49 protein-coding genes, 1 tRNA gene and 2 pseudogenes (1 of these 52 running past the window's edge) are annotated in these 57,671 nt (G+C 43.6%); 20 read left to right on the top strand and 32 right to left on the bottom strand.

The genetic code is table 11. The features are described 5' to 3' along the window. From HY064_12765 to HY064_12745, 5 genes are all read right to left on the bottom strand, one after another. Positions 1-1,610: the 5' portion of a bifunctional GNAT family N-acetyltransferase/carbon-nitrogen hydrolase family protein gene (locus HY064_12765; protein MBI3511526.1), read on the bottom strand. 52 nt of this gene lie to the left of the window's left edge; only the first 1,610 of its 1,662 coding nucleotides appear in the window; it begins with the start codon at positions 1,608-1,610; its stop codon lies off the left edge, out of view. Positions 1,611-1,844: 234 nt separating this feature from the next. Beyond that, positions 1,845-2,339, bottom strand: a complete 495-nt coding sequence (locus HY064_12760) for a hypothetical protein (GenBank protein ID MBI3511525.1) — start codon at positions 2,337-2,339, stop codon at positions 1,845-1,847. 33 nt (positions 2,340-2,372) lie between these two features. Continuing rightward, complete coding sequence (locus HY064_12755; protein MBI3511524.1) at positions 2,373-2,786, bottom strand: pyridoxamine 5'-phosphate oxidase family protein; 414 nt, start codon at positions 2,784-2,786, stop codon at positions 2,373-2,375. 100 nt (positions 2,787-2,886) lie between these two features. Continuing rightward, complete coding sequence (locus HY064_12750) at positions 2,887-3,270, bottom strand: DUF3127 domain-containing protein (protein MBI3511523.1); 384 nt, start codon at positions 3,268-3,270, stop codon at positions 2,887-2,889. 228 nt (positions 3,271-3,498) lie between these two features. Then, positions 3,499-4,398 (bottom strand): flavin reductase family protein, encoded by a 900-nt coding sequence (locus HY064_12745; protein MBI3511522.1) that lies wholly within the window; start codon positions 4,396-4,398, stop codon positions 3,499-3,501. A gap of 391 nt (positions 4,399-4,789) precedes the next feature. Between HY064_12745 and HY064_12740 the strand changes: the two genes are divergently transcribed. Beyond that, complete coding sequence (locus HY064_12740; protein ID MBI3511521.1) at positions 4,790-5,545, top strand: hypothetical protein; 756 nt, start codon at positions 4,790-4,792, stop codon at positions 5,543-5,545. A gap of 174 nt (positions 5,546-5,719) precedes the next feature. Then, entirely contained in the window at positions 5,720-6,568 is an 849-nt protein-coding gene (locus HY064_12735; protein MBI3511520.1) for a 3-hydroxybutyrate dehydrogenase, read from the top strand. A gap of 75 nt (positions 6,569-6,643) precedes the next feature. Here the strand turns inward: HY064_12735 and HY064_12730 are convergent, their stop codons facing one another. The 4 genes from HY064_12730 to HY064_12715 all read right to left on the bottom strand — a co-directional run bounded on the left by HY064_12730 (position 6,644) and on the right by HY064_12715 (position 11,618). Beyond that, positions 6,644-7,057, bottom strand: coding sequence for a nucleoside triphosphate pyrophosphohydrolase family protein (locus HY064_12730; GenBank protein MBI3511519.1), 414 nt, complete (start codon positions 7,055-7,057; stop codon positions 6,644-6,646). A 90-nt stretch (positions 7,058-7,147) separates the two neighbouring features. Then, positions 7,148-7,804 carry an OmpH family outer membrane protein gene (locus tag HY064_12725; GenBank protein MBI3511518.1) on the bottom strand — a complete coding sequence of 219 codons (657 nt, stop codon included), beginning with the start codon at positions 7,802-7,804 and terminating at the stop codon, positions 7,148-7,150. Between the two features lie 52 nt (positions 7,805-7,856). Beyond that, complete coding sequence (locus tag HY064_12720) at positions 7,857-10,922, bottom strand: CotH kinase family protein (protein MBI3511517.1); 3,066 nt, start codon at positions 10,920-10,922, stop codon at positions 7,857-7,859. Between the two features lie 36 nt (positions 10,923-10,958). Then, positions 10,959-11,618, bottom strand: a complete 660-nt coding sequence (locus HY064_12715; protein MBI3511516.1) for an energy transducer TonB — start codon at positions 11,616-11,618, stop codon at positions 10,959-10,961. A 153-nt stretch (positions 11,619-11,771) separates the two neighbouring features. Here HY064_12715 and paaA point away from each other — a divergent pair, with 153 nt between their 5' ends. The 7 genes from paaA to HY064_12680 all read left to right on the top strand — a co-directional run bounded on the left by paaA (position 11,772) and on the right by HY064_12680 (position 17,053). Further along, entirely contained in the window at positions 11,772-12,722 is a 951-nt protein-coding gene (gene paaA / locus HY064_12710) for a 1,2-phenylacetyl-CoA epoxidase subunit A (protein ID MBI3511515.1), read from the top strand. 54 nt (positions 12,723-12,776) lie between these two features. Continuing rightward, positions 12,777-13,070 (top strand): 1,2-phenylacetyl-CoA epoxidase subunit B, encoded by a 294-nt coding sequence (paaB, locus tag HY064_12705; GenBank protein MBI3511514.1) that lies wholly within the window; start codon positions 12,777-12,779, stop codon positions 13,068-13,070. A 1-nt stretch (position 13,071) separates the two neighbouring features. After that, a complete protein-coding gene (gene paaC, locus HY064_12700; GenBank protein MBI3511513.1) occupies positions 13,072-13,833 on the top strand; it encodes a phenylacetate-CoA oxygenase subunit PaaC in 762 nt (253 codons plus the stop codon). A gap of 102 nt (positions 13,834-13,935) precedes the next feature. Further along, a complete protein-coding gene (gene paaJ, locus HY064_12695) occupies positions 13,936-14,442 on the top strand; it encodes a phenylacetate-CoA oxygenase subunit PaaJ (GenBank protein MBI3511512.1) in 507 nt (168 codons plus the stop codon). Between the two features lie 114 nt (positions 14,443-14,556). Further along, the gene (locus HY064_12690) at positions 14,557-15,333 is read left to right on the top strand and encodes an enoyl-CoA hydratase/isomerase family protein (protein MBI3511511.1); all 777 of its coding nucleotides are present in this window, start codon (positions 14,557-14,559) and stop codon (positions 15,331-15,333) included. A gap of 1 nt (position 15,334) precedes the next feature. Continuing rightward, complete coding sequence (locus HY064_12685) at positions 15,335-15,883, top strand: hypothetical protein (protein MBI3511510.1); 549 nt, start codon at positions 15,335-15,337, stop codon at positions 15,881-15,883. A 6-nt stretch (positions 15,884-15,889) separates the two neighbouring features. Further along, positions 15,890-17,053, top strand: coding sequence for an NAD(P)-binding domain-containing protein (locus HY064_12680; GenBank protein MBI3511509.1), 1,164 nt, complete (start codon positions 15,890-15,892; stop codon positions 17,051-17,053). A gap of 150 nt (positions 17,054-17,203) precedes the next feature. Here HY064_12680 and HY064_12675 read toward each other — a convergent pair. The 3 genes from HY064_12675 to HY064_12665 form a co-directional block, all read right to left on the bottom strand. Then, positions 17,204-17,278: transfer RNA gene (locus HY064_12675), tRNA-Glu, on the bottom strand. Between the two features lie 67 nt (positions 17,279-17,345). Then, positions 17,346-18,035 carry a hypothetical protein gene (locus HY064_12670; protein MBI3511508.1) on the bottom strand — a complete coding sequence of 230 codons (690 nt, stop codon included), beginning with the start codon at positions 18,033-18,035 and terminating at the stop codon, positions 17,346-17,348. 61 nt (positions 18,036-18,096) lie between these two features. Continuing rightward, complete coding sequence (locus HY064_12665) at positions 18,097-19,572, bottom strand: proline--tRNA ligase (protein ID MBI3511507.1); 1,476 nt, start codon at positions 19,570-19,572, stop codon at positions 18,097-18,099. Between the two features lie 130 nt (positions 19,573-19,702). Between HY064_12665 and HY064_12660 the strand changes: the two genes are divergently transcribed. After that, positions 19,703-21,010, top strand: coding sequence for a hypothetical protein (locus HY064_12660; GenBank protein ID MBI3511506.1), 1,308 nt, complete (start codon positions 19,703-19,705; stop codon positions 21,008-21,010). Positions 21,011-21,023: 13 nt separating this feature from the next. Further along, positions 21,024-22,487 (top strand): outer membrane protein transport protein, encoded by a 1,464-nt coding sequence (locus HY064_12655; GenBank protein ID MBI3511505.1) that lies wholly within the window; start codon positions 21,024-21,026, stop codon positions 22,485-22,487. Positions 22,488-22,565: 78 nt separating this feature from the next. On the opposite strand, the gene HY064_12650 is transcribed toward HY064_12655, so the two are convergent. Further along, positions 22,566-23,381 carry a hypothetical protein gene (locus HY064_12650; GenBank protein MBI3511504.1) on the bottom strand — a complete coding sequence of 272 codons (816 nt, stop codon included), beginning with the start codon at positions 23,379-23,381 and terminating at the stop codon, positions 22,566-22,568. Beyond that, positions 23,378-24,475, bottom strand: a complete 1,098-nt coding sequence (locus HY064_12645; GenBank protein MBI3511503.1) for a Nif3-like dinuclear metal center hexameric protein — start codon at positions 24,473-24,475, stop codon at positions 23,378-23,380. The genes HY064_12650 and HY064_12645 overlap by 4 nt, the downstream gene beginning before the upstream one ends. 146 nt (positions 24,476-24,621) lie before the next feature. Between HY064_12645 and HY064_12640 the strand changes: the two genes are divergently transcribed. Genes HY064_12640 through HY064_12630 form a run of 3 tightly spaced genes read left to right on the top strand, consistent with a single transcriptional unit; the run spans position 24,622 to position 26,428 of the window. Beyond that, entirely contained in the window at positions 24,622-24,879 is a 258-nt protein-coding gene (locus tag HY064_12640) for a hypothetical protein (GenBank protein MBI3511502.1), read from the top strand. After that, a complete protein-coding gene (locus HY064_12635) occupies positions 24,876-25,754 on the top strand; it encodes a UbiA family prenyltransferase (protein ID MBI3511501.1) in 879 nt (292 codons plus the stop codon). The genes HY064_12640 and HY064_12635 overlap by 4 nt, the downstream gene beginning before the upstream one ends. Continuing rightward, positions 25,751-26,428, top strand: a complete 678-nt coding sequence (locus HY064_12630; GenBank protein MBI3511500.1) for a YdcF family protein — start codon at positions 25,751-25,753, stop codon at positions 26,426-26,428. Before HY064_12635 ends, HY064_12630 begins: the two co-directional genes overlap by 4 nt. A 237-nt stretch (positions 26,429-26,665) precedes the next feature. Here the strand turns inward: HY064_12630 and HY064_12625 are convergent, their stop codons facing one another. Both HY064_12625 and HY064_12620 read right to left on the bottom strand, forming a co-directional pair. Beyond that, a complete protein-coding gene (locus tag HY064_12625) occupies positions 26,666-27,430 on the bottom strand; it encodes a TerC family protein (GenBank protein MBI3511499.1) in 765 nt (254 codons plus the stop codon). Between the two features lie 21 nt (positions 27,431-27,451). Beyond that, complete coding sequence (locus tag HY064_12620; protein ID MBI3511498.1) at positions 27,452-28,285, bottom strand: class I SAM-dependent methyltransferase; 834 nt, start codon at positions 28,283-28,285, stop codon at positions 27,452-27,454. A 116-nt stretch (positions 28,286-28,401) separates the two neighbouring features. Here HY064_12620 and HY064_12615 point away from each other — a divergent pair, with 116 nt between their 5' ends. Together HY064_12615 and HY064_12610 are read left to right on the top strand one after the other, a co-directional pair. Then, on the top strand, positions 28,402-28,734 hold the full coding sequence (locus HY064_12615) for a PadR family transcriptional regulator (protein ID MBI3511497.1): 333 nt from the start codon (positions 28,402-28,404) through the stop codon (positions 28,732-28,734). Positions 28,735-28,780: 46 nt separating this feature from the next. Then, positions 28,781-30,490 (top strand): PspC domain-containing protein, encoded by a 1,710-nt coding sequence (locus HY064_12610; GenBank protein ID MBI3511496.1) that lies wholly within the window; start codon positions 28,781-28,783, stop codon positions 30,488-30,490. Between the two features lie 72 nt (positions 30,491-30,562). On the opposite strand, the gene HY064_12605 is transcribed toward HY064_12610, so the two are convergent. The 3 genes from HY064_12605 to HY064_12595 are packed head-to-tail and all read right to left on the bottom strand — an operon-like array spanning position 30,563 to position 34,972. After that, the gene (locus HY064_12605) at positions 30,563-31,936 is read right to left on the bottom strand and encodes a peptidylprolyl isomerase (protein ID MBI3511495.1); all 1,374 of its coding nucleotides are present in this window, start codon (positions 31,934-31,936) and stop codon (positions 30,563-30,565) included. A 6-nt stretch (positions 31,937-31,942) separates the two neighbouring features. Beyond that, on the bottom strand, positions 31,943-32,845 hold the full coding sequence (locus HY064_12600) for a hypothetical protein (protein ID MBI3511494.1): 903 nt from the start codon (positions 32,843-32,845) through the stop codon (positions 31,943-31,945). 6 nt (positions 32,846-32,851) lie between these two features. Beyond that, complete coding sequence (locus HY064_12595; GenBank protein MBI3511493.1) at positions 32,852-34,972, bottom strand: peptidylprolyl isomerase; 2,121 nt, start codon at positions 34,970-34,972, stop codon at positions 32,852-32,854. Positions 34,973-35,134: 162 nt separating this feature from the next. Here HY064_12595 and HY064_12590 point away from each other — a divergent pair, with 162 nt between their 5' ends. From HY064_12590 to HY064_12580, 3 genes are all read left to right on the top strand, one after another. Next, positions 35,135-35,989, top strand: coding sequence for a hypothetical protein (locus HY064_12590; protein MBI3511492.1), 855 nt, complete (start codon positions 35,135-35,137; stop codon positions 35,987-35,989). Positions 35,990-36,007: 18 nt separating this feature from the next. Further along, positions 36,008-36,475, top strand: coding sequence for a hypothetical protein (locus HY064_12585; protein ID MBI3511491.1), 468 nt, complete (start codon positions 36,008-36,010; stop codon positions 36,473-36,475). Between the two features lie 328 nt (positions 36,476-36,803). Continuing rightward, positions 36,804-37,121, top strand: a complete 318-nt coding sequence (locus tag HY064_12580; GenBank protein MBI3511490.1) for a hypothetical protein — start codon at positions 36,804-36,806, stop codon at positions 37,119-37,121. A gap of 190 nt (positions 37,122-37,311) precedes the next feature. On the opposite strand, the gene HY064_12575 is transcribed toward HY064_12580, so the two are convergent. From HY064_12575 to HY064_12525, 11 genes and pseudogenes are all read right to left on the bottom strand, one after another. Then, positions 37,312-37,998: a DUF4159 domain-containing protein gene (locus HY064_12575; GenBank protein ID MBI3511489.1), complete on the bottom strand. Its 687-nt coding sequence runs from the start codon at positions 37,996-37,998 to the stop codon at positions 37,312-37,314. Between the two features lie 162 nt (positions 37,999-38,160). Continuing rightward, positions 38,161-40,863: an OmpA family protein gene (locus HY064_12570; protein ID MBI3511488.1), complete on the bottom strand. Its 2,703-nt coding sequence runs from the start codon at positions 40,861-40,863 to the stop codon at positions 38,161-38,163. A 24-nt stretch (positions 40,864-40,887) separates the two neighbouring features. Next, the gene (locus tag HY064_12565; protein MBI3511487.1) at positions 40,888-41,817 is read right to left on the bottom strand and encodes a type IX secretion system membrane protein PorP/SprF; all 930 of its coding nucleotides are present in this window, start codon (positions 41,815-41,817) and stop codon (positions 40,888-40,890) included. A gap of 13 nt (positions 41,818-41,830) precedes the next feature. Next, a complete protein-coding gene (locus tag HY064_12560; GenBank protein MBI3511486.1) occupies positions 41,831-42,580 on the bottom strand; it encodes a gliding motility-associated C-terminal domain-containing protein in 750 nt (249 codons plus the stop codon). Positions 42,581-42,609: 29 nt separating this feature from the next. Then, complete coding sequence (locus HY064_12555; GenBank protein ID MBI3511485.1) at positions 42,610-44,709, bottom strand: tail fiber domain-containing protein; 2,100 nt, start codon at positions 44,707-44,709, stop codon at positions 42,610-42,612. A 240-nt stretch (positions 44,710-44,949) separates the two neighbouring features. After that, positions 44,950-45,429: pseudogene (locus tag HY064_12550) on the bottom strand (hypothetical protein). Between the two features lie 39 nt (positions 45,430-45,468). Beyond that, positions 45,469-46,302 (bottom strand): annotated as a pseudogene (locus HY064_12545) (collagen-like protein). A 393-nt stretch (positions 46,303-46,695) separates the two neighbouring features. After that, positions 46,696-49,266, bottom strand: a complete 2,571-nt coding sequence (locus HY064_12540) for a gliding motility-associated C-terminal domain-containing protein (protein ID MBI3511484.1) — start codon at positions 49,264-49,266, stop codon at positions 46,696-46,698. Between the two features lie 86 nt (positions 49,267-49,352). Beyond that, positions 49,353-51,140, bottom strand: coding sequence for a SpoIIE family protein phosphatase (locus HY064_12535; GenBank protein MBI3511483.1), 1,788 nt, complete (start codon positions 51,138-51,140; stop codon positions 49,353-49,355). Between the two features lie 26 nt (positions 51,141-51,166). After that, on the bottom strand, positions 51,167-52,042 hold the full coding sequence (locus HY064_12530) for a hypothetical protein (protein MBI3511482.1): 876 nt from the start codon (positions 52,040-52,042) through the stop codon (positions 51,167-51,169). A gap of 73 nt (positions 52,043-52,115) precedes the next feature. After that, a complete protein-coding gene (locus HY064_12525) occupies positions 52,116-52,643 on the bottom strand; it encodes a YfiR family protein (protein MBI3511481.1) in 528 nt (175 codons plus the stop codon). A gap of 179 nt (positions 52,644-52,822) precedes the next feature. On the opposite strand from HY064_12525, the gene HY064_12520 reads away from it, so the two are divergent. Beyond that, positions 52,823-53,350: a C40 family peptidase gene (locus tag HY064_12520; protein ID MBI3511480.1), complete on the top strand. Its 528-nt coding sequence runs from the start codon at positions 52,823-52,825 to the stop codon at positions 53,348-53,350. A gap of 49 nt (positions 53,351-53,399) precedes the next feature. Here the strand turns inward: HY064_12520 and HY064_12515 are convergent, their stop codons facing one another. Both HY064_12515 and HY064_12510 read right to left on the bottom strand, forming a co-directional pair. After that, positions 53,400-54,410: a PorP/SprF family type IX secretion system membrane protein gene (locus HY064_12515; GenBank protein MBI3511479.1), complete on the bottom strand. Its 1,011-nt coding sequence runs from the start codon at positions 54,408-54,410 to the stop codon at positions 53,400-53,402. Positions 54,411-54,492: 82 nt separating this feature from the next. Further along, positions 54,493-57,671 (bottom strand): gliding motility-associated C-terminal domain-containing protein (locus tag HY064_12510; protein MBI3511478.1); only part of this gene is annotated, 3,179 nt, incomplete at its 5' end.

Below are 57,671 nucleotides of genomic sequence, written 5' to 3'. Positions count from 1 at the left end.
TTGTCAGAAAGAATAATAGGATTCAGAAAATGTAATACCGGTTTGTTATCCGCATATTTCTGCAGCAACTCACGTCGCCCGTTCGGTTTCAGTTTTTTCAATTCATAAATATCTGTTCTGCGGTCCTGCAGGTTGCGCACACTTCCGTTCGAACGAAGTTTTTTTAGCAGATCGAGATCAAGATCGGCAATGAGCACTGTTTCTGCATTCGGTGTTGCTTCTGCTTTTATTCCATTGGTAGGAAAAGCAAAATCGGCAGGAGTGAAAACTGCTGACTGCGCAAACTGGATATCCATGTTATGTACCTTCGGAAGGTTTCCTACTCCACCTGCGATGGCTACGTAACATTCGTTTTCAATTGCCCTGGCGCGCGCGCAGGTGCGAACACGAGTGAAAGAATTCTGCGTATCGGTGAGAAAAGGAACAAAAAGAATTTCCATTCCATCGAGCGCAAGTAAACGTGCAAGCTCCGGGAATTCGATGTCGTAACAAACCAGGACGCCTATCTTTCCAGAATCTGTATCAAAAACTTTTAATTTATTTCCACCGGTAATTCCCCATGCGGCAACTTCATTCGGCGTTGCGTGAAGTTTGGAATAACGTTCCAGCGAACCATCGCGCCGGCAGAGATAACCTACATTAAAAAGTTTTCCTTCTTTTATGAAAGGCATGCTGCCCGTAATGATATTCACGTTGTAAGTGATCGCATAGTCAATAAATTTATCACGCAGCGGTTCGGTGAATTCGGCAAGACTCCTGATCGCATCCGCTTCAGACTTGTGGTTGAAGTCGGCCATGAGCGGTGCGTTGAATAATTCGGGGAAGAGTGCGAAGTCGGCATTGTAACCGGAAACAGAATCGATGAAGAATTCTATTTGTTCGCAGAGCGAATTCATATCGGTGAATGAACGCATTTCCCATTGTATGAGTCCGAGCCGCACAATACTTTTTCCGTGCTGCAATGTTTTCTTATGTTCGGCATACAGCACATTGTTCCATTCCATGAGCGTTGCAAATTCCTTCGACTCCACATCGCCGGGCATATAATTCACGAGTAATTTTTTCACGTGAAATTCATTCGAGAGTTGAAATGAAAGAACCGGGTCATAGATCTCTTTCATTTTTACTTTATTAATATATTCTTTAGGCGTTACTTTATCGGCATGTGCTGCGAAATTCGGAATACGGCCGCCGAAGATGATGGATTTAAGATTCAGTTTTTCGCACAGCTCTTTTCGCGCATCGTAAAGACGACGTGCAAGACGAAGCCCGCGATAATCGGGATGAATGAAAACTTCGATCCCGTAAAGAACGTCGCCTTCTTTTATATGTGTGCTGAAAGTATAATTTCCCGTAATGGCTTGGTACGTGTGATCATCTCCGAAACTTTCGTAATTCACGATGATCGACAGTGCACATCCCACCACTTTTCCATTTACAAGAACTACAATTTGTCCCTCGGGAAAAGTTGCGAGCAACTGTCTTATATTTTCTTCTGACCAGATGGAACCATGCCAGTTTTTGTAAGCTTCCACCATGGAATTGCGCAATCCCAAATAGTCATCTACGTTGAGATGCCTCACTTCTACTTTACGAATATCCTTAAGCAGATTATTTTTTTTCAATCCGCCTCTTACCGTCCGTTGCATAACCTTGAATTTTGAAAAACATTATAATATTTCACCCCCGTACACTTTCTCACATTACAAATGTTCATCAAAAAAAAATCAATTAATCCCGGATTTCGATTGTTGGTGGAAAATCCGTTACCGTTGCATGGTTTCCGGGAATGGATGGACCGATTAATTCACCGAATCAGAATTGATAAAATTTATTATCGAGGATTAGTTTTTGATCTTTACGTGTGCTGTTTTGTGGTGAAACAAATGATTGAAAAAAGGATGCTCCCACCTGTTAATGTTTTTTTTATTATTCTTCACTTCGTCGTAATAACCGGATCTTTTCAATTGTCCGTACCCGCGAAGGCGCGCAAGGCCGATCGCTTTTTTGTAACAATTCTTTGCGTAATGGTAAGAATGATCTTTGCAGGCATAATCTCCTTTGTAACTCAGAAAGAAAAATTTATTGACGGTCGAATCAAACCTGCACGTGGTGTCATTGATATTTTCCAGGCGATAATCAATTTCCGGTTCATAGGGGCTAATGGCCCATGCCTGCAAATAAAATTTTCTTACCAGCGCAGTATCATGTTTTGTCCATGCTTCATCACCACTGATCTCTGCCGACCGGAATTGCAAAACATAAATGGAATCGCGATGTATCTGCGTTCGGGCAGAAAAAGAAATAAAAAAGGCAAGTGCGAATAAAAATATTTTCATGGCTCCTGCAATTTACGAAAGCAAACAGATCACTCAGAATTTTTTCTCTTTTATGATTGGAATATTGAAATCCGAAAAACGGATCCACACGGGTGAAACACGGAAATGAACAAGATCCTTCCATGTTTCTTTCCGCTCTCTTCCATCAGGAAATTTTTCAAAATAAATTTCCAGCAGTTCTTTTTCATCCGGCCCCTTCAACACTTCCGCTCTTCCTTCATACTGCACAGTCTGTTCATTTTCCCATCCGATCACAAAAGCAATGGAAGGATCAGCAATAAGATTTTTATATTTTCTCGAAGTAGTAACCGTGTCAAAAATTATTTCAAGGTCGCGGTTGACTGCAAATCCAACAAGCGCTGCTTCCGGAATTTTATTTTTCGTAACTGTTGCAAGCACTGCATGCCTGTGTTTTGAAATAAAATCGAAGAGAAAATCTTTTGTCATTTTTTTGTAATGAACTAAATTCTTCAACGTTCAAAAACAGAAACTCCCGCTTATCGGTAAAGACAGGCAGGAGTTTTTCGGGCCCTGTAATTAATAATTTTCAGAATGGAAGGTCGTCGCTTCCTCCGCTGGTGAATGTGCTTACATCAGGAGCGGGTGCTGACTGATTCATTTGCACAGCGGGATTATTCTGCGCCATATTATTTGCCGGTTCAATTTTCCACGCTTCCACGGTATTGAAATACTTTAGCGGGCCGCCGTCCTTCGGTGTCCATTCTCTTCCGCGGAGATTGAAATAAACGCGGATCTCATCGCCGGGATTGAACCGATCGATGAGTGAACATTTATCCTGCACGAGTTGAAAAGTGATATGCTGTGGATACTGCGAAGAATTATCGGTGATAATAAAATCGCGTTTGCGGAAACGATCGGAGACTTTTTGCTCGTCGGTTTTTAATTTGAGTACGCCGGTAATGTTGAACATGATTGAAGAATTTTGGATTTTGAATTATAGATTTTTGATTTGCGAACAACGAAAGTAGAAAAGTTTGGAATGATGAAACTTAAATTCTCTATGATGTTGATAAGTATTAATGAGTTGACTATCAGAAGAACCGGAACACTGAATTTAATCTCCCCTAATCGCTCATCAAAACTTTCGCCCATGAATGAATTTTCAACAGTACAATCCTCCCACGAATGAATTCATGGGCTATTGCATATCACTCAACAGAACCTTCCACGCCTCCCCTACTTTTCCTTCATCCAACAATCGCGCAGCTATGTGATGCAGATGGTCATCCATCTTCGCGTGATCTTTTCCATAAACTTCGAACACTTCGAGAATCGCTCCCGACATTTTGAAATGCTCCACCTCTTCTGCAGATGGAAGGTGCTCCACATTTCCAAGCAGGCCAAGATGATTTCCGGTGAGCACTTTACTCGTGCGGATGTGTTCAGGAATATTATCAACACCGATCCCAAGTGTGGCCAGCGGTTTTTTCACTGTGAAAATTGCGCTGCCGGAAGCTCTGCAATAAAGATCGCCACCCATTCGCGAAACAAGATCTATTTTCTGCTGATCGATCATTTGTGTTTCCGGGTTCAGAATATTTTCGCTGACGTGCAGCATCACAATTTCGCAGATCACTAAATTTCCCGCACCACCCTGCTGTCCGAATTCTTTCACTTCAAGAACTTTGCACTCGAATTGTACCGGCGCTTCTTTCACACGGGGAGGTTTTACTTTCACAGAAGGAATTTCCGTCAATCCCGCTTTCACAAATTCATTCACGCCTTTCGGGTATTCCGCGCTGGTCAATGACATCTGGTGCACCATTGAATAATTCACAATGTTGATCACACATTCGGGAACTTCTTTCACATTATCGTGCGTATTCTTCGTGTGTCCTGTGCGCCCGCTGCGCGACGGAGAAAAAATAAGAATGGGAGGTTTCGCCCCGAAACAATTAAAAAAACTGAACGGGGAAAGATTTATGTTTCCGTCTTTGTCCATCGTACTTGCAAATGCAATAGGGCGTGGAGCCACTGCATGCAATAAGTACTGATGTAGAATATTTGTTTTGAGGTCGTGTGGATCGAAGGATAGCATAGTGCAAATATAGAATGGAGACGGGAGGGAGGAGTGCGGAGTTCAATTTTTTTTATCAGGATCCATCCTTCGAATTTTTATCAACTACCGGTAACACAATGGAAATAAATGCTTCCTATAGCTATTTCACTATCAGGAAATGCTGGTTAGCGTAAATTACGCCGGCTCAGCTTTTTTTTATTATCTTTTCATGCGTAAGGGTTGTTTTAACCCAAGAGATAAAGATTTGCAAACCGGCAATAACAGTAAAGTCACGCAAGTAGATGACTGTTACTCTTATGACCGGGAATAAATAATTCATCCGCTTGCATTTTAAAGAATTTGGAACAGCCAACAACTATTTTGAATTGGAAACTATAGTTCTGTCAAAAATTAATTAAAACACAAAGCCATGAAAAAAATATTATTATCACTCCTATTGCCATCGCTATTTTTTAGCTTGTCGGCTCAAAATGTAAATGACGATGTTTTGCACCTGCAAAAATCCAATGCTTCACTGAAAAGCCAATTGAAAGAACAGCAGGCATTACTGTCGGAGCAAACAAGAAAAACCGACAGTATTTTTTCATTGCTTCAATCAGCAAGCGGTGAAATCAAAAAAAATACAGACAGCCAAAATTCCATTACTCATTCCATTTCCGATTTAAAGGAACAAACAAAAAACAGCAGCCAAATTACCAGTAATATTAGTGATGCTTTCGGTAAAAGAAGGACTGCCGCAATCATCGGTTTGCTTGTTTCGGCCGTTATCGCTCTTCTATTTTTATTTTATCTGAAAAAGAAATTATCTGCCGTCAATAATGGCATGAAACAAAACGAAGAAAATTTCAATCAAAAATTTTCACAGATAAATCAATTCCTGGATAAGGAAATTGGTGAGCTTAGATCACTACAGGAAAAACAAAATAATGAAAACAATGCGCGATTGACAAAGCAAACGGCAGATACCAATGAAAACATTAATAAATTGAGCAAGGAAGTGAATAAAAAAATTGAAAGCGAAATCCAATCGTTGAAAGGAATAGTTCAAGAACAGCATTCCCAATCTGCCAGAGAATTCAGCGAAAAGATTTCGGAATTGAATCAAACCGTTGAAAAGAAAATTGCGGCCATCAAAAATGAATTGGATGCGAATAAGGGAAAATGAAATAAATGAAATTCATTCGTATGTAATTGTTACGTGCCCCTGCAGGGTCGGGCTATCCGCGGCACATGGTGCCCTGCTTCTATCCCTGCCCGAATAAGCACAGTAGAGGCGGCCTACCCGAAAATTTTCCCCTCCCTCCTCACTCCGTTCTCCATTCTCATTTATCTTCGTCTCATGAACAAAACAGTTCTCATCACAGGCAGCACTTCCGGCATCGGCCTCGGCATAGCAAGAGAATTTGCAAAAGCAGGTTACAATATTTCTTTCAACGGACTTGAAAAAGACGGGCCTGAAATTGCTGCGGCAATCGGAAAAGAATTTTCTGTGAAAACTTTTTTTTCGAATGCCAATCTGCTTGATGTTTCCGCGATTGAAAAATTCATTGGAGAAACGGAAAAAAATATTGGTACAATAGATATTCTTGTGAACAACGCAGGCGTGCAACATGTTTCTGAAATTGAGAATTTCCCTGTGGAAAAATGGAACATGATCATCGGGCTGAATCTCTCCGCTGCTTTTCATACCACGCGGCTTGTTCTCGGTGGAATGAAAAAAAAAAATTGGGGACGCATCATCAACATCGCGAGCGCACACGGGCTCGTAGCGAGCGAGTTCAAGAGCGCGTACGTGGCTGCGAAGCACGGGCTCGTGGGATTTACAAAAGTTGCTGCACTCGAAGGCGCGCCGTTCGGCATTACTGCGAATGCTATTTGCCCGGGATATGTGGATACTCCATTGGTGAGAAATCAAATCAAAGATCAGGCGAAGACGCATAACATGAGTGAAGAAGAAGTCATTTCAAAAGTAATGCTGCAAAAACACGCGATAAAAAAATTCGTGAAGACAGAATCGCTTGGTGCGCTTTGTGTTTTTCTTTCCGGCGATCACGCGGAATTAATTATTTTGTTATGCGCCATTTTTGTCCATCCTTCGTTGCATTTCTTGGCCGTAGTCGCTCCACTATGGCCTGCAAAATGCGTCTCGGCTGAACAAAAATGGCATCATAACAATTCCAAAAAATGAATTTTAAACAGCCTCTTAAAATCCCGTTGATTCTTCGGTAATTTTTTCCAACTGCCACTGACAACTGCCTCCCACCTATTCCCCCAGTATCCTCTTAATATCCGGCCTGAAATATTTTTCACTCTTCATCACTTTGCCATCTTCGCGGAAGATCGGTTTTCCATTCGCATCGAGTTTCGACATGTTGCTGCGGTGAATTTCATCAAACACTTCTTCGATCTTGTATTGCAATCCGTGACGGAGAATAGTTCCGAACGTTATGTAAAGCAAATCGCCGAGAGCATCTGCGATCTCCACAAGGTCGCCGCGCTTGCAGGCTTCGAGATATTCTTCATTTTCTTCCTTCAGTAAATTGTGGCGAAGCATATATTCTTCTTCCGAAACTGTTCCTGTGGGCTGGTGACGATTGCCAATGAGAAATATTTCGTGAAATTCTTCCACACTTTTTATTTTCTGGAGGAGTCCGGGAGTGATCGCTTGCTGTGTCATTGTTTAAAATTTAGTGGGTGTAAAAAAACAAATCCGGCGGCACATCAGCAAAAGATGAACCACCGGATTATAATTCTTTATCAACTGTTTTTATTTCGTGCCTTTCGGTTTATTTTTATTCTGCGCATAATTTTCATTCAGCGCCTTTACCACGTCAAGCGTAATATTGAGACTGTCATTGGCAAAAAGCACTCCTGTATTTCCACCGCCGTAACCGAGAATGTAATCGATCTTATGCGACTGGCTGTAGACTTTGAAATAATTCGTGATGTCATCCGTGATCGTTGCATTTTTCTGCATGGCCTGGTTTTCGAGATATTGAATTTCAGTTTCCATTTTTTTCAGATCCTCCATTCCCGCGTTGATCGATGCTTCTTCTTTCGACGCATCATCGGAAGAGATCGTTCCAAGATTCACCTGCTGCTGAAGCCCGTCGTAACGTGCCTGCAAGGCCGCTGCTTTATCCTGATACTGTTTCATCTTCGCATTGTAATTGTTATTCGCTTCTTTGCTCAGATCGGCAAACGCATCATACTTTGCATCAATGGAATCTATATTCACAAAAAGCACGTGTGCGCCCGCGAGATTTTTCGGGATATTGAATGACAATTGCGGAACAGTGTCTTTTTTCGCAGCCGTAGTTTTTTCATTTCCATTATTCTTTGTACCGCTGAAATGGAGGTAAAAAAGAATAATGACCGCAATGAGGAGGACAACATTAAGGAGCGTGGAAATATTATTTTTCACAGTGATTTTTTTTGGCGTAGCAAAGATAGGAAAGCACTCCAACTGGAAATTATCAGTTCGGACGGCCGCTGATTATTTTAACAGTTTTTGAGTAAGAAGGCCCGTCGAATCTGAAAAAATACATTCCATTAGAAAGTCCCATTTCTGCAGCATTGATATGCAACGTATGCGGCCCCGGCTCTTCGTAATCGGACGATGGAAGAATTTCACTGACCAATCTTCCTGTTACATCATAAACTTTCAGTTCCACAATTCCCGGTTCCGTAGTTTCATAATAGATCGTGAGCTCATCGTAAAAAGGATTCGGATAAATTTCAAACATCGGTTCGAGCGAACGGAAGACTGCAGTGAACGTATCATTCACCGCAACATTCGTACGCAGCACTTCCCACGGATAATTTCCATTCGTTGTGTAATTTGATTTCCAATAGAGAAATTTATATCCCGTTTGCGGAATGGCGGTAATCGTGATCGGATTTCCATCGAAATAAATTCCATTCCATGGAAGCGAATCGGGAATGATCGTGTTGAGATGGATGGTTCCTGCGCCGGGCGGATCTGTTTGCAATCCTACTACCACTTGCCCGTTCATTGCAAATTGAGATTGTATCTGGTTGCGCACATAATACGGGCGAACAAAAAGATTGTATTCGAGAAAATCAATATTATTTCTCCACACGGCAACATTCTCAGGCGCCTGTATGCACACGGGCGCGTAGGGCGATGAACCGGTTCCCCACATCGCAAAATGACGCGACATCTCCGGCAACATCTCATTGTAAAATGCTTCTGAATTATTCACCATGTTCGTTCCGTAATAAATTGTGTTCAGAAGATCTGCATAACGATTGATGAAATAATTCCGGAACGTGTCATTCATCAATAAAGCGCTCAGCATTTCAGAATGCGGATTCGGTGTCGGCGGATTGATCACTTCCGAAAGTTTGTTCAGCGTGTCGGATTGAAAAGTAAGATCGGTGTCCCAGAGAATGTATCTCCATTTTCCGGGGCCTGTATGAGGTTTCCAGAATTTAATATTGTTTGTATAACTGCCCAGCCAGTCGAGATTGCCGCCATAAGTTTCCGTAATGAAATAATCGGCAAAATTTTCTTTGTCGATCATTGCAAAAGCAGAATCGTAAGACGATTGTAAAGTCATATCGGCCGTGGTCACATACTGTACCGTATTGAAAAAAGATTTGTTGTCGCCATTTATAACGTTTCCGTCGAATTCAAGAAAATCAACATTGTCATCGTCTGTATTAGAATTATTTTTAATGTAATGTTTGTCTTCTTTCTCCCGCAATTCATACACGCCCCAATATTGCCCGTTGAGAAAAAGTACGCACGCATATCCATCCATCACATCAATATCCGTTTTTGCCTCTGCAGATTTTTGCAATAACCGATCGCGGTAATGCGCGCCTCCCCAATCGCTGCCAGCATTGCGCACATTGAAATTGTAATAAGTAGTTGCAGGTTTATCGGGAAACAACTGGTAATTCAGAATATTTCCACCGTAATTTTCATCGAGACTCACTGTGAATCCTCTCTGCGGAAACATCTTCGACCAGTTTCCCTGTATTTTTATGGAAGATTTTTCCGAGAACTGCAGCACTTTATTTTTATCGAAGAACTGAACATCAGCCGGACACTTCCATCCCTGCCAGAAATTTGCATTGTAAAACGGAATGTATCCGAAAGTAGTGTCGGGAGTATTTCCGGTAACATATAATCCGCTGACAGGATCGAAAAGATTTGCAGGATCAGTAGAAAGAGAAACAACAGGGAGCGTTACATTTTCATTGATGAAATAAGTTGCCGATGAAGAATATCCCGGAAGATAATTTGTAGTTGAAGGAAACAATCGTGCTCGCAACACCTGCGTGGAAGGAATAGTGATGGAAGAAGAATAAATATTTGAAAAAGTGGTGGGCTCACTTCCATCGCTGGTCCAGTAAATATTTCCTGCCATGCCTGCTGTAATTCCTGTTGTTTGTGATGAAGGATAAAATCCGGATGCGAGTGAGATCACCGGGTCTGGCCCGTAATCAATAAAACATCCTGCAGAAAAATTCACCGTGTCAGGCGTAGGAAAATTGAACAAACACCAGTTTGCATTTCCATCCGGCTGTCTTCCCCGCGAATGATTGAGCATCGTCATTCCAATCGTATCCTGCTCAATGATCGTTCCAAGCGGATTCACCAGCGTGAGAATTTCTCCGCTGCCGCTGAGCTGAAAATCAGTATGCAGGTGAACATTCGCCGCAAACGGAAAATAAGTGACACTGGTATCAATAACTCCAAGTAAAAAATAAGGAATCATGGTCATGTCGTCCATTCCCAGGTCGTAGTTGTGCGTTTCTATAGCGAGCGTATTCGGGCCGGGCAGGATCATCGTATCTAATTCAGAAGAAGGAATGGAAAAAAATCCGGAGAATCCGCCGTTCTGATAATTCTGCGCTTCGTGTTCGTTGAATGCATATTCATTGTACAAAGGAGGAAATCCCTGCGCACCAATATTCGCACGCGCAATTTCTTTTCCATTGAAGTACGCAACGAATGCATCATCATAATCCACAAGAAAAGCAACGATCGCAATATTCGAGGTGTCAGCAATATTGAAAGTGTAGCGCTGGTAAAGTGAAATGTTCGGAGCGATCGTGGTAATATCATCTCCATCTCCATAACCGACATTTCCGGAATTCGTTGCCCATGAAAAATCGTTGAAAGAAACATCGGCCCAATCGGGAGGTTGTGCTACAACACCCGGCATATATTTTCCCGGAAGATTAGGATAAACCGGAACTTCCCAATGATCGAAATAATCTTTCCTGTTTTTGCCGGAGCAGAAAACAGTGATGCGCTGCTGCGGCTGTACATAAACAGTTGGGAAAGTCCACGAATACGTTTTGTTATTCTCCGCGCATTTTATTTTATACCCGGCTAAATTTACCTGCGCAGAACCCGCATTGTAAAATTCGATCCAGTCGTTCACTTGCCCATCTTCATCTTTGAATGCAGTATCGCCGGCGCTGCACACTTCGTTAATGAGGATCTGCGCGCGTGAGTGAAATGAAAATAATAAAATGAAAAGTGAAAAGTAGATTTTTCTCATCCGCATGATTTACGGTTACGAGAATAAATTTACGATTTATTGGCCGAATGAAACAGGGAAAGTTACAAGCGTTCTCACTGCTGTTCCATTCTTTGTAGCCGGAATCCATTTGGGCATAGCACGCACGCAATCCATTGCCGATTCATCGCAACCATAACCGAGACTTCGCACTACGCCAACTCCGCCTATGCGTCCATCCGCTTCTATGAGTGCTTTCACCACCACTGTTCCTTTCACATCATTCTGAAAAGCAACGAGCGGGTAAACAATTTTCTTCGTAAGATAATTCTGCATCGCATCATCGCCGCCCGGAAAAGAAGCCGCCACATCGGGATCGGAAACGTACGCTTTGGAATTCTCAATTTTATCAGAAACATCGGGGTCGCCGCCGTTAATGATGTTGGACGATTCCTTCACTATGGAATCGACCATTCCTTTCGAATCAGCAAGTTCTTTTTTCTGCGCGTCGGTCAGCGGCATCGGCCGTTTCACGGAAAAGGTGTCGACGCTATCTTCGTCACTGAATGTGTTCGTTTTCGTTACGGCATTTTCTTTTTCATCGGGCTTACAGGATGAAACTGAAAATAAGATCAGCAACAGAAAAAATCCGGTGGAAAAATTCCGTCGCAGGATCGCAGGAAAAATTTTTTCCGGAACTAAAACACTTTTCTCACTTGAAATTGCCGGTGGCTTCATGGCTACAAAGATATTCTGTGTAATGAATAATGCACTACGGAATGAAAAGTCACTTTTTTCACAAATTTTTTCCGGAATTCATTGACAATTATCATAAACACTTCACCCTCTCAATTCCGTATATTTGCATACTCAGGATTTTTCTGAAAAAATATGGACACGATAGAACTCGAAAAACATTTCAACGAAAAACTCGATAAAGGAGATTTCATTGAACCGAAAGACTGGATGCCGGAGAAATACCGGAAAACGCTTATTCGGCAGGTTTCGCAGCATGCGCATTCCGAAGTGATCGGTATGCAGCCCGAAGGAAACTGGATTACGCGTGCACCAAGTTTGCGGAGAAAAGCTGTTCTGCTTGCGAAAGTACAGGATGAAGCCGGTCATGGTTTATATCTCTACAGTGCTTGTGAGACGATGGGGATTTCGCGCGAAGAATTATTGGAGCAGTTGCATACCGGCCACGCAAAATATTCCAGCATTTTCAATTATCCTACGCTTACCTGGGCCGACATGGGCGCAATAGGATGGCTCGTGGATGGAGCAGCGATCGTGAACCAGGTAATGTTACAACGCACTTCTTATGGCCCTTACTCGCGCGCGATGGTGCGCATCTGCAAAGAAGAAAGTTTTCACCAGCGCCAGGGATACGAGATCATGTGTGTGCTTGCTAAAGGAACAGTTGAACAAAAAGCAATGGCACAGGACGCGCTCAACCGCTGGTGGTGGCCATCTATTATGATGTTCGGCCCGCCCGATACGGAATCAAAAAATTCTGCCGACAGTATCCGCTGGAAAATAAAACGCGAAACGAATGATGAACTCCGCCAGAAATTCATTGACAGAACTGTAGGGCAGGCGGAATTTATCAAATTGCAGATCCCTGATAAAGATTTGAAATGGAATGAAACCCGCGGGCATTATGATTACGGAAAAATTGATTGGGATGAATTCAAAAATGTGATCTCCGGGAATGGAATCTGCAATAAAGAACGGCTCGCGCATCACATAAAGGCGCACAACGATGGCGCGTGGGTGCGCGAAGCTGCGAACGCGTATGCAAAGAAAAAATTATCACGCGAAGCAGGAACATTGGTCGCATAGCAATAGCGCTCATCAATCAAAGAGATATAAGGTTCGACCCACAATAAAAAAAACATGAGTAACACTGATTCACAATTTCCACTCTGGGAAGTTTTCGTACAGGCGAAATCAGGCACGCCGCACAAACATGCCGGTAGTGTTCACGCTGCCGATAAAGAAATGGCATTGCAGAATGCGCGCGATACGTATTCGCGGAGAAGCGAAGGAACCAATATATGGGTTGTGCCTTCTTCCATGATCACTGCTTCGAGCCCGGAAGACATCGGATCTTTTTTCGAACCTTCGAATGATAAACCGTATCGTCATCCAACTTTCTACGTAATTCCTGAAGGTGTAAAATATCTGTGATATGAATAAGCAGGAAGCTCTTTTTGAATTTGTTCTTCGTCTCGGCGACAGCAGTCTTATTCTCGGGCATCGTCTTTCTGAATTGTGCAGTTACGGCCCGTATCTTGAAGAAGACATTGCTACAACAAATATTGCGCTTGATCTTGTTGGTCAATCAAGAATTCTGCTCACGTATGCAGGACAAGTGGAGAACAAGGGCAGAACGGAAGATCAGCTCGCTTATTTGCGCGATCACACGCAGTACCGTTGTGCTTTGCTCACTGAATTGAAGAATGGCGATTTTGCTTTTACCAATGCAAGATTATTTATCTTTTCTTCATTCCACTTTTTATTGCTGACCGAACTTTGCAAAAGCAAAGATGAAACGCTCGCTGCATTTGCAACCAAAGCGCTGAAAGAAACTACTTATCATCTGCGTCATTCTTCGCAATGGATGCTGCGATTTGGTGATGGAACGGAAGAAAGCCATTCCCGTTTGCAAAATGCGCTCGATGAAATGTGGATGTACACCGGCGACCTTTTTGCAGTGACCGAAGGCGATAATTTATTGGTGAGTGATCGAATAATTCCTGATGTGGCTTCGCTGAAAACAAAATGGCTGGAGAATATTTCGAAAGTTTTTTCTGAAGCAACAATCAAAGTACCGGATGCAAATGCGTGGATGCAGAAAGGAAGCCGTGAGGGAAAACATACGGAGAACCTCAGTTATATTCTCGGTGAGATGCAGGTCCTCGCACGTGCGATCCCGAATGCGGAATGGTGATACTTTTTCAAGATTCAAAATTCAAGGATTCAATGAACAGAAGACTCACTCCTTTAAAATCTTTGAATCCTTGAATTTTGAATCTTGAATCTTTGAATTTTTATGTCGTTGAATCCTCTCGTATACAATGGAAAATTTCCCGATTTGTGGGCGATCGCTGATGAAGTGATGGATCCTGAAATTCCGGTGTTGAGTATTGTCGATCTTGGAATTCTCCGCAATGTGGAGCGGAATGAAAATGAAATTGAACTTTCTATCACTCCCACTTATTCCGGTTGCCCGGCAATGGATACGATCGCTACCGATCTGAAAAATATTTTTGAGCAGAAAGGATTTGAGGTGAAAATAAAAACTGTTCTTTCCCCGGCGTGGACCACCGACTGGATTTCCGATGAAGCAAAAGAACGTTTGCGGAAATCAGGAATTGCCCCGCCCGAAAATTCCAGCGCAGATAAAAATTCACTGCTCGGAAAAACAAAAACAATTAAATGTCCGCGGTGCGGATCTTATCATACCGAAATGATCTCGCAATTCGGATCTACGGCTTGCAAGTCACTATGGAAATGTCTCGACTGCAAAGAGCCGTTCGATTATTTTAAATGTATTTAGAAATTCATCACAATAAATCCGGTTTCAAACACCACCCATAGATTCGTATATTCGTATTCATAAACTTCGTCAATTCGTAGTTCGTAATTCGTCCATTTCGTAGTTCGTACAGTTATGAAATTCATTTCTTCCGAAAACAAAGATTCCGTCGCCGTCATCAAACTGAACCGCACCGACAAATTCAACAGCATCAATCGCGGGATGGCGCTTGAATTACAAGAAGCGCTCGACGATGCTGCAAATGATAAAAATATCCGTGCCATTTATTTTACCGGTGAAGGAAAAGCATTTTGCGCCGGGCAGGATCTCGGTGAAGCGATCGATGCGAGCGGGCCGGGAATAGAAAAAATTGTGCGCGAACATTATAATCCAATCATCACGCGTTTGCGCAGAATTGAAAAGCCTGTTGTGTGTGCAATGAACGGCGTGGCTGCAGGCGCAGGCGCAAACATTGTGCTCGCGTGCGATGTGATCGTTGCTGCAAGGTCGGCCGCATTCATCCAGGCATTTTCGAAAATAGGATTGATCCCCGATAGCGGCGGAACTTTTATTTTACCGCGTCTCATCGGGTTTCAGCGCGCATCGGCACTCATGATGCTGGGTGATAAAGTTTCTGCCGATGAAGCTTTGCAAATGGGAATGTTGTATAAAGTTTTTGATGATGCCGTGTTGCATGAAGAAGGAATGAAAATTGCGATGACGCTCGCGTCCATGCCCACACGCGGATTGTGGCTCACCAAAAAACTGCTCAACGATTCCGCACACAATTCTCTCGAACAACAATTGCAGCGCGAACTGGAAGAACAGGTGGCTGCCACAAAAACACATGACTTCAAAGAAGGAGTCATGGCCTTCCTCGAAAAAAGAAAACCCGTTTTCAAAGGAGAATAACATGAAAAAGAAATTCATTCTTTTTTCTATTCCGCTTTTCTTTCTTTTCACATCGTTCAACATCATTGATCCGGCATCGCTCATGATCGCTGTGAAAAAATCACAGATGTACCTCAACGATGCTAAACTTTCCCCGGTGTGGATGCTGAGCGATGCACAGAAAGAACTCGGCACTCCCGATCGCACGGTGAACGCTTTTAATAATTCCTATACGTATGATGACCTCGGTGTTGTTGTTTTCGAAAGGAATTTCGGCGGCACACCATCGGGAAAAATAAAAGAGATCCAGGTTTATTTCACACCCGTCGATTCCAATGACGTAACGCCGAAAAATATTTTCAAAGGACAATTTTTCATTGAAAAGCTGGAAGTCACTCCTTTTTTGAAAGCGGAATATCTCAAAACGAAAATGAAGGACTGGACTTTTTCAACTTCCAACATTGCACACAGTTATCGTTACGCAAAAAACGGGATCTACCTGTATTTCATGTACACGGATGATGAGCAAACACTCACGAAAGTTTCATTCGGGCTTAACACGGTTCAGTAAAATTTTATGGAGACAAAAAAGATCGGAGTTATCGGCAGCGGCGCAATGGGCACAGGGATCGCATTCGTGGCAGCGAGCGCAGGGCATACCGTTGTATTGTCCGATAATGATCCTGCAAAACTTGATGAAGCAAGATCGGCGCTCCGTGCTTTACTTGATAAAATAGTGGAGAAAGGAAAAATCACAAATGAAACTGCAAGTGGTATTTTTTCGCGGATAGAATTTTCTGCCTCACTCAGTTCATTCGCAAAATGCGGACTCGTGATCGAAGCGATCGTTGAAGATCTTTCCGTGAAACAAAAAGTTTTTTCTGAGCTGGAAAAAATTGTCGGCAGCGATTGTATCCTCGCTTCCAACACTTCTTCTCTTTCCATCACCTCCATCGCCTGTGCATGCGCGGTTCCGGCGCGCGTGATCGGAATTCATTTTTTCAATCCGGCTCCGCTGATGCCGCTTGTTGAAATAATTCCTGGAATATCAACTGATGAGAAAATTATTTCTTCCTCAAAATCAATGATCAATTCCTGGGGGAAAACGACTGTGGTTGCAAAAGACACTCCCGGTTTCATTGTGAATCGTGTGGCGAGAAGTTTTTACGGTGAATCGATTCGCATGGCAGAAGAAGGAATAGCAGATTACGCTACCATTGACTGGGCGATGAAAGAATTCGGCGGATTTAAAATGGGGCCTTTCGAACTGATGGATTTCATTGGCAACGATGTGAATTATAAAGTTACGGAAACGGTTTGGCAACAATTTTTCTTCGAGCCGCGATTCAAACCATCGCTTACTCAAAAAAGATTATTCGAAGCTAAGATGTTCGGCAGAAAATCGGGCAAAGGATATTATGATTACAGCGCCGGCGCAATAAAACCGGAACCGGATAAAAATGAAGCAATCGGCAGGGAAATTTTCTTCCGCGTGCTCTCCATGCTCATCAATGAAGCCGCCGATGCGCTTTACCTTGGCGTTGCATCACGCGAAGACATTGACACAGCAATGACAAAGGGGGTTAATTACCCGAAGGGATTACTGAAGTGGGCTGATGAGTCCGGTATAAAAAAAATTACAGAAAAACTTCAGTCACTTTTCGAAGAATACGGAGAAGACCGTTATCGCCCCTGTGTATTGTTGAAACGAATGGCGAAAGAAGAGAAGAAATTCTACTGAAGTCTCCAGGATTGAATGAGTTGTACTGGAACACAACCAAGTTTCGAAACAAAAGAGTCAATAAAGCGGTGGAGCTAATTTGCCGTAAAGCCAAGGAGGTACCTGAAAATAAAAACGGATTGGCTCTCAATTTTGAAAACCAATCCGCTTTGGTAGCCCGTAGGGGAATCGAACCCCTGTTTCAAGAATGAAAATCTTGCGTCCTAACCCCTAGACGAACGGGCCATGATTTTTCGAGGTGCAAATTTAACCTGAAAATCGAAATCTGCAACAAAAAAATGGAAAGCAAATACTAATCGGTAGCGTCGGTATCGGCCTGGAAACGGAATCCCAATCGCTTTCCTGTTTTGATCTGCATCATGGAACTTTCCTCCATCACCTGCGCGAGGGTAAGCACTTTCATTTCATCGAACGGCGGAGTGAACAGATCGAAAGTGAGACAATACACAACCGACGATTCTACGATCTTCCGGAGTTCATCTTCATTCAGTATTGCATTTGCAAAATCATTGTAAAGAAATCCAAGCTGGCGTTTTCCCTCCACAAAATAATGTCCTTCGGAATTGAGGAATATTCTTGCAACGAGATAACCAAGATCATTCGAACGATTGTATTTGAATGAATCGGAAAGAAAATTATACACGTTGATCATTCCGCAGAAAGAACGATTTGTTTTCTCTTTCACGTAAGAAGTTTTCCAGATATGGTGACTTGTGTCGAATTCGAAAACATTGGTGTGCATCTGGAAAATAAGCAGGTCGCCGGCTACGCGAAGCTCAGCTTCAAATTCACTTTTATCCTTGTATTCGATGAGCAGTCGTTTGTCAATTTCTGCCGCAAGAGGGCCGTATTTTTCCGAGATCCGGCGGATCACATTTTTCAGCGATGCGAACGCATCGATCGTGCGCGTATGCACATCCTGCTTGAGAGAAGCTTTTTCTTTCAGCAGATCGAGGATCAGGTCGCGTGATGATTTCGCCATGGTATTGAAAAATAAATTTCAGTTTCAGAACAGCGTTTTTCTTTTTACAGAAATTATTTGGTCAGTATGCTCTTGCGAATACCACTCTTCTTAAAGAAGGATTTCCGGTGAGCACACATTTTCCGTTCTCTGTGTTGCCATCCAAAGGTATGCAACGGATAGTAGCTTTTGTTTTTTCCTTGATGGTTTGTTCGGTTTGCGGCGTTCCATCCCAGTGCGCGTAAATAAATCCGCCTTTCTCCAGTGCATTTTCAAATTCATCCCACGTATTCACCACATGCATCGTATCCTTTCTTCGCTGCAATGCTTTTTGAAAAAGCGAATCCTGTATCTCAACAAGAAGTTTTCCGATCTTAGAAACAACTTCATTCTTATTCACACTTTCTTTTGTCAGTGTATCGCGGCGCGCCAATTCCACTGCGCCGTTTTCAAGATCCTTCGGCCCTATACCAATTCTCAACGGAACTCCGCGCAATTCATGTTCTGCGAATTTCCAACCGGGGCGATACGTATCGCGGTCATCATAACGCACGCGGATATTTTTTTCTTCCAGTTCTTTTTTCAGTGCATTAGCTGCGTCAGAAATTTTCAAATATTCTTCTTCCGATTTATAAATGGGAACGATCACCACCTGAACAGGAGCCATTTTCGGAGGGAGTACAAGTCCGTTATCATCACTGTGCGCCATGACCAGCGCACCCATCAGGCGCGTACTCACGCCCCACGAGCTCGCCCATACGTGTTCAAGTTTTCCTTCTTTATTTGAAAATTTCACATCGAACGCTTTCGCAAAATTCTGTCCGAGGAAATGAGAAGTTCCGGCCTGAAGTGCTTTTCCATCCTGCATTAACGCTTCTATGCAATACGTTTCTTCAGCGCCGGCAAATCTTTCATTCGGAGTTTTTACTCCGCGCAGTACGGGGATCGCCAGCCAGTTCTCCGCAAAATCGGCATATACTCCAAGCATTTTCTCCGCTTCTTCAATTGCTTCTTCCCGCGTTGCATGTGCCGTATGTCCTTCCTGCCACAAAAATTCTGCAGTACGCAAAAATAATCTTGTTCTCATTTCCCATCTCACCACATTCGCCCATTGATTGATGAGCAATGGAAGATCCCGATAAGATTGTATCCATCCTTTATAAGTTTTCCAGATAATGGCTTCACTCGTAGGGCGAACAATAAGTTCCTCTTCGAGTTTAGAATCCGGATCAACAATGAGTGAACCTTTTTTTGCTGGATCAGCTTTCAGGCGATAATGTGTTACTACTGCACATTCTTTTGCAAAACCTTCTGCATTTTTTTCTTCCGCTTCAAATAAACTTTTCGGAACGAACAATGGAAAATAGGCATTCGAATGACCCGTATCCTTGAACATTTTATCAAGTACCTGCTGCATTTTTTCCCAGATGGCATAACCATAAGGTTTGATCACCATGCAACCCCGCACTGCTGAATGTTCGGCGAGATCTGCCTTCGTAACAAGGTCATTATACCATTGGGAATAGTCGGTGGCGCGATTCGTTAATTCTTTGGCCATAAATTTCTGATAAGTGGTAATGAAAGTTGGTGCGATTTTTGTATTTTTACTATTGAGTATTTCGCAAAAATACGTCTAAAATTGCCCGGTGCGAAATAGCGAAAGTAAACGCTTATTAAAACCTAAAAAAATGAAAGGTTTCGCAATCACAGGTCTTGTTCTGGCAACATTGGGATTTAGTTCCTGCAGCACATTGAGCAAAATGAATTCCCGCAGCGACGGCGATGATGCTTACTATTCGATGAAGGATGCAAGACGCGCGCGCGCCGACGCGAAGAAAAAAGAAGAGGATGATGTAAAACAACGCGAAGTAGCAGAGAAGCAGCGTGAGTTGGATCAGCGTACTGCAGATGCCAGATCAAAACCCGGTTCCGATTATTACAACAAGTCTTTCAATTACGATGATTATTATGATGATGAATATGCAGCACGACTTCGCCGTTTCGATCACCCGATGAACGGTGCAGGTTATTATGATAATTATTATACCAATTCTTATTTCTACAACCAGAATCCTTATTTGTACGGAAGCAGCATTTACAATGGATATAATTTCTGGGGGCCTTCCTACTACGCTTTCAATTATTGCCCGTCTTCTTACTGGATGTACAACAGCGGTTGGGGTTGGGGAACAGGAATCGGATGCGGATGGGGACAACCCTGGGGAATGTGGAATGATCCATGGTCCATGTATGGTTACAATCCGTATTCAGGTTATGGAATGTATAATCCTTACATGAATTATGGAATGGGATATGGTATGGGTTACGGAATGGGATACGGTTATGGAAATGGTTTTGGCTATGGAAATAATTACAACAATTATTATTACAACAGCTTCGACGGAAATTCCAATTCATACAATGGCCCGCGCACACCTCCTTCTTCAACTGATGGACGTGTAGTTGGATCGGGCGGCCCAACATTCGGAGAAAGATTTGTTCAGACCGTTGCTTCAGAAAATAATATCGATCGTGCGAATGCAACGAATGAGAATATCAATAAAGTTGTTGGCGTTCCTGCAGAATCTACTTCTACTACCTCTACCCGAACAAATGTTCCGATCAATATGATCGGTGGCGGATCCAGTTCAACTTCAACTTCCGGATCCACTGCAACGAATAGGTCGAACGATGTTCCTGCAAATCCGAACAATGCTTCTGTGCCGAATACAAATTACAGTTCAGGCACACATACACAAACCAATTATTATAATCCGTCTTCAACTTCTACGCACTACGATAGTGGCACTTCCACTTCTCACAACACGTATTCCAATTCATCTTCTACATCCGGATCAAGCCGACCTACTTACACCGATCGTTCTTCTTCGGGTGGCGGCGGATATTCACATTCTTCATCCGGTGGAGGAATGAGCAGTGGTGGCGGTGGTGGCGGAAGAGCGTCTTCCGGCGGAGGTTCAGGTCGCCCGAGGTAAATTAAATTTTCTTATGGGCAGAATTCTCTTCTCCGTTTTTTTCGGATCGGTATTCCTTTCCTCTCTTTCTGCACAGAATGAAACGGATGCTTTGCGTTATTCCAATATTGGATTTGGCGGAACGGCGCGTTACATAGGAATGAGCGGAGCTTTCGGTGCAATAGGTGCTGATGTTTCTGTGCTGAGTACAAATCCTGCCGGGCTCGGGATGTATCACAAAAATGAAATGGTTTTTTCTCCATCACTGTATTCGCAGAATGTAACATCGCTGTACAACGGAACCACTTCGGAACAATCGCGCTACAACATGCGATTCGAAAATTTCGGAATGGTGTTCACCGGAAAAACTGATAATAAAGAAGAGAAAGGATGGCAGCATGTTTCCATGGGCATCGGTTATAATTGTTACAATACTTTTCAGCGCGACATGCTTATGGAAGGAGATGCAACAACTTCGATGATGGACAGCTGGAAAAAAACTGCAGGCGGCACCGGCCCATCGAATCTTGATCCGTTCTACGAGCAATTAGCATGGAATACTTATCTGCTGAATAATTATTCAAATGATACTACGCAGTACACCGATACCATTCCGGATGGCGACTGGCTTCACCAGATAAAAACAACAACCGAACGCGGTAAAATGGGTGAATGGAATTTTGCAGTTGCAGGAAATTATTCCAATAAAATTTATTTAGGCGCAAGCGTGGGAATAGCATCTGTCCGTTATGAATATACTTCTGAATACAGTGAGCAGGAATTATACGATACTGTTTCTTATTTCAATTCATTTGCGTTTGATGAAATGGTGACGACAACAGGAAGAGGTTATAATTTCAAATGTGGAATGATCTACCGCCCGCTCGATTTCATCCGCATTGGCCTTGCTTTTAATTCTCCCACCGCTTTAAAACTGAATGATAAGTACAGCAACACCATGACGAGTGCATTCGATCAGACCGCACCGGGAACAAAAACATGGACGTGGCAATCGCCCGATGGAAGTTTCAGTTACACGATCCGCACGCCCATGCGCACCACGGCGAGCGCTGCATTCATTATCGGTAAAGCGGGAATGATAGGTGCAGATTACGAGATCGTTGATTATTCTGATGCGATGTTGAAATCACCGACGTTCGCATTCAGAGATGCGAATGCTGCTATCAAATCAAAATATACATTGGCAGAAAATCTCCGCGTTGGCGGCGAATTCCGTTTGCTTCCATGGATCTTCCGCGCTGGATTCGCCTATTACGGAAGCCCCTACAAATCGACTGTAGAAAATAATGCGGCGAAAATTTCTTACAGTTTCGGATTCGGTTATCGCGATAAGGATGATAATTTTTTCGCGGATATAGGTTTCGTCACAAATCGTGAGAAGAGCAATTATTATTTCTATGATCAGAGTTTAGTGAATCCGGTAAATAACAAATCGCATGTGCTGGATGCTGTGCTCACCGTTGGATTCCGTTATTAAGATAATTTTTCCCCGAATTTTTTTTTGTAAAAAAAAGGAGACCATTAATGGCCTCCTGTTCTTCAATTAATCAGGGGTTTATTTCTTTCTGCTCCTCGTCGGTTTTTCATCCATCACCAGCGGTTTTCCTTCACCAAGAAGAAAATCTGCGTCAACGAGAATACGTCCGCAATGTTCACACACGATGATCTTCTTGTGCATGCGGATATCGAGATGGCGCTGCGGTGGAATTTTATTGAAACATCCTCCGCACGCATCACGTTGCACAGGAACCACGCCCAGGCCATTGCGCACATTGGCGCGGATGCGCTTGTAAGCATTCAGCAAACGTGATTCGATTTTTGTTTCGGCTGCTCTTGAACGTTCGAGTAATTCTTCTTCTTCCTTTTTTGTTTCGGAAACAATGTCCTCGAGTTCTTCTTTTTTCATAGTAAGATCATTCTTCCTTTCCCCGAGTCCGGCAGCGGAAGTTTCAATGACCTCTTTTTTTCCTGCAATGAGCACTTTGGTTTCTTTGATTCGTTTTTCCGCGAGTTGAATTTCAAGATTCTGAAATTCGATCTCTTTGCTCAGTGAATCGAACTCCCGGTTGTTACGCACCTTTCCTTGCTGGCTCTCATATTTCTTGATCATGGAAGCAGCATCCTTCATCACATTTTTTTTCTCAGTGATCAGGTCTTCGAGCGCTTTCACTTCATCATTCATATTATTCAAACGTGTATCGAGTCCTGTTACTTCATCTTCGAGATCGCGTACTTCGAGCGGAAGTTCTCCGCGCACAACACGTATTCTGTCGATCTGTGAATCAATCTGCTGTAATTCGTATAATGCTTTGAGTTTCTCCTCAACTGGAATTTCTGATTTTTCGTCTGCTTTCTTCGCTTTGGTGGTCATGTCAGATAGGTTATCGGATTGGTATTTATGCCGGTCTGGCGGACTGCAAAAGTAGGAAATTTTTGTTTCAGAAAATCGGTGAGATGATCAATCGTATATTGCTCAGTCTCAAAGTGTCCCGGGTCGGCAAGGACGATCTTTCCTTCCCCGTCAAAGAACTGGTGGTACTTAAGATCGGCCGTTACAAAAACATCAGCACCTGCAGCAATTGCAGAAGCGATGAGAAAACTTCCGCTGCCGCCGCACACCGCAATTTTTTTCACCTTTTTATTTTCAATTTTAGTGTAACGGATCACATCCGCTTTCAATTTTATTTTCATTTCACTCAGAAATTTTTCCAGCGCTATTTCATTTTTCAATTCACCGATCATTCCTGAACCGACAAGATTCCACCGATTCGCTAATGGAACAAGATCGAACGCGATCTCTTCATAAGGATGCGACAAACGCAGCGCAGCAAGAATTTTTTTCTCAAGATGAGATGGAAATATCATTTCTATCCGCTCTTCCGGTTCGCGCTCCAGTTTTCCTTTTTCGCCAATGACCGGGTTCGATTCTTCATTGCCGCGAAAAGTTCCGACTCCCTCCACACTGAAACTCGTTGAATCATAATTCCCGATCACACCTCCACCTGCACTCCACAAAGCAATTCGCACTTTCTCTGCAACAGCAGACGGACAGAACGTGGTGAGTTTTTTCAGCAGGTCTTTTTTCGGTGAAAGAATTTTCAGATTCTCCAATCGGAGTTTTTCGCAGATCTTTTTATTCACGCCGTTCGCCACGTTATCAAGATTCGTATGGATCGCATAAATGGCAATATTATTTCTGATCGCTTTGATGATGACGCGCTCCACATAATTCTTCCCGGTGATCTTTTTCAATCCCGAAAAAATAATGGGATGATGCGCTACAATAAGATCTGCACCATGCGCGATCGCTTCATCCACGACTGCTTCCGTGCAGTCTAATGAAACAACCGCAGCGCGTATCTCCAATGACGGATCGCCGGTGATGAGCCCCGAGTTGTCATAATTTTCCTGGAACGAGGGAGGCGCAAGTTCTTCGAGTGCTGCAATGATGGAAGATAATTTCATGTGAATATTATTGGAGCGTTAAAATTACCCGGAAAAATGGAAATAAGTTGAACAAATTCCAAACCACAAGCACCAAATTCCAAATTTCAATTGGGATTTGGATTTTGGGATTTGAAATGAATTGAATTAACCACGTAACTTTGCACATGAAGAAATTCACGCTGTTCCTCGGTTGGATCGGTCTTATTTTCGGAATAACAACGGCAGTTTGTGCGCCGCTTCCGGGCTGGGGAACACCGATTGCTTTTTTTTCGATGCTGCCTGGCTTTCTCTGTTCAAGTCTTTACGTGCTTTTCTCTTCGAGAGATGAAGTGAATACCGGCTGGTTCAACCCGGGTTACTGGGGAATGTTCCTGAGCAGTACGCCTCTCATTCTACTGATTTATTTCAAATTCCTGCGATGAAGAATGAAAAAAATCCGCTGGTGAAAAAATATATGTCGCTGATCGTTTTCAGTCACACGATCTTCGCCATGCCTTTTGCCGTGATCGGGTATTTGCTTGCAGTGAAAGTAGGCGGCGCAGAATTTTCCTGGAAAATATTTTCACTCGTTATCCTGTGCATGATCTTTGCGAGAAGCGCTGCTATGGCTTTCAACCGTTTCATAGATCGTGAATTTGATTCGAAGAATGAACGCACTGCGGTGAGAGAAATTCCGGCAGGAAAAATTTCCGCTTCTTCTGCTTTGCTCTTTGTGATCATCAGTTCCGCACTTTTCATTACCACCACTTATTTCATTCAGAAGATTTGCTTTTATCTCTCTCCCGTTGCGTTGCTCGTGGTGCTCGGTTACAGTTATACGAAGCGATTCACTGCACTCTGCCACATCATTCTCGGCTTGGGATTATCGCTCGCACCTATAGGAGCGTGGCTGGCGGCCAAAGGAGAATTTGCAGTTCTTCCATTGTTGTTTTCATTCGCCGTTGTTTTCTGGGTGAGCGGATTCGATATGATTTACGCTTTGCAGGATGAAAAATTCGATCGTGAAAATAAATTGTACTCGATGCCGGCATGGCTGGGAAAAAAAGGAGCGCTGCGTGTTTCAGAAATTTTCCATTTGCTTTCCGCAGGATTTATTTTTTTCGCCGGTTATTACGGACGCGAATATTTCGGTGGACTTTACTGGACAGGAGCCGGCATTTACACCTTGCTTCTCATTTACCAGCACAGCATTGTAAAACCCGATGACCTGAGCCGTGTGAACCGCGCTTTCGGAACTACCAATGGAATTGCGAGTGTGATCTTTGCCTCATTCGTTATCCTGCAGCTTTATCTATGAAAAAGAAAAATATATTTTACCATTTCTTTTTTTCAAACTACATGCGCCGGTGGTTTTTTATTTACCTCCCATTATTTTTTTTCCTGCTCCTCTTTATCTCCGACCGCATCGTTGCGAATGCCGGCATCGGGAAAATTTTTACCGATGTCAATAAAGTTCCCGCAAAAAAAACTGCGCTGGTATTCGGAACGAGTCCGTGGGCAAGAGGAGGCAGCCAGAATTTATTTTTCAAATACCGTATGCAGGCGGTAGCGCAATTGTGGAACGCAGGAAAAATAAAACACATCATCGTGAGCGGCGATAACTCGCAGGAATACTATGATGAATCTACAGCCATGAAAAAAGCGCTCCTCGCAATGGGAATTCCCGATTCGGTGATCACGCTCGACTACGCGGGATTCCGTACGCTTGATTCTGTGGTGCGCTGCAAATGGGTTTTCGGGCAGGATGATATCATTGTTGTTTCGCAGGAATTCCAGAATGAACGGGCCTTGTTCATTGCAAAAAATTTCGGGATCAACGCGGTTGCTTACAATGCAGAAGATGTTCCCGACCGTTATTCCATACGCACGAGTGTGCGCGAATATTTTGCGAGAGTGAAAGCGGTGATGGATATTTATATTCTGAAAACGAAACCAAAATTTCCGGGGCCAAAGGAATTTATTAAAATGTGAGAATGCCTACCCGACGAAGTGTAACGGCGGCGGGTGCGAATGAAAGAAGATCTCAAGCCAACCGAACCGAAAGTGATGCGGATTTTTTGAAGAGCTGCAGGAACAAAACCAGCCCCGATATACGCGCCTGCTCCGTCAGCGCGTGTAGCGGGAACGATGGTAATTTGATGTGATGAAGTGCCGCTCCTGAAAATTCAGAATTGGATCTTAAACTTTACAGGAATATTGAATTTTGAATTATTGAATCTTTGATTTTTTCTTCGCCGCTTTTTTCCGCAATCTCATGTTCAACAATTCTACAGTGAAGGCAAACGCCATCGCGGAATACACATAAGGTTTCGGAACATCCACACCGAAAGCATCAAGCACGAGGAGAAATCCGATCATCAGCAAAAAAGCCAGCGCAAGCATCTTCATCGTTGGATGTTTCTCAATGAAATTGCTGACGGCTTCCGAAAATAAAAACATGATGATCATGGAGATCACTATGGCGACGATCATGATGAGGATGAGACGCACATCAACAATTCCGATCGCTGTAAGAATGGAATCGAATGAGAAAACGATATCGATGAAACAGATCTGGAGAATGACAGAAACGATAGATGCGGAAACATAATTCTTCTTTTCTTCCTCGGTATCATCGGCCATTTCCATTTTTTCGTGGATCTCTGAAGTTGTTTTCGCCAGAAGAAAAACTCCGCCGCAAAAAAGAATGATCGCTTTCCCACTGAATCCGTGGCCGAAAATAGTGAACAGCACTTTGTCCATTCCTATGATCCATGAAATTCCGAACAGGAGTGCCACCCGTATGAGCAGCGCAAGAAATAATCCGAGTGCGCGCGCTTTTCTCCGGTCTTTCGGCTCTTTTACTTTTACGGCAATGATGGAAATGAAAATGATATTGTCGATACCGAGCACGATCTCAAGCAACGTAAGCGTGAGCACGCTCAGCAATCCATCGAGGGAAAATAAATGATCAAGCTGCCGGGAAAAATTCATTCGAAGGAACAAAGTTAATTTTTATGCCGGATGTTTTTTCTTCTTCAACGAATAAAGCATATAGACCACTTTCCCATCCTGCAGGTTACGAAAGATGTGTGAATGCTTCGTTACAAAAAAATTGTGAAGGCCGAATGGAACGAGGCGCGGATATTTAGTGGCAAACGGAAATCTTGAAGCTGATTTTTCACTGATGCATCGCGCAACGCCTGCCGTGATCTCCCTGGAAGAAATCAGTTCAAGCCCTGCTTCCGAAAGTCCTTGTTCAATATCTTTTCTTTTTTCTTTCCGCATCACATCACCGAAAGCGAGATATGAGTTTTCACTCATTATTGGTGCCACATCCAAGAAAAATTTCTTTCTCGATTTATAAGCATGCGAAGATTCAAGATTGACAACGAGATCGAATTTATTTTCGAAAGAAAAATCATTGGCATCGCCGGTAAAAAAATTTACATGATCGCATTCCAGTCTTTTTGCGAGGTGAATATTATTCCTGCTCTTGTCCATTCCTGAAATATTTTTCAGCCCGAAATATTTTTCCATCACATAGCATCCTCCTCCCCTGCCACAACCGATCTCCAGCACTGAATTTATTTTCCCGTCTTTTATTCCCGGAACAAGATCCAACAGCGCAGCATAAAGCCGGATGTGCGGTTCATCCTTTTCATCTTGCCCTCTTAAACCGAAATTATTTTTTCCATCAGTACCGAGATTCATGAAACGCGCAGGATGCGAACGGAACCGGGAAGTGAATCCGAAAATTTCATACAAAAATGAATTGAACTTCGACGCCATCGCTGTAAAGATGTGAAAGAGTGGCCGCAGTTCTACTCCATCCGGAAATTTTTTCAAACTGAAATTCAATTGATTATGGCATAAAACAGTACCTTGTCTTGCATAGTACTAAGCATTAACTATATCTTTGGTTCGCCAATACAGAATTTATTTTCAACCGAAGAATACAAGTAATGAATATTGAAAATACAAAAGCGCAACTGAGAAAGGGAGTTCTTGAATTCTGCATTCTTTCCATTCTCTCCGGTGGCGATGCTTATCCTACGGAGATCATCGAACAGATGAAAAGATCTGAACTTGTGGTGGTGGAAGGAACGCTCTACCCTCTTCTCACGCGCTTGAAAAATATGGATCTGCTCAGTTATCGCTGGGAAGAATCGACGTCGGGCCCGCCGAGAAAATATTACCGGCTCACTTCGAAAGGAGAAAAATTCCTGCATGAACTGCGAACGACATGGGATGAGTTGGTGAATTCGGTGGAAGAAGTGACAAAAAAGAAAAAATAATTTTTCGACAGGATCAAGACAAAAAAATAAAAAGAAAAAAAATAAAATGAAAAAGACATTCACCATCAATATCAGCGGGATCATTTTCAATATCGACGATGATGCTTATGAAAAGCTCCGCGATTATCTTTCGAAAGTGAGTAATCGTTTCAGCGAAGAGGAAGGCCGCAGCGAGATCATGGCAGATATTGAATCGCGCATTGCAGAAATTCTGAATGAACGTGTGGGAACATCGAAACAAGTGGTGGTGATGAATGATGTGGATCACGTGATCGGGCTCATGGGCGCGCCAGAAGACATGGGCGATGGAGAGCCGGAAAAAGAAAAGCAGGATAAAGAGGAAGAAAATAATAATCGTGAAAGAGATCAACTACATTCAAGAAGAAGATTGTACCGCGACCCGGATGATAAAGTGATCGGCGGTGTATGTTCAGGGCTTGGTTATTATTTCGATGTAGATCCCGTTTGGATAAGAATTGGTTTCGCAGTAATATTTTTTGCATTCGGCACGGGTTTACTTTTTTATCTTTTGCTGGTGATCATCATTCCGAAAGCAGAAACCACTTCTGAAAAACTGGAGATGCGTGGCGAACCGGTTGATCTGAACAATATCAGCCGCAGCATCAGGGAAGAATTCGACGGTGTAAAAAAAAAGGTAAAAGATTTTGGGAACGAAACAAAGCGGCGTGGAAGCAGATGGCGGGATGAAACGCGTGACTGGAGCAGGCGCAACCGCACGCGCGATGGATTTGAAGATTTTTTTCACGGCGTATTCCGCATCTTCGGGCGCGTGGTTGCATTCGCACTTATTTTTTTCGGAATAATTTTTCTTATCGGTTTACTGACTTCCACTTTTTCACTCGCACATTTTTCCACACATCTTTTCGGAAGAACCGTTCGGAATTTTTTCTCTGATGGTTTCCATTATACAATTGCAGTAATAGCTGTATTCCTTGCGTTCGGAATTCCAATTCTCATGATGATCTACAAAGGGATCCGCATGATGTTCCGAATCCAGCGCCGCGATCGAGCCATAGGGATCACTGCGCTTGTTTTATGGATCGCCGGAATTGTTCTTGTCATTTTCAGCGGCATCAGTGTTGCAAGAAGTTTTTCGGAACAGACTTCGGTGCATGAAATCGTTCATCTTCCCGACGCGCATGCCGACACGCTTGTGTTGCGCGCCGACATCGATAAAGAAATGGAGAACACCGATTATTTTTCCCCGTGGAATAAAAGGCATCATATCGAAAGACGCTCCGCTTTGTTCAGTATGAACGGTGAGGATCTTAAACTTGGTTTTCCGAAATTATCCATCGTTCCTTCCACTTCCGATTCTATCGAACTCGTTGTTTTCAGGTCGGCGCACGGCTGGAACAAACAGGATGCGCTTGTCAATGCAAAAGCAATTTTATATCCTGTCGAAGTAAAAAATAATACGCTGATCTTCCCGGATCATTTCACGATTGGCAACGGCGCCACCTGGAGAGGACAGGATGTGTACGTTGAACTCCGATTACCGGTGAATGAAGTGATCGATCTCAATTCTTCGCTTGAAGAAATTCTGAATGAAGCCGACAATACTTCGAACGCCATTCCCGGCCAGATGCTGAACCGCCGTTGGAAAATGACTGCTGAAGGACTCACCTGCATTGATTGCGCGGGACTTGATGTTTCGCAAGTGAATAATTCTTCCGGAAAAATAAATATTCCTGCAAAAAAAGACTCCGTTGATTCCGTAAAAAAGAAAAAATGAGTATCGCTTCCGAAGGGTTGTGTTAGAACACTACTTAGAACTTAGAGATGAGAACTTAGAGATTAGAACTCATTACGATTTAGCAAACTCCAGCCAGGGATAATGATAATTATACTTCATGTAATCGGGAGTGATGCGGATGTACGTGTTCGCTAATTTTTTTCTCACCCACGCATCGAGTGCTTTATTCTGTTTTTCCTGGAGCGCAAGATCTTCTATCAACTGGTAATCATCTTTAAGATTGGCACGGTGCGGTTCCGATCTGGATTTGAGATAAAGCAAACGATAACCCTGCTTGCCGTCTTTGGTCAGGCATGGTTGTGCAGTAGAGATCTCTCCTACTTTCATCTGGTTGATGGTAAGCGGAAATTGCGGATCAGGATCTATATCACCAAGCATATCCACGTCAATTTTTGTGGTACCGGTCTCCGGATTGATGATCAGTCCGCAATTGAATTTGGTGTCTGCATCACTCGAAAATTTGGCAGCGGCCTGGCAGAACGTCAATGAATCTTTCACGATAAGATAACGAACAGAATCGAGGCGCGATTTACTCGCGAGCAGATCTTCGGGCGCGGGCGGAATCGTGAGGAGAATATGTTTGATGGAAACTTCCTCTCCTTTTCTTTCGATCAGCAGCACAAAATGAAAGCCATAACTCGTTTCGAATACTTCCGAGATCTCACCTTCCTTCATGTTAAAACAAATGGCATCGAATTCCGGAACAAAAGTTCCGCGCCGCACATTATCATATTCACCGCAATTCCTGTTGGATCCCGGATCCTGGCTGTAAGTAACCACTGCATCACAGAAATCAAGTTGCTTTTTTATGACACGCTGGCGAACATCTTCGAGATTCTGTCGTGTAAATTCCCTGATGTCTTTATTCACTGGCGGCACGCTTACGATCTCACCGATCTCTACCTGTGAGTTGATGAAAGGTAAACTGTCTTTGGGCTGCCTTTCAAAATATTCTTTCACTTCCGAAGGAGAAACGGTGATATCGCCGGTTATCTTCGCCCGCATTTTCTGAGCGTAAAGCAGGTCGCGTACCTGGTCGTGCAATTCGAATTTAAAAGCATCCACCGATTCGCCATAAAAAACCTCGAAATCTTTTTCCGATTTGAATTGGGTGAGAAAATAGCGCATGCGCCGATCCGTTTCATTGGCAATATCCGATTCTGTTACATCGAGACTATCATGATGCGCCTGGCTGATGAGTAATTTCTGCAGCATGAGCTGATCGAATAAAGCGCCGCGCAAACTGTCGCTGAGTTGGTCAGATCCATTCTCTTTCATCTGCTCGAACGCCTGTTCCACATCGGATTCTTTGATCACTTCAGATCCCACCACGGCGATCACGCGATCAACTACATTACCTGTTTTCTGCGCAGCAATGAGCAACGGAAAAAAAAGTATCGCAGCAAAGAGAAAATATTTTTTCATTGGTTTTCAGTTTCGTGTTATTTCAATGTCTTTGTTTTCCATCGCCTCTTTGTAGATCTGTGAATTCATTTTATCAATGAGTTCTTTTTTGCGCTGGTTGAGAATGATGGTGCGGATATTCTCTTTTTCGAACGCAAGCGGGGAATGACTGTTGCTCGTCATAAAATTCTTTATGCATACATAATAATTATTCGAAGAATCGGCAACTGTTATATAGCGGTTGTTCTGCAGGAATAATTCCTTGTTGTAGGTTTCAATAGGAACTTCCTTGAGCAGGTCATCAAACAGGAGCCAGTCCTGGTCTTCGAGATAATAATTCACCGCAAACTGGCGGCAATACGTTTCGAGATCTTTCCTGTCCTGCGGTTTCTCCGATTTTATCCAGTTAGGGATCTTCTGCTGGTTCGGCGATTTTTTATTCACTTTCACATAGAGAAATTTCACGATATTATCCTTCAGTTCAAAATCGGCTGGATGCCCGTCATAATACTTCTGGATCTCATCGTCGGAAACAACGGTATCAAGTTTCTGCGCGACAAGTTCTTTTTCGTAAGCATAAATAATGAGTGAATTCCTGTAATCCTGCAATTGTTTCTCCACATCCTTCTGATCATTTCCCAGATTCTGTTCCGCTTTATGAACGAGCAGTTTTTCGCGCACCCAGGAATTAATGAACGCTTCTGCTTTTCTTGCACTGTCGTCTTTATTGAGTCCGGGAGGTATCACGTCGGCGAGATCAGCTGAATAGAGTTTATAATCAAATACTCTTGCAATGAGTTTCCCTTTTGTGGTGGAAGGAGAATGGTCGGACCCGAAACACCCGGTGGAAAAAACAACCAGCGTCCCTGTGAACAAGACGCCGGTCATTTTGAAAAGTTGCCTCAGGAAAAACGGGCCTTCGTTTTTCATCTCGGATTATTTCACCATTTTGAGCACATCTTTATTGATGGTCACGGTGTATTTTTTCTTCAGTGAATCCACCCATTCTTTTTCCAGTTGCGCCTGGTAATCGGACGTGATCACTCCTCTTGCTTCCTGGAGCGTTTTCGGTTCTGGCGGAATGATCTTCGTGGTCACCACGAAAACCACTCTGCCATCTTTCATCACATTCGCTCCCGTACCCACTTTCCAGTTGGCATCCACGAGATCGTTCTCTTTTTTATTCCACACTTTATGTTCGATGGTCACATTCAGTTGTGAATTTTTATTGAGCGTCGCAAGAATTGTTTTTTCATCTTTCTTTTTCTTCAGCATCTTGCGGAGCAGTTTCGCTGTCTTGGCGTCTTTGCAGGAATAAACAGTTGCATCGGCACGCTCATCCCACATGTATTTTGTTTTATTCGCTTCATAATACTGGCGGAGGCCAACGGTGTCCTTCACCGCTTTCGACCACACTTTTTTATCCATGAGATCGAATAACAATATTCCATCGCGGTATTCATTCATGAGATAACGGAAATCCTGGTATTTCGTTTCCAGCATGCTGTCCTCGTAGGCAACGCAGGCTTCATCCACGAATTGTTTGTACGCTTCATCCACCATCGTTTTTACATCGGCCTTCGATTTACGCACCTGGTGCGATTCGAGATACGCGGCAAAATCTTTCTGCGTGTAATGCGTTGTGCCGAGAATGAAAAGATCTTTGTTGAGATTCTTCGCTTTGTCGGCTGTCCATTTTCCCTGCCAGTAAGTACTGTCCACCACTTTGTAAAAATCATTTTTTGCCAATGGATATTCGGTGAAATTATTTTCTTTCTTCACCTGCGCAATCAGTGCGGAACGCCCCTGCATGGCGCGCTGATCTTTACTCACGCGGTTGCGGATATCATTTTTCATCTGATCATAAGGAGGAATTCCGCGTTTGTCAATTCTTTTGATAATGTGCCAGCCCCACGCAGTTTTGATCGGTTCACTCACATCACCGTTATTCTGCAATGCGAATGCAGCGTGTTCAAATGTTTGCGGCATTTTATAAAGTCCGAACCAGGGAAGTTGTCCACCATTCACGCCCGAAGTTTTATCATCGGAAAATTGTTTCGCAAGTGTTGCGAAATCTTCACCTGCTTTCACCTTCGTATAAATCTCATCGATCTTTGCTTTTGCATTTACAGAATCTTCCACTTTCATTCCCTCAGGAGCTTTTATCATAATGTGTGCAACAAGAATTTCTCCCATTGCAGGACGGCGATCGGTAACATAAATCAGGTGATAGCCGAAACGTGTGCGCACAGGCCCGCCTACTTTTCCTTTCGGAGTATTGTATGCAATAGTTTCGAAAGGATAAACCATTGAGAACGCTGTGAAGTACCCGAGATCACCACGATTTTGTTTTGCAGTTTCGTCCTGCGACGCCATGTAAGCCACTTCATCAAAAGGCGCCGGCTTTCCCCTGTATTTTTTTTCAAGCTGTCGAAGAGGATTTACAAGATTGAAAATCCTGAGCGTGTCGGCTGCGGGAGAAGCTTTTGTTATGCTGAAACGGCTGCGGAGTTTCGCATCATAATCATTGATCTGTTTTACATTGCATTTTCCTGCAACTAAATTCTGGAGAATGATCGCGCGCGTGTATGCGATCTCCGTGTCTTTCGGTAGTGCCGTTTCTTCTACGCGCACGAGTATGTGGCTCGCGCGTATATCTTCCTGCATACGATTGTAAGCTTCCATGAGCAGACTATCGTTCACTTTTTTGTCAGTGAGATAAGGTTGTGCAACCTGGCGGCGATAACCGGCAAGTTCTGTTTTGAAAGCAGTAGAAGTATCGAGTTTCAATTCCTGCGCTTCGAGAACTTTCATTTTGAAAGTCGTGAACAGGTCGAGATAATTCCGGAGCGCTGCAGTATCGTTCGCCTGGTCCTTGTTATTTTTCTTGTACACGTACATGAATTCGGACAGGTGCACCCGCTCCGTTCCAATGGTCATCAGCACGGGATCATCAGCGGCAAATGACGCGGCCGGATTAGCGGCAGTCTTCACCTGTGCAAATAAAAACGGGATTGAAAGGAGGCAGATTACGAGTGTGGAAATAAGCTTTTTCATAATGAGATCTGTGATTTTTTACAGGGAAGCAAAAGTAATGATTTTGGGCGATTGGCTATTGTTAATTAGCGGGAATGAGCAGGTAAAACAGGATTTTTCGCTGTGGTCTGAGTCAATTTCCTAACTTTGGCGCAATTATTTAAACCCGAAAAACACTTCCTTATGAAAATACATTTCGCTGCGCTGATCCCTGTTTTTTTTGCAGTGGCTTGCGGCAATGACCAACCTACCGGTAACGGCACGGATACGCTGAAAAAAGATTCGGTAAAGGGTGTAATTGAAATTCCGGAATCGAATTCCGATCTTCCTTCTCCTCTTCGTGTAGCTGCCATGTTCAAACGTTCCGGTTTGAAATATCTTCCCGGGCTGACGAATTCCGATGCGAATGCCGCTAAATATTCTTCCACTTTTGTGCGTGCTGAGAATATGGGAGTTTACAGTTCAGACATGGCTTATTCCGTGATGAACAAACAAACGAACGAGGGAACAAAATATCTTAAAACGATCCGCGAGATCGCGGGACAGATTAATCTTGGCAAGGTTTTCGAACAGGGAAACCTGTATGATCGTTTTCAGAAAAATCTTGACAATGAAGATTCGCTTGGTTCTGTGATCGCGGAAATCCAGTATCAGACAGACGAGCAGCTGGAGCAGAATCAGCAAAGCGATATGTACGGAATTATTTTTTCAGGTGCATGGATAGAAGCGATGCACATTGGCGGGCAGGTTTATGAAAAAGATGGAAATGATAATGTGGTGAATGCGCTTTTTGAACAGATGGCTGTATGTAAAAATATCATTGAAGAATTGAAAACATACGAACCGAAAAATCCTTCGATCACACCTTTACTTGCCGATCTGCAGGGTGTGGAAGATGCGATCAACAGCATGCCGTCCATGAAAAAAATAAATGCAGATCCTGATCTCTCACCCGGCGATGTACATCCGACAAAAGATGAAATTGACCCGGTGATCAAAAAGATCGAAGATGTCAGAAACAAGATCATAAACGGTTAATCCCAAAATATTAAAACTATGAAACGCAATTCTCTTTTCTTATTCCCGGCACTCGTGATGTTTGTTGCGCTTACAGGCGCATACATCCAGACGACCGATACGTGCGATACTAAAACGCTGAAGGATGATGCAAAAGCACAACTGGATCCATACACTTATGATTCCGGTAAAGTGACGCGGCTCTATTACAAAAAGAAAGATCAGCTCAAAGAGATCGAGATCCCTGTTTTTGTGGGCGAGAAATACAAATTCGTTTTCAATACGGCCGGCATTTCGCGTGCGGTAACGATCAGCATTTATAATAAAGACAAAGATGTGAAAGGACGCAAAGAAATTTTCTCCATGAAAACTGGTTCAGGCGACAAGATCCAGAGCTTTACGCCGGAAGGAGCAAAATTCAAATTCTTCGTTGATTATTCTCTCCCGGCGGTGAGCGACTCTATGCCGCCAAGTGAATGCATGGTGATGATGCTCGGTTATAAATAAGAAACCGGAATACAATCAATGAAAGCCGCTTTTAATGAGCGGCTTTTTTTATGGCTTTATCTTAGTGGCTGTTTAAAACTTTCCACGGAAGAACTTATTCACCGTATCGGGGATATTAACAATTGCAAATCGCGATGAAATTGTTCGCGAATAAGCGGTTTTTCATTGGAGAAATGAATTCCGCATAATTCGCTCAAAAAAAAAGTTCCTCTCAATTGTTTAAAACTCTTCCGGGTTTTAAACAGGTGCGTGTTTAAAACTATGAAGCACTTATCGGGGTTCACTTTTTAAAGGCGTTTACTTTTGGACGCAAACGAAAAGCTCCCATATGTCGAACGCTATTCTTGAAATGAACACCGGGGTAAAAATGATCCCCATCAATGCAGAAAGAATGCACAACGGTTGCCACGGATTTCCGAATGCCGAATTCGACAAGTGGGTGCAATTCAAATTCACCGATATTTCTGAACCGCTTGCGCAAGTGTGGACCGGGATCCCTTTCCAGTTCATTATGCGCCTCGAAGAAATGAATGAAGGAAGGCCCGTAAGGAATTACGCACTTCGCCAGCTGGCAGAGGCGATACTCGCTCACGACGAAAGTTTCGATCCGCAGCACGATTACATTTACATCTGCGAGCAGGAATAATTCTCCCCTATTTTTCGTGATCTGAATTCCGGTGAGCCGGAATTTTTTTTGCACCGTAAGGGCTATGGAGGAAAAATAAAAGTGATGGCGGAAATCAGAAGTAGTGCTGTAACACAACTAACCCCGGATGCGCCCGGGTACCCTAGCTTGCGTTCCTGAAAATTTCAAATAAAAAATGTAAATCAGAAAATCACTTCGCAGATTTCGTTTCGCCTCCGGTGAGTGCAAACTGAACGAGATTAGCGCCCATCTTGAGTGCTTTCATTCTTATTTCCTGCGAATCGTGATGCACTTCAGGACTCTCCCATCCATCGCCGAGGTCGCACTGGTAATCGTAAAAACAAACGAGACGTCCTTCCCAGATGAGGCCGAATCCCTGTGCCGGCTTTCCGTCGTGTTCGTGAATTTTCGGAGGGCCATTGGTAAAATCATACGCCTGGTGATAGACGGGGTGATTGAAAGGCAACTCTACAAAATCGAGTTCGGGAAAAACTTTTTTCATCTGCGGGCGAATGAACTGGTCGAGGCCATAATTATCCGAGATGTGAAGAAATCCTCCTCCGATTAAATAATTCCTAAGGTTTTCTGTTTCCTGCGCATTGAACACTACGTTTCCGTGGCCGGTCATGTGCACGAACGGATAATTGAAAAGTTCGGGACTTCCTACTTCCACAATTCCCTGTTGCGGATCGATGTTGGTGTGAAGATTATCATTGCAGAATTTGATGAGATTAGGAAGAGAAGTTTCGAGATTGGCATACCAGTCCCCACCACCGTTGTATTTGAGTAATCCGAGTTTGCAGGAATAAGTTGTTCCTGAAAATGAAGTGAGTAGAATAAATGCTGAAATGAAAAATAATATATTTCTGAATCTCATTTTGTTTATTTAATGTGATGAACCGCCATTATTAGCCCCGATGGGGACAGGAGTTGTTTTATAGCACAACTGGTGCGCCCGTCTGTAGCAGCAAGGACATGCGCTTCGGCGGGCAGGCTCCAGAAAAATTCAAACCGAAAATCGAAAACAGTCAACTGAAAACTATTTCTTATTGATCTTGAATTCTGTTCTCCTGTTCTTCGCATGTTCTTCCTCGGTGCAATCGATACCGTTACTACAACGATTGAGCAATTTCGATTCACCATAACCGATAGCAACGAGTCTTTTTTTATCGATCCCGCTTTTCACGAGATAATCGACAACGGCCTGCGCACGTTTTTGAGAAAGATCAAGATTTGCTTTATCCGATCCTCGTGAGTCGGTGTGTGAACTGATCTCAATAGTAATTCCGGGATCGCGCTTCATAACAGTAGCCACTTTCTCGAGTGTGATTTCCGCGGCGGGAAGAATATGCCAGTCGTTATAGTTGTAATAAATATTCTCGATGATGAGCAGCGAATCTTTGTTGGCCTTGGATTTCATCTGGAGCACCTGCAGCCACGGATCATCCACGTAAACGGTTCCGAGCGAAGATTTGTCGAGCGGGAGAATACGGAATTCAAAACGGCCACCGCTTCCGATCTTTAAAACTTTAACCACGATCCCATTTTCATTCTTGATATAAATTTTTCCGAAGCTGATGAGGCCGGGATCACTTATATTTTGCACCTGCACAATGAACGCCTTATCGGCAGGAAGATTAATGAAATTAAATTTTCCGTGATCATCTGTCTTCACTGTTTGAACTACCTGTCCTTTATCGTCGAGCACCGTGATCTCCGTATTGGTAAGCGGTGTTGAATTCTGATCCGCGCCTACGAGCGTACCGCGCATGTCCATCCGCAGGTCCACATCCTGCACGCTCATGGCTGTGAGTGTTGCCTGATCTTCCTTGAGAATTCTGAATTCCACTTTTCCGTGTGAGTCGGGAGTGGTGGACATCAATTGTTTTCCGCTTTTGTTGGTGATGATGATGCGCGAATTGGCAGAAAGTTTTGCATCGGTGGTGTCCATCATCACGATGTATGATTGATCAGGAGGAATGTGTGTGAATGCAAATGCGCCGAATTCATTCGTAGTGGTGGTCTGCATCACATTTCCCTGGTCGTCTTTCAATTCTACTTTTTTATTTGCGAGTGGCTGCGGAGGATCTCCATCAGTGAGTAAATTTCCGGCAATGGTAAGGTATTCATCATCTGCGATGAGTTGCGGTGGTTGATTCGGATCGGAAGGAAGATTCTGGAAAGTAAATTTTCCTCCCACTTCATCGAGCACTGTAACGCGAATGAGATTTCCATTCTCATCGCTCATATAATATTTCGGTCTGGAATTTATTCCCGGATCATTTTCATCGAGGCGAACGAGGTACGATCCATCGGCATTAAGATTTTCAAATACAAAATTTCCGTGCGCATCGGTGGTCGTACTCTTCACTACTTTCCCGTCTTTAGTGAGCAGATCCACTTTTGTATTGGGAAGAAGATCGGTAGAAATTTTACTTGACAGAAGATGTCCGCGTATGTTGATGAATTTGCTGGTGACTTTAAAACTATACACATCATCATCACCTTTACCACCGGGGCGATTGGAAGAAAAATATCCGCGGCTTCCTTCCTCATTGAACACGACGCCGAAATCATCGGTAGCTCCATTCAACGGCGCACCCTGATTAGTAACGTTTGTCCATTTCCCATTTTCGAACGACGCAGAAAAAATATCGAGTCCGCCGAGGCCCGGAATTCCGTCGGAGCTAAAAAAAAGCATTCCGTCTTTCCGGAGTGAAGGAAAAACTTCATTGCCCGGTGAGTTGATCTCTGTTCCTGCATTTTCCGGTTTTCCCCAATGGTCGCCGTCCTTTTTGCAAAACCAGATATCCATTCCGCCGGCGCCGCCCGGCATGTCGGAAGAAAAGAAAAGTGTTTTTCCGTCAGCGGAAAGAAAAGGATGTGCGCAGGAATAAGCGTCACTGTTGTATTCAAATTCTTCGGGTGTTGACCAATGATTTCCTTTGAGCGTAGAGAAGAAAATTTTCGGGCGATTGACAAAATGTTTTTGCTTCATCAGAATTTTGTGATCGACCCGATTGAAAGCCATTTCAGTTCCGTCGGGCGTTACTGCAACAGGCCCGTTATGAAAATCTTTATTGATGGTGCGTGAAAGTTTATCGGGTTTTGCATAAACTGCAGAATCGTCATTGTCGTTTTTCTTTTTTGAAAAATAAATGGCGTAATAGGCCCTGCCGGAAGAAGGTTCGTTCTCGCCGTTGAGTTCATCTGTTTGTCCGCGATCGGAAGCAAAAAGTAATCCGTCTTTGAAAATAGCAGGTGAAATATCTGACGTTTCGGAATTGAGTGAAGCAACATTGTGAACGGCATAGATCGGCGATTGGCTGAGCCACACCTGCATGTTGTCGAGTGCCTTTACCTGCGCCTGCGCGTTGGGATCATTGGGATCTTTGCCAATGAAAACCTGAAGTTGAGTTTTAGCTTCGTCGGTTTTCCCGTTGTTTCGCAGCATAAGCGAGTAGTAATAAAACACAACCGGGTTGCAATTGGGATTAGCCGCAACTGTTTTTGCATACCACTCTTCTGCTTTCTGATAATTTTTTGTGATGCGGTAACAATTCGCAAGATGCTCCATCGCATCTGCATCTGATTTTTTCTTCAGCCCGCGTTCAAAAAAAGGAATAGCACGTGCGAACTCCCCGGTAGAATAATAATTTTCACCGCGATTGATCTGTGCGGAGAGCGGGATCACGCCTGTAAGGGTTATGATGAGAATTAATTTTATGAATTTACTGAACATAATTTTTTTTCGGAATAGATTTTTTTAAAAGAAACGAGGCGACATGACCTGGGACTGGAAGAGATTGAGATCGAAACCAAGAACGATCTCATGCGTGCCGGACTGGTAGGTCCGCAGTTTACTCATGGTCATATCATACGAATAACCGAGTTTAATATGATTGGTGATATTGTACTGGAAAATGAAAACAAGACTTTGTTCCGTTCGAACCGATAATCCTGCCCAGAAAATTTCTTTGAATCTGAAATTGAGATTGATGTCGGCACTTCCCTCGTGAATTCCTCCTACGCTGCGAATAACCAGTGAGGGACTGAAAAGAAGATTATCATTGATCCTGAACGCGCGGCCAATCGTGAAAAATTTGTGAAGCGAAGTAACGGAAGAAAAAGTGAGACTGTCTTTTACCACCGTGTAAGCTTCGCGATTGATGTGTGTGAAAGAAAGTCCGCAATAAAAATTCTTATTATTGAAATACATTCCGAATTTAAAATCGGGATGAGTGATATTGGTAGTACCAATTCCGGCATACGGATCACTCTGGTCTTTGTATTCCACTTTTGCCCAGTTCACTTTATAATCGAGTAATCCGGCGCCGAGTCCGAAAGCAAGTTTTCCTTTTCCCAGATGAACGCGATAAGCATAATCGAGATAAGCACCCGTGGTATTTTTCGGTCCGAGTTTATCATTGACGAATTCAATTCCTAATCCCACTTTACCTTTTCTTGAAGGAGCATTAATGGCGAGCACTTGTGTAACGGGTGCACCGTCAAATCCGGTCCATTGGTTGCGATAAACGATTGCGCCGTTCAGCATTCCACGGCTTCCCGCATAAGCAGGATTCACCGAGAGCGGGTTGAACATGTACTGGCTGAATTGCGGATCCTGTTGTGCAAATATTTTTGCGCCGGAAAAAATTCCGGAAGAAAAAAGCAGCAAGTAAAAATATTTTTTCATTTGCAAAATTTTATCAATGTGAAAGTTCTACCCAACCTTTGAGCGCATCGCTCCCGATGCGGATCACGTAGTAATAAGTTCCGTCGGGAAGATCATCATTCGAACTGTCTTTACCTTTCCATACCACATTTGCATTGTCATAATTCTCACCTTTCCAGACGAGGATACCCCACCTGCTGTAAATGAAAACTTCATTGGGCTGAAAAGCATCTACATTATCGATGATCCATGTATCATTGTGCCCGTCGCCATTGGCAGAAACACCGGAATAAACAGTGATCTCGCAAGCGAGTCCGGAACTCACCACAGTAAATGGCTGAATAAAGGTGAGGCCGCTTGCATCGGTTATAGTAACAGAATAATTTCCCGGGGCAATGCTATCGGTTGTAGTTCCTGAATCGAGTGGATTCACCGACCATGCATAAGAATAAGGTCCTGTACCGCCCGCAGCAGTGATGAATGCCGCACCGTTATTTTCATTGGTGCACGCATTGGTCACAGCAATTGTAGCCGTAAGCGCGAGAGCAGAATTTGCGCCCGGCTGTTGAAATCCCTGCGTGAGAATAATTGTAGGCGCCGATGCGGTATGAACGATGACTTCGCCGGTGGAAGAAGAAAGTGACATAGAAGAAGATTGATAAAAACTTCCGGCGGAACCGACGAGCACAGGAGAAAGCGAGCCGATCTGTGCCGATAAAACTGCAGGCCGGCACATCAAAGCGATGAGCAGAATAAAAATTCCGTTTTGAAAATTAATTTTCATTTTCGGATCCTGTTTTTCGGAATGGGTAATTATTTTGTTTTCGGTGTTGCATTGACTTGCCAGCTTACTTCGATGCCGGGTTTATCGGTATGAATCACGAATTTGTTATTGCTGATCTTTTCGTAGACAACCGCCTGTGCGAAATCGGATCCGACGATCGTAAGCTGATAACGGAAATCTGAATTGGCATTTTCGAATCCGGCAGGGAGTTGTACTATAGCACTACCATTGTTATCGGTAACAATATTTCCGTTGCAGGACGAAGCGGAAGAAGAACTTCCTGAATTCAACTGCGCTTTGATAGCAGCATTATCCGCTTTAACCGAATCTATGATCAATTGTTGTTCCTGAATCGCTTCGACGAGAATCGGAGTAAGGCCTATATAATTAACTCCTTTGTAATCTATGATCGCTGGTTTTCCGGTATTAGGATCAATATCTCCGGGAGCTGAACTTTGAGCAACCAATTCAGGGAAAACTTTTTCAAGATCCTGGGCAATGAGTCCTACTTGTGTACCTGAAGAAAAATTCATTGATTTATATTCATCTCGCTTCATTGTGTAAGTAACCGGTTTCAGCAACATTACTTTATTCAGCGCACCGGTCATCGGTTGAATGTTCTCTTTGAATTTTTCATCGGAAACGTTCAGCCATGTTCCGGTGTAACCTCCGTTACCGTTACAATAGACGCCGTAATTTGTTGAACCTCCTGACGCAGTTCCGTAAACACCATACCTTGATCCAGTACCAGCGGTACCCGTTGCACTTCCAAATACTCCATAACCAGTTCCAACATATGAAGTTGAGCTAGCCAAACCATAAACTCCCATATATCCACCCTCTCCATAAACACCATAACCATAACCAGGATTGTTTACTGATTTCCCATAAACTCCATAATGATCAGAATTACCAGAAAAAGTATTTGTAAGAAGAGAGGTGTATTGTGCGGTGCCCTCGTCTACTTCAAACTTATAACCTGGTAGCATGTTTCCGATACCGACATAACCACTCGCAAGTATTGTTAACCTTGGAGTAAAGTTGGTACCGATCTGAACTTTACCTGTTGCTGTTGTATTTTCAAAATAGAAGTCGTTACCAGTCGATTCAATGAAGCCTTTATACACACCTGCTTCATCGAATTTGATTCCCGGAGTAGGAGCATCCATGTGGATAGTGGGAAAACTTGAAGTTGAAGAGAAAATATCTACAGGAGAAGACGGTGAAGATTGACCAATACCCAGATTATTCTGCATATAAACATTACCGGCGCCGAAATATCCTGCCCAGTTAGTTCCACCACCACTTGCATTTCCATAAATTCCATAAGTTGTTGATCCAGCACCGCCATTAGAAACGCCATAAACACCAACACCACCTGTTGTAGAATTATTTGTACCATTAACGGCATACGTCTCTGTGCTTGTTTCGCCCCAGAAATGTGACGTCGTTGTACTCGCATAATTCCTTGAAACTGTAACGCGCCCGTCATCGGTAATATTCATAACCGATGCAAGTGGATTCGCCGAAGAAGATGCAGCTCCACCCGGTGAAGTATAAAATGTTATTACTGACGCACCGGTTCCTCCAGCATCTCCAGTTGAAGCACCAGCCCGGAAGAAAAGTCTTCCTGAAGCTTGATTGAGGCCGAAAGCATCGCCGCCTTTTATTGTGAGATCTCCGCCATTTCCTAAAACAGTTGCGGGATTAACGCCAACAAATGCATTTGACGGAAGTGACAAAGTATAATTTGGGGACGCAACACCTATTCCAATACCAACATTGCTTCCCCAGTCAGTGAGCGCACCTGTTCCGAGAGTTGATGGCGTGATCCATCGAGCTGTGTAATTGGTAATCCCACTTCCCGTCGCAGCTGAACCCGCAGTAACAGAGAGATTTCCTGCAGGATCAGCAATTACAACACCTGGCCCGGCAAGGCTTGAAATTTTCGCAGTACCTGTTACATCAAGGTTAGCAAGGGGATTTGAATTATTTATTCCAACATATCCATTTGAACTTTTTGCATAAAGAGGCATATATCCATTTGACGGAAAAGTAAGGAACCAGTCATTGGAACTATTTATTCCATGATAAGCATAAAGAACACCTCCATGATTATAACCGAACATAACAGTTGAAGTATTGGAAGAACCGTTTAAATAAATTGAAGAATAACTAGAATTAGTTCCTTCATACCAGCCGACAATTTGCTGGGTTGTGTTAGAAGACAACACGTGTAATGGATAACCGGGAATAGAAGTACCAATTCCAACTTTACTTCCGGTAACATCATTGAATATGTTGCTAGTCGCCACCCAACCTGATCCGTTATTATATAAAGTTTGTCCATACACACCCGGTACTAAAGGACCAGTAGCGCCTGTTGCTCCGGTTGGTCCGGCAGCGCCTGTTGCTCCGGCAACTCCAGTTGCTCCAGCAGCTCCAGTTGCACCAGCCGCCCCGGTTGACCCCACTGCACCAGTTGCTCCTGCTGCCCCAGTTGCACCAGCAGCTCCTGCTGCTCCTGTGGGACCTGTAGCTCCTGCAGCTCCAGCCGCTCCTGTTGGTCCGGCTACTCCTGTTGGTCCAGCTACACCCGTAGGCCCGGTAGGGCCCGCTGGTCCTGCAGGTCCTGGTGCTCCATTAAGATTAACAGACCACAAAGCATACGTTCCTGCTCCCAAAACCGCTGTTACATTAACCGTCATTGCTCCTGTTCCGGAATTGTATGCGGTAACTGTTCCAGTCATTTGATTGGAAGCATCGAAAGCAATGATCACGGTTTGACCAATAGAATATGCAAGCCCTGTTCCGACTGTAAGATTATGAACAGCGATACTGATCGTCATACTTGTTGTTGAGGAGGTAGCATATCTGTCACCAACGGGGCCGGTTGGGCCTGTGGAACCAACAGTTCCTGTCGATCCAGTGGCTCCCGCTGCGCCTGCAGTACCTGTTGCACCGACTGCTCCTGTGGCACCTGCAGAACCCGTTGGTCCCGCAGCACCGGCTGCACCAGTAGGTCCGGCAGCGCCAACTGCGCCTGTAGGCCCCGCGGCACCAGCAGGTCCGGTTGCTCCAACCGCACCTGTTGCACCAACGTTACCCTGTGGACCTGATGGCCCGGCTGGTCCAGTTGAACCAGATGGACCCGCAACGCCAGTTGCCCCAACTGCACCGGTGGGTCCCATTGGACCGACCGCACCGGTAGAACCAGTGGCGCCAACAGCACCAGTTGGACCATTGGCACCCATAGCACCAGTTGGTCCCGTAGGGCCATATAAGGAGCCAGTTGTAATGGTATTTCCACTTCCGTAAAATATCGTCAGCGTTCCATTTCCATTATCGATAATACTTGTGATGGCATCACCGGTTGGACCTGTTGAACCTGATGGTCCTGTTAAACCAGTTGGTCCGGCAGGCCCAGTTAGGTTTCCTGTTGTTACACTATTCCCACTTCCATAAAAAATTGTAAGTGTTCCATTTCCATTATCAATAATATTTGTGATTGAATCGCCAGCTGGGCCAGTGGCGCCAGCCGGGCCCATGGGTCCGGTTGAACCAACTGATCCGCTTGGCCCTTGCGAACCAGTGAGACCGGTTGAACCTTGTACACCAGTTGGTCCCGCAGGACCCTGAATTCCGGCAGGCCCAGTTGGGCCAACAGGACCCGTTGGCCCTCCAGCAGATGCACCGGCATATAATGCGTAGGGAACAGACATAAGCTGAGTCGCATTTCCCATTGTTACAAATCCACTTCCATCATTCACTTCGACTTTCAGATAATAGGCACTCGTTGCCCACGAGATAGCATTGAAGGGAGCCGGGCTGGCTGCAGTTGGACTTCCCTGTCCCATGATCAGATTGAAAAGTCCGAAAGCATTTGTGGTTACACTATGGGTTTCTTCATAGACCAGAGTTGTAGCCGCTGCATCCGAATAAATTCCTATTCGGATTGTGAGTGCGGTATTGGTCATCTCCGCTCCAGCAGTTGTACGAGCTATAGCCTGGTAATTTATTCCCTGCGGAGGAGCTGTCTGTGCAAAAATTTCAGACGTTGCCAGTAATAAAAGGCAAACTGCGAGATGAGCGAGTCTAATTTTTTTCATGTGCAATTATTTTTGTCCACTTAATTCTACCCATCCGTGAGAGGTGTGATCACCGATGGAAATTATATAATAGTAAGTTCCATCCGGAAGGTTGTGACCTTGTTTGTCCTGTCCTTTCCAGACATTTTGAGTATTGTCATAATGCGAATTAAACCAAACTTCATTTCCCCATCGATTAAAAATTCTTACGTTACAATTCACTTTATCAGCTCCATCAATTATCCAGGTATCATTTATTCCATCACCGTTCGGTGTAAATCCGGAATAAATATTCAGTTCGCAAAGAGAAGTTGCATCCACGTTGATCGTTGTTAAAGCCGATCCTGAACATCCGTTCAAATCTGTAGCAGTAACAGTATAAGTAGTCGTAGAATTCACAGAAGTAAAAGTACTCTGGGCAGTTGAATTTCCGGACGACGGAGTAGGATTCCAATTCCACGTACAGCCCGTACAGCCCAATGCAGAAAGATAAACTGTATCCGATTGACAAGCTGTAGTATCTGCAGAACTTGTAATTACCGGTGGAGAATTCACATTGATAATAAAAATAGTTGCACTGCTTGTACAATTTGCAACAGGGAAATAAGTAGAAACAACTACATACAAATTAGTTCCTGGAATCAGAGATGAAGATGGTGGTGTGTAAGTATTTCCGGACCAATAAAGTGCCGTTTGATTGTCGTAACCGACAGGAAAAAGATTTAAAGGAGTTGAAACAACAATTGAAGGAACAGGATCTCCTGTGCAAATAGATTGAATTCCCGGACTAACAGCAGTAGGCGCGGGAGGAACAGCAACTATCAATACTGAATCCATTGCGTAAGTTGAGCAAACGCTGTTTATGGCATAAATAACATAAACATAAAATGGAGTTCCGAATGTTGTATTATTCAGAAATATATCTCCGTTGTTCGGATTAACTATAATTCCCGCACCGGTTGGAGACAACAATGAGAATACACCGGAAGGAGAAGCTGGCCCTGCACTAACATGAATCGTATCTGTATTCACACAGTAGGGAGTTCCTCCATAAGTGAAACTTGCATCGGGATAAGATTCTGAAGTGATGAAAACGGAATCCATTACACTGCATCCGGTTGTATCGGTGACCTGGACAAAAGCCCATCCGTCCGGAAGATTAAATGCAAGAGAATCTAATTGATTAACAGCAGGAACTCCTATCCAGTTATAAGTGTAAGGCGGAGCACCTGGATTTAAAATATTCACTTGTGCAGCTCCGGTTCCAGATCCGCATCCTGTTGCACTCTGAAATGTATTTGTAATTATCGGTGGAGCTATAACAATAGAAATATAAGAAGCACAATTCGAATTAGTAACGTCAATTGAATTAATAAAATATTGTCCCTGCGTGAGTCCGGAAAATGAATAGCTGCCTGTAATTGATCCGGATTGTTGCAGAACCTGGTTCATTGCATTAAGTAAAGAATACTGAAAAGTATCAGAAATATTTATGATGGATGGAGTAACCGTTACTGTTGAAGTTGCCGAATTGCAAACTCCGTTAGTTGTGATCTGTGTATTTGGCGCAATGCAACAGGAAGAAGCAGTATTCACTTCGAGAACATCATACGGCCAACAAATGGAGATCGGATTTCCATTCCCGGTTTCATCGTCGCTGTAGAGATGAATCTGAACTCCAAGATCGGATGAATTGCACGGAGCAACAACTCTCACTTTCCAGCATCCGGTCCACGTCGATAAAATATTCCCGTTATCACCGGCATTATTCGATGGATTACCATCATTATTACGATCGAAGAAAAATCCATCTGCATTTCCTGCAGGTGTATTAATATTTGTGAACCAATGCCACTGCCCTTGTGTTCCTGCAGTAACAGGAATTTGAACAGGCGTAAGTGTTGCCAAATCCCAATCCGGACCAAATTCCGGTACGATGGAATGCAGGTAAGAAGTTGTGAGTGATTCCCATTTATCAACCTTCACACACATACGAACTGTATCGCCGGGATTATACATTCCGAAAACAGGTGGCGGGTAAAAATTTACTTCCGCTTTTTTCACGCAGCCTGAACAGTCATTGAATGCTTTATATTTTAATTTAAAATCGCCGGTATTCGTCGGTGTGTCGCCACCTATCTCGAGAAAATATTCTCCATTCACGGTAGGCGTTGGAAAAGAAGTGATGATCGTATTGCCAGATGAAGTAACACATTGCTGAGGTAACAAACTGATCGGGCTTCCTTCACTGAAATGAATCTTCACAAAAAAATTATTGAATCCTGCCAGGCCATCCACTTCCACATAAACGTACGAACCTGTTGCGCGAAAACGATACCACACATCGGGCGAAGGAGCCGGAAAACAATGCATCACCGTGAAATGTTGCGGATTGAAAGTCGCACCATTGGTAGTTCCCAATATAGAATCGCAATTACCATCGGGATTATTCGGGCATAATCCCGGAGGAGAAAGTGTTCCAAGATCGCGAGCGTTATTGACACTATCGTTAACGGGCTGAACATTATTTCCTCTCACTTCTGCGTAACAAAAGATGAAAAAAAAGAAAACGAAAATAGTTTGTAGCGTTCGCTGCATTTGCCAATGCGCGGATTTTGACCGACCTCGCAAATTACAAAAAAAGGGAGAATAAAACCAACGGCAGGGTGCCGGTTTACCAACGATTAATTCACTCTGAAACCGATGACAAGAATATCATCCACCTGCTCCAGGTTTCCTCTCCAGTGCTCGATGGTAGAATCGAGCGTGTAAAGCTGATCGGACATCGGTAAATTATGGATCTGCGTAAGAAAATTCCGGAACTGGCCCACCATGAATTTTTTTCCTTTAGGTCCGCCGAACTGATCGGCATAGCCATCTGAAAACAAATAGACCGTATCTCCTTTTTCGAGTTGAATGGACTGATTGGTAAACTTCCTGGAATTTCCTTCGAGATACCCGATAGGCATTTTATCGGCACGATATTCCATTAGTGCACTATTGCGATACAGGTACAATGAATTATTCGCACCAGCCATTTGTATGAAACGTTTTTTCGGCTCGTAAATGCAAAGCGTCATATCCATTCCATCGCGCACAGCACCTTCTTCAGAACTCTGGTTTATAGTTTTTCCTGCAAGAAGATTCATTTCATCGAGGAGTTGTCCCGCATTGAGATCAGCATGCTCTTTCACGATCTGGTTGAGCATATTATTTCCGACGATACTCATGAATGCACCCGGAACACCGTGGCCGGTACAGTCAACTGCCGCTACATAGATCCTATTTCCTTTTTCATACATCCAATAAAAATCACCGCTGACAATATCTTTCGGTTTGAATAAAATAAACGAATCAGGAAGAAGCCGATTCACAACCACCGGAGGAGGAAGAATGGCATCCTGCAATCTTTTCGCATAACGGATACTGTCTGTGATATGTTTGTAAAGTATCTCGAGTTTCTGATTCTGAATTTCAATTTCTTCTTTTTGCCTGACCACTTCTTCCGTCCGCTCTACAACTTTTGCTTCGAGTACGCGCTCGTTCTCGCGCAGATCCGATCTCATTTTCAGCAATGCTTTTCCCAATGCATCTTCTTCGGAAAGCGGTCGATAGTACGATTCGAAATTGCCGGAACCCACTTCGTTCGCAAATTCCGTTGTGAGTTTCATGGAATCGACCAGACTGTTCAGCGCAACCGACATTTCTCCGATCTCATCATTCCTGTTCCTGATCTTATCGGCGGGAAGAATTCCGCGTGCCATGGAATGAAGAATTCCTTTGAGGTAATGCACGGGTTTTGTGATCGTGCGTGCAGTAAGTAAAGCGATGAATAATCCGCCCAATGGTAAAATGATGAGCAACACGATCACCACCAATTGAAGTGTCTGGAAAGATTCCAGCATTTCCTGCCGCTTGTCATCTGCAGCTGCATATTGTGATTTGATAAGTCCGTCTAGTTTTCCTTTGATGATCTTGATGCGAACACGAATGGCTCCGTCATTATCAAGCACCATCGATTGATTCGGCAAGAAGAATGAAGGATCATTGTATCGCGGCACTGAGGAAAGATCATCCATCACATTTCTCACCATGAGCCACAATTGATCGCAATAAATGAAAATGGAATCTGCATTTTTTTTATTGTCAGGTGTCCACCCACTGTAAAGTTTTGTGATGTTGCTGCGCTTCTCGCTATAATCGTCAGTGATGAGTAATTTCAGTTTAGGTTTATCCTCGCTGCTACCGGGAACATTGATCCAGTTGGTGACTAATAATTCTGAATTCGTGATGAGCAGTTTCATTTCCTGCAATGCAATAATGGAAGGCGTGTAGGTTTTGGCGATCTTATCATTGATCTCGCGGCTGCGGAAAATAGTAATGAGCGTAAGAAGGAATGCGATAAGGACGAGAAAAATGAGCACACCGAAACCAAGGAGGATTTTGCGGCCTATCGAAAAACGAAATTTCATAAATGCAGGTCGGGTATCGGTTTTTATCAATGTTGTTTACGCAGATCGTCGAGCGTCTGCTGGTAGAGTTTCGATTTCTCAAATTCATTCAGGCTGTAATAAATTCCTGAAAGAACGATCAGTGTTTCTTCTCTCTTCGGTTCAATTTCATAGGCTTTTTCTGCGAATGGAAGTGATTGTTTGAAAAGATCCACGGAATGATCTTCTACTTTGAAAACCGAATCGAGATTAGCATCGTAATCAATATCGTACATGAGATCGACTCCTTTGTTCCAGTAAAGCAATCCAAGATTATAATTCGCCGTGTAATTATCCGGATCTAATTCAAGTACTTTCATGTACGTGTCGCGCGTGAGATCAAAGAATTTCACGTTCTTCTTTTTGTTGTTATTGTAAATCGTTCCATAAGTAGACGCGAGGGCGAGATCAAATTCAATATCCTTTTTCTTCATGTCGGTTCCCGGATCTGCGATCAGCGCTGCTTCGCGATAAGAATTATAACAATTGATAGAAGTAGTAAACCTTACCGTATCAAGCGTAATCACGGCGTCATTGTAATATTTACCAGCGAGAAAGCGGACATTGTCGCGGGTAATTTTCATGCGTGCAGAAACCGTATCGAGCTGTAATGATTTTTTGAAAGCATCGAATGAAATGTTGCGGTAATTCGACTGCACGTCGCTTGCCTCGAAATGTTTGTACATCTCCTTGTACACCACTCCGTATAGATACCAGTTATCGGGATCCGTTTTAGCACCGGGCTGCTCTAGGAGCATATCGACACATTTGCGCGCACTGTCTACCTGGCCCGACTGGAGAAACGTCAGGGCAGAATTGTAGTACATGTCCGTTTGTGCGCGCAGATCCGTAATGCCGCTGAGCAACGGGAGTGCTCCGAGCATTATCAGTATTCTTAAGCGTCCGAACTTTTTCATGTTCTTTTCGCGTCCGCACCGGGCGGACATTTTTAGTTAACTATTCAACCGGTATGGCCAGGGCCACGAGTGATGAACTTACTTTAAGATTATATTTTTCTGCATTAGTTGGATTCAATTCAAATTTCTGCCGGTTATCAACTACCACAAAATTTATGGCTGATCCCTGCTTTGCACTACCGGCTTTTTCGGTTACGATAAGTGTACTTTTTCCTTTGAGTTTAGCAATGATGTCGGAAAGATTTGCGGTAACATCTGAAGTGATGTACAGTATTTGTTGCCTTCCTATTCCGTCTAATGTTGTGGTATTTTTTATTTCGATCTTCTGCGCCCCAACAGTTTTTGTTTTTGCCATGTTATTCAGCTCGGCCAGCATTGCCGCATTACTTCCATACATGTTGATCACAAAATTTCCGGTTTTGTAATCAGTGGGCCATTCAATGTATCGTGTGAAATTGTAAATGAATACCGCCTTGATGCGTGCGTTGGTATCACCGGCCGTCACCGTTTGAAAACCGAAGACGAAAGGGACCGAAAGAAATAAAAAGAAAACCAGTATTCGTTTCATAACGTGATCAAGGCAAACCTCAGGCCAATCCATTTCCCGTTTTTCGATGAAATAGCCCAATCCAACAAAGTTAATAATTCTATACACTCTGATAGCAGGGCTGGTTATCAACATTTTGGGCATGAAAAAATGATAGTACACTCCACTGGTTCGACTTTTGACAAGGATAAATTAGCTGTATGAAAAAGCGGAGAGGAATATTCTTCATCCTGTGTTGTGTACTTGCAATATTTTTTGTGGATTGCAGCGGGGAGAAACATGCGGCAAAATCTGCTGCGAATAATGATGATGTGATCCGCAAAAAATATGCAGGAATATTGGGTGTGAATGAAAAAGAGATCGCCAATATCGCGCTTTACAAATTCATTGATGACTGGTATGGGACGCCGTATGTTTACGGAGGAAAAACAAAAAGTGGTGTGGATTGTTCCGGTTTCGTTTGCAACCTGTATTCGAATGTCTATAAAAAAACTATTTCCGGTTCCGCCGCCTCTCTCAATGATGCCTGCGAAAAAGTTTCGGAAAAAAATCTGAAGGAGGGCGACCTGATCTTTTTCAAGATCAATTCAAAAACAGTTTCGCACGTTGGAGTTTATCTTCAAAACAGGCATTTTGTACATGCGAGTTCTCATCATGGTGTGATCATCAATTCTCTTGATGAAGCGTATTACACAAAATATTTTTTCCGCGGCGGACGATTGAAATAAAAAAAGATCACCGGGTACAAATGATCTTTTCAACGACACATCTTTTTATTTAGTCAAACAATTTTGAAGTGTTTGTTTTTTCAAAAGGATTCGGAGTCATGTATCTCAGTGAAATTTCAAATCCACCTTTCGCACGGGAAGCCGCTTTCAGATCCGACATATTCACATCGTAACTCATACCGATAGCAAAATCAGAAAATTCATAGCGCGTACTGATTACGATAGCATCTCCAAAACGATAATATCCACCGACTGCAAATGCAGAAGGTTTTTTTCTTCCAGTGTATTTTGATGCATCCTGCAGGAGAAACCTGATCATCATGCCGGCGTTTATCTCGCGGTGACCGGCCTGCATCATGAACAGGTATGCAGGTTCAAGGACCATGTTATAATTCTTAAGGCCGATCTCTCCTACTCCGTGTGCGACAATTTGCATTGGCAAACGTTTCGAATTATCGCCATAGAAACTATAGGAGGGCTGATTGAGATGGTGCACCGAAAATCCGATGTTGAATGAACGCTGATCATTTGAACTGAGTGTTGCATGATCTCTGCTATAGAACCAGGCAACGCCTGCGCCAATGTCAAAATAATTATGATTCGCAAATGCTGTTGATGGTTCACCGGATGAAAGAGCAGAATTGTAATGCATACCGTCATACTGATTATCCCAATTCAACTGATCGTACTTCAATGTACGCTGACCAAATCCACCATAGATCCCTGCAGAAAAAAGATTGTTAGCATTGGCTGCGAGTACGCCTGACAAATGAAGATTACCAATGTTAGATGTCATTCCTGCATCACCGGCGCAATCCGAAAATACATTTAGTCCTGCTCCCAGCCGGCTTCCGTTATCTTTTTTCAGCACAGCCATATCCGCACTTACGTTGAATGTTTTGTATGCAGATAAAGCTGATACGCTCCGCCACTGATCCTTATAATTAATGATCGCCATCACATCATGACCAAGCGCCGCTTCCGCCGGATTCATCAATAAAGAGGACTCGGTCATTTGAGAAAAATGAATGTCCTGTGCGCCCAGGGATAACGACCCCATAATAAAAATTGAGGCAGGCACAATTTTTATTGCTATTGATTTATTTTTTATCAATTCGAACATTTTTTCTTTTCTTTTATAATTATTTTACAAGAGAAATATTTCCCTGTTTTTCTATCTGTGTTCCGTCAATCATTGTAGCCCGGAGAAAATAAGAGAAAACAGCTGCCTCACACTTTTCACCTCTCCAGGTTCCATCCCATCCTTTTGTTACGTCATCAGATGAAAAAACCTTTTCACCCCAGCGATTATAGATCTCGAACTGCATCATCTTGATACAATTCCCGCGAACAAAATAAATATCGTTCTCATTATCCCCATTCGGTGAGAATGCATTCGGAAGATAAACATCACCGCAATTCATATCGACCGAAACGGTAACAGTATCCGTTGCAGTACAACCTGAAGTATCAGTTACAGTTAATGTATAAGTGGTCGTAACTGTAGGTGAAGCGATCGGGTTCAGACAAGCAGTACAACTCAATCCTGTTGGCGGCGACCAACTGTAAGTTCCTAACGAACCCGTGGCGGTAAGTTGAGTACTGTCACCGAAAATAATTGTAACTGCAACGCCGGCGTTTGCGACGGCAGAACCTGCAGAAGTAACAACAACCGTTGTATTCGCAGTACAACCATTCGCATCTGTCACCGTCACCGAATAAGTTCCTGCAGGGAGATTATTTATGGAAGAATTTGTACCGGAATTGCTCCAGAGGTAGGTATAACCAGGTGTGCCTCCATTCGCGTTTACATTTGCAGTTCCATCGGAACCACCACAATTCTCCGGCGTACTCGAAGAAGTAACTGTTGGCGCCGGATTCACATTCACTGTAACGGTGGTAGTATCTGGAGGAGTTCCGCATCCATCAGTAACAACCACTGTATAGGTTGTGGTCACATTCGGCGAAACTGTAACAGGATTGAAAGTCATCGCTCCCGGCATCCAGTTATAATTAAAATTACCATCTCCCCCGGTTGCTGTTGCTGTAAGTGTAGCAGAACTTCCTGTACATACCGAAGAGGAAGCAATATTCGCAAGGGAAAGCGGAGGATTTACATTCACTGTAATAGTTTGTGTTGGTGAAGAACACCCGATAGAATCTGTGACAGAAACAGAATAAGTAGTTGAAGTATTTGGTGAAACTACCTGTGGCCCCGGACCAACAAGTCCATTACTCCAAGTATAGGTGTATGATCCCATTCCATTCGATGGAGTGGCCGTTAATGTGGCCGATTGTCCAATACAAATTGTGGTTGAACCGGTAACCGCTAATCCAACAGGTCCGTTCACGAAAACAGTCACTGAATCACTTCCTGAACAATTATTCGCATCCGTTACATTCACAACATAAGTAGTTGTGGAAGACGGGAAAGCTCCGGTCGTGGCTGTTGAAGGAGAAGTTAAAGTTGCAGCGGGAGTCCATGAATAAATTGATCCGCCACCAGTGCTCAATTGAACTGTATCACCGGAACAAATCGTTACATCTGCCCCAGCAAAAACAGAAAGATTTGAACCAATGGAAACAGTCAACGAATCAATATTCACACAGCCATTAACATCAGTTCCCGTAACACCGTAAGTTGTAGTAACTGTTGGAGATGCAACTGGATTCGAAATGCTATTTGAACTTAGTCCGGCAGAGGGCGACCATGAATAATTTGAAGCGCCTGAAGCATTCAATTGAATAGAAGAATTCGGGCATATAGAAACATCAGGCCCGGCATTTACATTGGGAAGCGGATTCACATTCACCGCAACAGTGTCGTTATTCGAACAACCGTTTGCATCCGTTACTGTAACAGTATAATTCGTTGTCGAATTAGGATTCACAGTTTGTGATGCACCATTTGCATTCACCAGTGCTCCCCCGTTCCATAAATAAGTTGTTCCTCCATTCGCATTCAATGAAACAGTCGTTCCCACACAAACAGTTTGATCCAATCCGGCATTTGCATTCGGAAGAGCATTGACCACAACAGAAACCTGTGCATTGGCAGAACAACCATTAGCATCAGTTACCGCCACAGTATATGTTGTGTTCCCAGAAGGGGAATCTGTTTGAGAAGACCCATTGGCATTTGAAAGTCCACCTCCATTCCAAGTATAAGTTATTCCACCTGAAGATGAAAGCGAAACCGATTGTCCGGAACAAATAGTAGATGGAGAAGAAGATGCTGTAGGTACCGGTAATGGATTAACAGTAATAGTTACCTGGGCGGTGTTGGTGCATCCAAGTGCATCCGTTCCCGTTACTGTATAAGTAGTTGTTGAAACAGGAGAAACAGTTACAGTAGTTCCGCTCAATGCGCCAGGATTCCATGCGTACGTGCTCGCCCCAGCGCCTGTGAGTGTAGTTGAACTTCCAATACAAATTGAAGAACTTGCTGAAGTTGCCGTAACTGTTGGTGTTGGATTTACTGTTATAGTTACCTGAGCAGTTGATGAACAACCTGCTGCTGAAGTTCCGGTGACTGTGTATGTTGTTGTGGAAGCAGGAGAAACAGAAACCGAAGTTCCCACTAATGCCCCGGGATTCCATGAGTAAGAAAATGCACCCGCTCCGTTTAAAGTGGTGGAACTTCCGGCGCAAATTGCAGGATTGGATGCAGTTGCAGTTACTGTTGGTGTCGGATTAACAGTTACAGTTACCTGCGCGGTGGAAGTGCATCCATTCAAAGCTGTTCCTGTCACTGTGTAAGTAGTCGTTGAAACCGGAGTAACTGTAACTGTAGTTCCACTCAATGCACCGGGATTCCACGCGTAGGTGGATGCGCCTGCGCCGGTGAGTGTTGTTGAATTTCCCGAACAAATAGTTGGGCTTGCCGCAGTTGCTGTAACTGTTGGTGTTGGATTTACTGTTATAGTTATTTGCGCAGTCGAAGTACATCCTGCTGCGCTTGTTCCGGTAACTGTATAAGTTGTAGTTGAAGCAGGAGTTACTGTAACAGTAGTTCCGCTCAGCGCTCCGGGATTCCATGTGTACGTAGATGCGCCTGCGCCGGTGAGCGTAGTAGAGCTTCCTGCACAAATAGTAGGACTCCCTGCAGTTGCAGTTACTGTCGGTGTTGGATTTACTGTTACAGTTACCTGCGCTGTTGATGTACATCCTGCTGCGCTGGTTCCGGTAACCGTGTAAGTAGTAGTTGAAGCCGGTGTTACTGTAACTGTAGTTCCACTCAATGCACCGGGATTCCATGTGTACGTTGATGCACCAGAACCTGTGAGTGTTGTTGAACTTCCGGAACAAATAGTAGGGCTTG

The sequence above is a fragment of the Bacteroidota bacterium genome (genome assembly GCA_016194975.1).
Taxonomy (GTDB): domain Bacteria; phylum Bacteroidota; class Bacteroidia; order Palsa-965; family Palsa-965.
The sequence above is the reverse complement of the archived record's forward strand: the minus strand, read 5'-3'. Positions and strand labels throughout refer to the sequence as shown.

Coding starts and splice junctions, on each gene's coding strand:
- HY064_12760 (MBI3511525.1), bottom strand. CDS start 2,339: ATGAAAATATTTTTATTCGCACTTGCCTTTTTTATTTCTTTTTCTGCC.
- HY064_12755 (MBI3511524.1), bottom strand. CDS start 2,786: ATGACAAAAGATTTTCTCTTCGATTTTATTTCAAAACACAGGCATGCA.
- HY064_12750 (MBI3511523.1), bottom strand. CDS start 3,270: ATGTTCAACATTACCGGCGTACTCAAATTAAAAACCGACGAGCAAAAA.
- HY064_12745 (MBI3511522.1), bottom strand. CDS start 4,398: ATGCTATCCTTCGATCCACACGACCTCAAAACAAATATTCTACATCAG.
- HY064_12740 (MBI3511521.1), top strand. CDS start 4,790: ATGAAAAAAATATTATTATCACTCCTATTGCCATCGCTATTTTTTAGC.
- HY064_12735 (MBI3511520.1), top strand. CDS start 5,720: ATGAACAAAACAGTTCTCATCACAGGCAGCACTTCCGGCATCGGCCTC.
- HY064_12730 (MBI3511519.1), bottom strand. CDS start 7,057: ATGACACAGCAAGCGATCACTCCCGGACTCCTCCAGAAAATAAAAAGT.
- HY064_12720 (MBI3511517.1), bottom strand. CDS start 10,922: ATGAGAAAAATCTACTTTTCACTTTTCATTTTATTATTTTCATTTCAC.
- HY064_12715 (MBI3511516.1), bottom strand. CDS start 11,618: ATGAAGCCACCGGCAATTTCAAGTGAGAAAAGTGTTTTAGTTCCGGAA.
- paaA (MBI3511515.1), top strand. CDS start 11,772: ATGGACACGATAGAACTCGAAAAACATTTCAACGAAAAACTCGATAAA.
- paaB (MBI3511514.1), top strand. CDS start 12,777: ATGAGTAACACTGATTCACAATTTCCACTCTGGGAAGTTTTCGTACAG.
- paaC (MBI3511513.1), top strand. CDS start 13,072: ATGAATAAGCAGGAAGCTCTTTTTGAATTTGTTCTTCGTCTCGGCGAC.
- paaJ (MBI3511512.1), top strand. CDS start 13,936: ATGTCGTTGAATCCTCTCGTATACAATGGAAAATTTCCCGATTTGTGG.
- HY064_12690 (MBI3511511.1), top strand. CDS start 14,557: ATGAAATTCATTTCTTCCGAAAACAAAGATTCCGTCGCCGTCATCAAA.
- HY064_12685 (MBI3511510.1), top strand. CDS start 15,335: ATGAAAAAGAAATTCATTCTTTTTTCTATTCCGCTTTTCTTTCTTTTC.
- HY064_12680 (MBI3511509.1), top strand. CDS start 15,890: ATGGAGACAAAAAAGATCGGAGTTATCGGCAGCGGCGCAATGGGCACA.
- HY064_12670 (MBI3511508.1), bottom strand. CDS start 18,035: ATGGCGAAATCATCACGCGACCTGATCCTCGATCTGCTGAAAGAAAAA.
- HY064_12665 (MBI3511507.1), bottom strand. CDS start 19,572: ATGGCCAAAGAATTAACGAATCGCGCCACCGACTATTCCCAATGGTAT.
- HY064_12660 (MBI3511506.1), top strand. CDS start 19,703: ATGAAAGGTTTCGCAATCACAGGTCTTGTTCTGGCAACATTGGGATTT.
- HY064_12655 (MBI3511505.1), top strand. CDS start 21,024: ATGGGCAGAATTCTCTTCTCCGTTTTTTTCGGATCGGTATTCCTTTCC.
- HY064_12650 (MBI3511504.1), bottom strand. CDS start 23,381: ATGACCACCAAAGCGAAGAAAGCAGACGAAAAATCAGAAATTCCAGTT.
- HY064_12645 (MBI3511503.1), bottom strand. CDS start 24,475: ATGAAATTATCTTCCATCATTGCAGCACTCGAAGAACTTGCGCCTCCC.
- HY064_12640 (MBI3511502.1), top strand. CDS start 24,622: ATGAAGAAATTCACGCTGTTCCTCGGTTGGATCGGTCTTATTTTCGGA.
- HY064_12635 (MBI3511501.1), top strand. CDS start 24,876: ATGAAGAATGAAAAAAATCCGCTGGTGAAAAAATATATGTCGCTGATC.
- HY064_12630 (MBI3511500.1), top strand. CDS start 25,751: ATGAAAAAGAAAAATATATTTTACCATTTCTTTTTTTCAAACTACATG.
- HY064_12625 (MBI3511499.1), bottom strand. CDS start 27,430: ATGAATTTTTCCCGGCAGCTTGATCATTTATTTTCCCTCGATGGATTG.
- HY064_12615 (MBI3511497.1), top strand. CDS start 28,402: ATGAATATTGAAAATACAAAAGCGCAACTGAGAAAGGGAGTTCTTGAA.
- HY064_12610 (MBI3511496.1), top strand. CDS start 28,781: ATGAAAAAGACATTCACCATCAATATCAGCGGGATCATTTTCAATATC.
- HY064_12605 (MBI3511495.1), bottom strand. CDS start 31,936: ATGAAAAAATATTTTCTCTTTGCTGCGATACTTTTTTTTCCGTTGCTC.
- HY064_12600 (MBI3511494.1), bottom strand. CDS start 32,845: ATGAAAAACGAAGGCCCGTTTTTCCTGAGGCAACTTTTCAAAATGACC.
- HY064_12595 (MBI3511493.1), bottom strand. CDS start 34,972: ATGAAAAAGCTTATTTCCACACTCGTAATCTGCCTCCTTTCAATCCCG.
- HY064_12590 (MBI3511492.1), top strand. CDS start 35,135: ATGAAAATACATTTCGCTGCGCTGATCCCTGTTTTTTTTGCAGTGGCT.
- HY064_12585 (MBI3511491.1), top strand. CDS start 36,008: ATGAAACGCAATTCTCTTTTCTTATTCCCGGCACTCGTGATGTTTGTT.
- HY064_12580 (MBI3511490.1), top strand. CDS start 36,804: ATGTCGAACGCTATTCTTGAAATGAACACCGGGGTAAAAATGATCCCC.
- HY064_12575 (MBI3511489.1), bottom strand. CDS start 37,998: ATGAGATTCAGAAATATATTATTTTTCATTTCAGCATTTATTCTACTC.
- HY064_12570 (MBI3511488.1), bottom strand. CDS start 40,863: ATGTTCAGTAAATTCATAAAATTAATTCTCATCATAACCCTTACAGGC.
- HY064_12565 (MBI3511487.1), bottom strand. CDS start 41,817: ATGAAAAAATATTTTTACTTGCTGCTTTTTTCTTCCGGAATTTTTTCC.
- HY064_12560 (MBI3511486.1), bottom strand. CDS start 42,580: ATGAAAATTAATTTTCAAAACGGAATTTTTATTCTGCTCATCGCTTTG.
- HY064_12555 (MBI3511485.1), bottom strand. CDS start 44,709: ATGTTCGGTTATAATCATGGAGGTGTTCTTTATGCTTATCATGGAATA.
- HY064_12540 (MBI3511484.1), bottom strand. CDS start 49,266: ATGCAGCGAACGCTACAAACTATTTTCGTTTTCTTTTTTTTCATCTTT.
- HY064_12535 (MBI3511483.1), bottom strand. CDS start 51,140: ATGAAATTTCGTTTTTCGATAGGCCGCAAAATCCTCCTTGGTTTCGGT.
- HY064_12530 (MBI3511482.1), bottom strand. CDS start 52,042: ATGCTCGGAGCACTCCCGTTGCTCAGCGGCATTACGGATCTGCGCGCA.
- HY064_12525 (MBI3511481.1), bottom strand. CDS start 52,643: ATGAAACGAATACTGGTTTTCTTTTTATTTCTTTCGGTCCCTTTCGTC.
- HY064_12520 (MBI3511480.1), top strand. CDS start 52,823: ATGAAAAAGCGGAGAGGAATATTCTTCATCCTGTGTTGTGTACTTGCA.
- HY064_12515 (MBI3511479.1), bottom strand. CDS start 54,410: ATGGGGTCGTTATCCCTGGGCGCACAGGACATTCATTTTTCTCAAATG.